This window comes from Ruminobacter sp. RM87 (assembly GCF_000701925.1).
GTDB classification, from domain to species: Bacteria; Pseudomonadota; Gammaproteobacteria; order Enterobacterales; family Succinivibrionaceae; genus Ruminobacter; species Ruminobacter amylophilus.
Genome location: NZ_JNKD01000003.1, coordinates 57,672 through 114,749, shown reverse-complemented (window position 1 = coordinate 114,749; position 57,078 = coordinate 57,672). Strand labels below are relative to the sequence as shown.

Sequence of the window (57,078 nt, the reverse complement as noted above, 5' to 3'; positions counted from 1 at the left end):
AGGTTTTGAACGGAGGTGAACGCCTCTACGCAACAGGTTCAACATATAAGGGAAAAATATTCATTCACCTTCTGGCTCAGACATTGAGGATGATGATGTGCGTCACCGCTGCAGGACATAAAGCCGAGGGAAAAGTACTCCCTGGAGAATCATTGGAAAAGGCAATGATACAGCTTAAAAAGCTTCAGGCTACCAAAGCCCCGGGAATAGGTTCTTACATAACAAAAGAGATCCCTAAAAAAACCAGAGATCTCTTCGACTTATTTGGCATACCTTACCCTAAGAAGCACATCAAAAATTAGAAACTATGATCTGCGGAGTTAGGGGTTCATATAACAGCGGCGATTTAAAAATGGTTTTCGGCAGATTAGTTGATTCCGAGTTTGCGTTTGTACTCGGCTATCTGAGCCTTGAGTCTCTTTTCGGTTGCTGAATCACCGCCGTAACCTGAATTTGGCAGACTTACCTTCAGCGCGTTAACAGGTACTCCCTTGATACGGACTTCATAGTGAAGGTGCGGACCGGTTGATGCACCGGTGTTGCCGCTCAGGGCAATACGATCATTGGCTTTTACCTTCTGACCAGGTTTAACAAGAATCCTGCTCAGATGCATGTAAACTGTTGAGTAGTCACCCCTGTGCTGAATTACGATGTAGTTACCGGCAGCTCTCTGGAAGGTGGCCTTGGTCACTATACCGTCCGCAGGTGCAAAGATAGGTGTACCTACCTTTACGCCGAAGTCGGTACCGTTGTGCGGTCTGACTTTACCGGTAATAGGATGACGTCTGTTCGGATTGAAGTTACTGGTGACGCGGATTGGACCGGCGACAGGGTAACGGTTGAATTTGGTACTCTTTCTTGCATGAATACCCTTGTCATCATAGTAGGAATTGTTGGAGGTATCCCTGAAGGCGTTCATACGGCCGTTCTTCTGGGACTTGATGGTGACTGCATTGATTTTTGAGTTAGGTTTGCTTGAGGCAAAGAGAACTCTGATTTCATCACCGGGACGCAGGTGTTTAGGCTGCATTCGACCTCTGTACAGCTCGGTTATCTTGATGGCTTCTGCTTTGGTCAGACCTGCTCTCTGTGCCGCCTGCACGAAGGTATCGCCCTTGTTGATGGTGAAGGTTACGAGTTCCTTGCGTCTGTTAAGAAGGTCTCTTCTTGCTTTTTCTTCGGCAAGTCTCTTTTCTTCAGCCTTTCTTTTTGCTTCGGCTTCAGCCTTCTGTCTGGCAAGTTCCTGAGCCTTCTTTTCAGCTTCCTTATCCTGTTTGTCCTTTTCAGCTGCGGCTGTCTGCTGATCCTTCGGCTGTTCAGTCTTTGTCTGCTGAGTTTCATTTTTTCCATGGTCACCGGATTCTTCGGTCTTAGGCTGAACTGCTATTTCGGTGGTGGACTTGATTTCATCGTCGTTCTGACTGTTGAGATGTGAATCAATCGGTTCGAGAACCACGGTAAAATCAAGGGAGTCTGGTGACTGTCTTGAAAAACGCAACTGATTCTGTCGATCATAAGGTTTTACCAGCTGCAGAATCTGCATCTTGTCGTTAAAGAGAAAGTACAGCTTGTCTTTCGGCTTGATTGATCTTATGTTGCTTCCGTACTGCGGTACCTGTTCGATAGCTTTAAGCACTGCGAACGGCTGGTTCAAGCTCATGAAGATATTGTTGATGTTATCGCCGGGAACAACAGTCTGGGTAAACCATTCGTTGTCGCCTGATTTTTCATTTTCATCTTCATCATAAAGATCGCTGAACGGGATAGGATCACTGTCCAGTGTTTCCGTAGCATTAACGTCTTCTTCCGAGAAAATGTTTCTGGACATTCCGTTGTGAATGTCCGGATGGCGTCCGGTTGATTCCCAAGAATATTCATTACGGTTTGAGATTTCTTCCGGGGTAGGCAGGAATATGGCGGTGATCAGGGAAATAACGACAAGCGACCATATTGCATACATATGGTGACGTGGGATTTTATTGTTGTCGGCAGGTTCGGTATCGGAGAAAAAATCGCTGTTGCTGCTTATCTGCGCCCATAAGGATTTGGCAGATGAAATGTTCCTGTCACGTGCGGCGCTGCCGTTCTTACTGACGGTATCTGTATTATTTGCATTGTTTCTGGCGTTACCAGCTCCTTTTTTACCTGTATCATCGGGAGCATGGCCTTTACCGCCCTGAGCCGGACGTCTGGCTTTCTGTAACTTCTGATTACCGTTATCAGAGTGCGCTTTACTCATGTTTAATCCCAGTCATAAGTATTTTGGAAATGTTACCGTTATAATCTTATTTTTAATATTATCCATACCACCGGTTTATAACGACCGTAAAAGCAACCTGCGTAAAGCGTCGTCGGCAGATTCGGTCAGCAGGCTCCGGAAAAAGTCATAGATCTAATCACTTATAACATAATTAGAGCCTATTTACATTAATAATTTAGTGCTTAAAGGTATGTGCGGTGCTATTTTCTACAACTTCTTTTTAATGTGTAAACACAGTGTTATCGATTTTTTTTAATCATGTTATAAATATACCGCCAGCTCGTCTCAACAGTAAAATTCCAGGAGTCAAATAAAACGGTTGGATCGTATTATTTCGACATATTGTTTATGAATTGTTTCACAGGTCGTATTTATTTTTTGATGCAGGTCTATTAATTTATTACGACTGCTGAATATTTGAGCATGTTTAACCGTGAATAATTTATGCGCTTTTCATTGTTTTGACATATGTGATATACAACATTAAAATTACACTTAATAATATGAAATCGTGACAAAACCCGAAGTCTTTCATGACTGATGAATGAATTTCCTGCAGAGAAACCGGCGGAAATTATCGGAAAAGGCGTGAGGAAATTCAGTAGGGGTAAGGCTTTGGTACTACGGTGCCGCGGTGAGTTCACAGTGCTGTTTTTATGTGGGTCGGCAGTAACTGACCTGAAATGTGAGATGAAATCAATATGTCGGATCAAGTAATAATTTTTGATACCACCCTGCGTGACGGGGAGCAGGCTCTGTCAGCAAGTCTTTCCTTCAAGGAAAAGATGCGTATAGCTAAAGCCCTGGAACAGTTGGGAGTTGATGTTATGGAAGTCGGTTTCCCGATTTCTTCACGCGGTGATTTTGAATCCGTTCAGATGATTGCGCGTGAGATCAGAAACAGTACCGTCTGCGGTCTTGCCAGAGCCATGGAAAAGGACATCGATGCCGCCTATGAAGCTCTGAGCGTAAGCGACAACTACCGAATTCACTGCTTTATCGCCACTTCCGATGTGCATGTAAAGGATAAGCTGCGCAAGGACTTTGATTCTGTTGTTGACATGGCGGTGAAAGCCATAAGATATGCAAGAAACAGAGCTCCTGACGTCGAATTTTCCTGTGAAGATGCCGGCAGAACTCCTATTGATCATCTCTGTCGCATTGTTGAAGCTGCCATTGATGCCGGGGCCAGTACCATCAATATCCCTGATACCGTCGGCTACACTCTTCCTTTTGAATTCGGCGGTATCATTGAACAGCTTTTTGACCGCGTGCCTAACATTGACAAGGCCAGAATCAGCGTTCACTGTCATAACGATCTGGGAATGGCTACTGCCAACTCCATAAGTGCCGTGGCAAAGGGAGCCCGCCAGATTGAATGTACCGTTAACGGTATCGGTGAAAGAGCAGGCAACTGTTCGATGGAAGAAGTTGTGATGGCCATTAAGACCCGTAACAGAATTCTTGATCTGCACACCGGTATCAACTGTACCGAGATCACCAGAACGTCACAGCTTGTAAGTCAGCTGTGCAATATGCCGATAGCTCCGAACAAGGCTATTGTGGGAGCCAATGCCTTTTCTCACAGCTCAGGTATTCATCAGGACGGGGTTCTCAAAAACAGGGATACCTATGAAATCATTACTCCTGAAAGCGTGGGATTGAAGGAAAACACCATGAATCTTACAGCAAGATCGGGACGTCACATCATTGCTCACAGACTGGAAGCTCTCGGATATCCTGAAGGAAGTTATGATCTCGACAATGTCTACAAGCGTTTCAAGGATCTTGCAGACGTCAAGGGACAGGTTTTTGATTACGATCTTGAAGCTCTGCTGTTTTTCAGCAATCTGCGTGAAGAACCTGAAAGATACCAGATGGAATATCTTTCAGTACTGAGCGGCGGAGCAAATGTCATGCCGACTGCCAGTATCAAGATGAGCGCCGGAGAGGAACATCTGACTGAAGCAGCCGTAGGTAACGGTCCTGTGGATGCTCTTTACAAGGCTATCTACAAGCTTACCGGTTATGATATTGAACTTAAGACATACGAAATTAAGGCCAAGGGACAGGGCATTGATGCTCTGGGGCAGGTTTCAATCATTGTGGAATGCAAGGGAAAGGTATTCCACGGCATGGGACTGGCTACAGATATCATTCAGGCATCCGCTCTTGCCATGATTCACGTATGCAATTCGATTTACCAGTCTGATTTGATTGAAGAAAAGAAGCACAGTGCGAAATAACTACGGTTTTGACAGACGTCAGTAACCATGGACAGGAGAATAACCGTTGATTCCGGCGTATGGTACGCCGGAATCGGAAGGTGTGAATCATGGATACAGGCAAACCATTAAACAATAAAAAGCGACTGAATCAGGCTTTTGTGATATAGTTTACATAATAATTTTTGTCAGTAAGACTTCGGAGCAGCTGAAGTCTTATTTTTATGTTTTTTTAGTATATTGGGTCTACAGTATTAAAGGGTGCAGTGTCATTGTGCCATGGAGATTTTGAGATGTCTGATAATTTACGTATAGCGGTTTTACCCGGCGATGGTATTGGTCCTGAAGTAATGGAACAGGCCGTTAAGGTGTTAAAGGCTACAGCTGAAAAGTTCAATCTTTCATTTGAATTCAGAGAATGTTTTGTAGGCGGCAAGGCTATTGATGAATGCGGCTGTCCTCTTCCTGAAGAAACCTTGAAAACCTGCGAGGAATCCGATGCCATTCTTTTCGGTTCAGTAGGCGGTCCTAAGTGGGATCATCTTCCTCCTGATCAGCGCCCTGAAAGAGGTGCTCTTTTACCGCTTCGCAAACATTTCAAACTTTTCTGTAATTTAAGACCGGCTCAGATTCATCAGGGACTGAACACTCTTTCTCCGTTAAGAGAAGACATTTCCGCCAAGGGTTTTGACATGGTTTGTGTAAGAGAACTTACCGGCGGTATCTATTTCGGTCAGCCGAAGGGCAGAGAAGGTCAGGGTGCTGAAGAAAAGGCATACGACACTGAAATCTATCATCGTTTTGAAATCGAAAGAATTGCCAAGATTGCTTTCGAATCAGCCCGTTTACGCAGAAACAAGGTAACTTCAGTAGACAAGTCAAACGTTCTTCAGAGTTCAATCCTCTGGAGAGAAGTGGTTTCTGAAGTTCACAAGTCATATCCTGACGTTGAACTCAACCACATCTACATCGACAACGCAACCATGCAGCTGGTAAAGGATCCTTCACAGTTCGACATTCTCCTCTGCAATAACATGTTCGGTGACATTCTTTCTGACGAATGTGCAATGATCACCGGTTCAATGGGTATGCTCCCAAGTGCAAGTCTGAATGAGGACGGTTTCGGTCTTTATGAACCTGCCGGCGGTTCAGCTCCGGATATTGCCGGTAAGAATATCGCCAATCCTGTGGCTCAGATTTTATCTGCAGCATTGATGCTCCGCTACAGCTTCAAGCTCGAAGATGCCGCAAAGGCAATTGAAAATGCCGTATCTGCAGTACTTGCCGAAGGCTACCTCACCGGAGACCTCATGGCCAGCGGTGCCAGCAAGCACGAAGTGCAGAGCACCAGTGCAATGGGTGATTTAATTGCTAAGAAAATTAAGGAATTATAAAAATGGGTAAGACTTTATACGAAAAGCTCTATGACGCTCATATCGTGTCTGAGAATGAGGGTGAAACCCCGATTCTCTATATCGACCGCCATTTACTTCATGAAGTAACCAGCCCACAGGCATTTGCAGGTCTTGAATTCAATCACCGCCAGGTTCGCAGACCAAACAGAACCTGGGCTACCATGGACCACAACGTATCAACTTTATCAAGCAGTATTGATGCATGCGGTGAACTCGGCCGTATCCAGATGCAGACTCTTATCGACAACTGCAATAAGTTCGGTGTGCCTCTGTATGCTCTCGGTCATAAGTGGCAGGGTATCGTTCACGTAATCGGCCCTCAGATCGGTGTAACCATTCCGGGCGTAACCCTGGTATGCGGTGACTCTCACACTGCAACCCATGGCGCTTTCGGTGCTCTGGCTTTCGGTATCGGTACTTCAGAAGTTGAACACGTACTGGCTACCCAGACCGTTAAGCAGGCCCGTCTTAAGAACATGAAGATTGAAGTTAACGGTGTTCTCGGCAAGGATCTTTCCGCCAAGGACATCATTCTGGCAATCTGTGCCAAGTTAGGTACTGCGGGCGGTACCGGCTATGCAGTTGAATTCTGCGGTGAAGCCATCAGAAATCTTACCATGGAAGGCCGTATGACTCTGTCAAACATGGCTATCGAAATGGGGGCCAAGGTTGGTCTTATCGCTCCTGATGAAACGACCTTCAATTACGTTAAGGGCAGACCGTTTGCTCCTAAGGATGACGTATGGGATGAGGCTGTTGCCTACTGGAAGACTCTCAAGTCTGACGATGATGCGGTATTCGATGCAGTAGTTACTCTTAATGCATCAGAACTCAAGCCAATGGTTACCTGGGGTACCAACCCTGGTCAGGGGATGAGCATCGACGGACTTATTCCTGCACCTGAAGATTTTGACAACGAAATTGAAAAGCTTTCATGTGAAAAGGCTCTTGCCTACATGGACCTCAAGCCTCATACCAGAATTACCGACGTTGCCATCGACAAGGTGTTCATCGGTTCATGCACCAACGGCCGTCTTGAAGACCTTCAGGCTGCGGCTGCCGTAATCAAGGGCAGAAAGGTTGCTCCTAACGTGCAGGCTATTGTGGTTCCCGGCTCTCAGGAAGTTAAGGATGTTGCTGAAAAGCTCGGCCTTGACAAGATATTCCTGGATGCAGGTTTCGAATGGCGTCTCCCTGGCTGTTCAATGTGTCTTGCCATGAACAGCGATAAGGTTCCAAGCGGTGAACGCTGTGCCTCAACCTCAAACCGTAATTTTGAGGGAAGACAGGGCAGAGGTTCAAGAACTCATCTGGTTAGCCCGGCTATGGCTGCAGCTGCTGCCATTGCAGGTCATCTTGTAGACGTAAGAAATTTTTAGGAGATCGGATTTATGCAAAAGTTTGTTTGTCATGAAGGCCTGGCAGTACCTCTTGATGCTGCAAATGTTGATACTGACCAGATTATTCCTAAGCAGTTTCTTCAGGCTGTATCCAGACAGGGTTTCGGTAAGCACCTGTTTAACGACTGGCGTTATTTAGATGAAGCAGGTACCATTCCTAACCCTGATTTCATTCTGAACTACCCAAGATATGCCGGCGCAAGTATTCTTGTTGCCCGTGAGAATTTCGGTAACGGTTCAAGCCGTGAACACGCCCCGTGGGCTCTTGCCGATTATGGTTTCAAGGCTATTATCGCCTCAAGCTTCGCCGATATTTTCTACAACAACTCACTGAACAACGGTCTGCTGCTGGTTAAGCTTGCTCCGGAAGAAGTTGATGCCCTGCACAAGGAAATCAATGCTCATGAAGGACAGAAGATAACAGTGGATCTGGAAAATATGCAGGTTAAGTGCAATGACCTTACCTTCTCTTTTACTCTGGACAGCTTCAGACGTTACTGTCTGCTGAACGGACTGGATAATATCGGTCTCACTTTACAGCATGAAGATCAGATTGCGTCATATGAGTCCAAGTTAAAGTCCTGGATTTAATTTTTCAGAGGGAACGCTCCGTACTCAGAACGTGAGATACGGAATTAGACAGATCAAGAGACGGAGAAAGTTTTTTCTCCGTCTTTTATTTATGTTTTCTTATGCTGTTTTTATAATGACCGTAAAAAATATTACCATCATGGTTTAAGAAATAAACATGTGAGATACATCAATATAGGCTGAGGCAAAGTCATTTATTTTTGTGAGGGAGCCTTAATTTAATAAGATTTATTTTATTTTTTAGCTATATATGTTGTATAAAAATAAGATGAGATGAACTTTGCTTAATTTTTTTTGTTTTGCAGGTTTTTTCTCATATATAATATTTATAATATTTTTAAACATTCATTAGCATTTAGGTTCGAAATGTCAGGTAACAAGGAAAGAAGAACATTCATCAGAGTTGAACTTCCGATTGAGTGCCGGGTTATATTGAAAGGCAGTGTGTATGATGCCAAGTGTCTTGATCTGAGCGCCACAGGTATGTCTCTGCTGCTGAAAAACGGTTCGCTGGCTGTCGGTGATTCAATTCAGGTAATATCTGATGACGCCGATGATATGCCTCATATTGATGCTCAGGCAAAGGTGGTGCGTGTTATAGATCCGCGTTCGTGCAAATACGGCATTAAGTTCGAGGAGTAATCGGATTAAGAAAGCCTGCAGGCAAAGAAACGGAACTGCGCGTAGTACAGATATATAATTTCCTCATTTTAAAATGAAATCATCAGATGATTTTATTTTAAAGTGAGGATTTTTATTTGTGTTGTTTAAAGTGTCCGGTTGTGATAAAAGTATTACGGTGATATTACTGATTTTAGAGAATTGAGGTTTATTATGAAACCAGCTAAAGGAGAAAGGAAGATTCCTGTCTTCAGTATTTTTGGGGCAAGAAATCATGACGGAAACAACCCTGACAAACACGAAAGTCTCAAATTAAGGGAGACGGTCGGGGCTTTCTTTAAAATAGCCATGCCATACTGGAGATCAAAGGAAAGTTTTGCGGGAAGACTTCAGTTTATTGGAATTCTGCTGTTTACTTCCGGTACGATTTTTCTGGCAAAGCAGTTCAATGACTGGTACAAGGAATTCTGGGACAATGTCCAGAACTACAATATGGACGGTTTTTACGGCGGTCTGTATCTGTTCCTATTTCTTGCCACACTTCATGTCTGCAACGAAGTTTACAAGTCGTACGTGATTTCCGCTCTCAGTATCCGCTGGAGAAGATGGCTCACTACGCATTATACAGAGCGTTATCTCAATGAAAGCACTTATTACAGACTCCAGCTTACTGATCAGAAGACCGATAACCCTGATCAGCGTATAGCCGAGGATCTGAGCAGTTTCGTTACCCTGACCATAGGTATTGTGGTCAGAATGATAACTTCCACCGCAATGCTGGTAACATTCTCCATTATACTGTGGGGATTGTCTTCAAGAGTTGAAAATGTGACCGTGGGGGATTTTACCTTCTCACTTCCTGACGGATATCTTTTCTATCTGGCACTGATTTATGCCGTATGCGGTACCGTGATAACATTTATTATCGGTAAGCCTCTGGCTCTGCTCCATTTCAGACAGCAGCGTTTTGAAGCTGACTACCGTTATTCCCTGATAAGACTTCGTGAAAATGCCGAAGCAGTGGCTCTGTATAAAGGTGAAAATGAGGAAAGTACCAGACTTAACAGCTACTTCGGTGACGTTGTTAAGAACTATATCTATCTTATTAACAGAACCAAGTCTCTGGAATTCTTTACCTTCGGCTGTGATCAGCTGGCGGTAATATTCCCGATACTTGTGGCTTCTCCTCTGTATTTTGCCAAAATCATTACCATCGGCAGTCTGATGCAGATAAATTCAGCTTTCAGCAGGGTTTACAGTTCTCTTTCCGTAATCATGTCTCTGTTCCCGGAACTAGCCACCTGGAAAGCAGTAATAGACCGTCTGGCACTCTTTGAAAAGAGCATGAAAAAATCTCTGCAGCTGTCAAAGCCTGATGTGAGATATGAGGCTGAGTCAGTTCGAATTGACAATCTGTCAATAACCAAGCCGAACGGTACAGCTCTCATCAGCAATCTGAATCTTCAGCTTAAGAACGGTGATCGTCTGCTGATAAAGGGACCTAGCGGCGTCGGTAAGTCAACTCTTTTAAGAGCCGTTGCGGGAATCTGGCCTTATTCATCAGGAAGCGTGACCCTGCCGGAATCCAAAAAGGTCCTGTTTTTAAGTCAGAAGCCGTATATGCCTATGGGAACACTGGCTCAGACCATCTGCTATCCTTCAGCAGAATTTTCTGATGAGAAGTATCTGGCTTCCCTGCTTGAGAAGGTCGGACTTGAACATCTTGTTCCTCATCTGAATACGGAAGATCAGTGGGGGCTGGTGCTGAGTCTCGGGGAACAGCAGCGAATCGCTTTCCTCAGAGCCATTATCAACAGACCTGACGTGATTTTCATGGATGAGGTAACCAGTGCCATGGATGAACCGAATGAATCAAAGCTCTATGCTATGCTTAAGGATGAGCTGAAGGATTCAATTATGATAAGTGTCGGTCATCGAAGCACTCTGGAAAATATGCATAACAGAATTCTGGACTTTACGGATAAGAATCCGTCATTGAAGTGATGCAGGATTTTTAAAATACCGCAGTCATATGTGCCCCGTTATTGATCTGCAGATTGATAACGGGGTTTTGATTATGAAGTTTATCTATGGGGAAATATAAGACGGTTAAGGTTATCAGTACTGATCTCTGATAATCTGCTCCAGAACCTTGGAGAGTCCGTCATTGAGATTGGTATCGGTTATCAGATTGGCGACTTTTTTGACTTCTGGAACAGCGTTGGCCATGGCTACGCCGAGTCCTGCGTATTCAATCATGCTGATGTCATTCTGTTCGTCTCCGAAGGATACTGTTTCTTCCTGCGGAATGCCGATTGTTTCACACAGCAGTTTCAGACCGTTGCCTTTGCTGGCCTGTTTGTTGAGAACCTCGAGAAAACAGAAAGCGCTTCTGGTTACGGTGTAGTCTTCACGGTATTCGTCAACCTTGTCCTGAATGCCCTCAACTTCTTCGGCTGAGCCGCAGAACATGAATTTCTGGAACAGTTCGTCGTCGGGAATGGTGGCGAAATCTATCATGGTGCAGCCGATTTTGTTTAAGGTCATCTCCACGTCAGTCCATTCGTTTGGTTTTGCGGCCAGAAGTCCTCTGGTTGTGGAGAAAGCGTGGTAATTGATATTCAGTTCTTCCGCCTTTCTGGCCATTCTTCTGACTTCAGCTCCGGTAATGCAGCAGGAACATATTCGTCTCAAAGGATTGAGCTCATAGACCTCGGCGCCGTTAAAACTGATGGCATACTGCCCCTGATGAAGAATATCCAGCTGTTTGGCAAAATGTATTATGCCGTCAATAGGTCTGCCGGTGGCAATAACGAAATGCATTCCTTTGCTCATGGCTTTTTTTATGGAGCTGATATTGGCAGGGGAAATGTTTCTGTCGGTATCAAGCAGGGTTCCGTCAAGGTCGGTTGCAATCAGTTTATACATAATAAATTCCAGAAGGTTAAAAATACGGGATTATTTTAAACCAAATGGAGAAAAAATTGGAGGCTTCTGGCATGATAGTGAAAAATCATGCCAGAAGCCTCAAACATTAAAATAATATTGGACGAACCACAGCTCGCAAAGAAAAGATGTATCTGCATGCAGTATAAGTCTGCAAAAAAGTGAATCAGAATAATTTTATGAGAACAAAATCTAATTTTATGTTATTTTTATTTCACATTATTAAACATTGTTGTATTATATAAATAACATTTTCCCTGATTGATATTTTTACAACAAATATTTATGAGAATTTCGGCAGAATAAAAATACATTATGTTAATTTAATTAACTTTATGCATATATCTGTAATGTCATTTTGAATTAACTGTGACTGTGTAATACCTCTAAAGTTAAAGCTTATCAGGACAGAATATTAACTAATGCACAGAAATGAAATTTTGAAAAATAGAAATTATATATGGATTTTTGGTCGGATGTAATCTTCGTTCTTATTTCCATATCAGAAGATATTAATTCAGGAACTGAATGTAATTACGTTACAGATAAAGAGAATATCTTTAACCGTAATGATTAAAGTACTGTTGTTCTTTTACGGACAACACAGATATGTATTTACATAATTATGTTACCTAAGGAAGATTCCCATGCTGTTAAACCTAGGATCCAAATATGCTGAATGTGTCAGTCTGATTGATGCCATTTCACAATATTCTGAAAGCGAGATACTGCAGGCCTTTTCAAAAATAGAGCTGTATATGTCTGCTGTGAAAAAATATGAAGCAGAAAACAATGTTCACGAATTAACCGTTCTTAAAAGTGAATTTGACAAAACCATCAAACTTATTTCAGAAGAAACATCAAATAATCTTAAATTGATTGAGGAAAACGAAATCAAGCTAGATAAAAGCAGCGGCAACTTACAGATGTACTATTTTTGTGAAATTTACCCACTTCAGATAAATATTGCCTATGATTCAATTCATCAGGCAGTTCTGATGAGAGAATCGTTAAGACTCCAAAAAATGATTGATCACCTAAACAACTGCGACAATAATCAGGAATATGAAAGGATTTCTTCAGAAATTGATTTGCTGGAATCAGAAGCGGCTTCTTGTAAGTTACAGGGAAAACTGAATGAACTTAGGTATAAAACCGACAGTTTCCAGACAAGAGATTCTGTACCATTTTTCTTACGATAATTTGAGTTTACCATAAACATGATCTTCGGCTAATGGTCTGCTCTTAACAGGTGGTAAGGCAAGACTGCTCTTTGACGAAATTCCCTTACCGCCTTTAAACCGGACGTCTCTATCAGTTGACTTTATAATTATCATGCCTCGAATGATTTTTTCAGGCAGATTTGTTTACTGCGATTAAACTCATTAACAGTCCATTCCGAACTTTTGTAATTTACAGTATTTAAGTTTTACAGGTTACCATGAAAGGATGACAGGCTTAGTCAGCTGGTTATCCTTTTTTATTATCCGCCTGAGCGGATTATATTTGTGTTCTGCACGGCAGCCGTATCATCCGTTCAATGTTATCGAACTGTCCTGCCTGCTTTAAGCCGGTCAAGAGCTCATATATCTGAAACAGACTTCTTCACAGAACACATCCATAAAGCAGATAAGTAAGTGGAAATAATGAAGTGGAATTTAACCTCAAATTAAACCAGCTATAATTTTTTTCTTTCCCCACTATCATACCCGAAGAGCCAAAAATTGAAATACGGAAAAAGCATCGAACGCGGTGGAGCTTTTCCTGTATGGCTGAAAAACAAAAAGACAGGTTAAGAACCTGCCTTTTGGAATCAGTAATCTCATTCAGAAGGTCACAGAATTACTTCTTTGCCTTCTTGGTCTTCTTCTTTGCGGATTCAGCCACGGTATCCTTCAAGTTCTTGCCTGCAACGAATGCTGGAACTCTGGTTGCCGGAATTTCAATAACTTCCTTGGTTGCTGGGTTGCGACCGGTTCTTGCAGGACGATCCTTAACCTTGAAAGTACCAAAACCGATGAGACTTACGCTGTTACCTTCCTTGAGTTCATTGGTAATGATGTCAATGATTGCTTCAACTACGTCATGAGCTTCACTCTTCTTAAGTTCAGCTTTTTCCTGAATTGCACTTACTAATTCTGATTTATTCATAAATGAACCTTCATTAAGTCCTAAATAATATTGTACTTATAACCTGTGAGCGGGTGATGCCGTATTTATAATTAAATATTGAGCTTAAAAAAAATAGGCATTCCAATTCATATTAGTGTTGAAATGTTGATATACAAGAGTTATCAACATTCGACGCTATAGTTAGAGTATATAGCAATCACTGATGATTTGAACAAAATCTTTTTAAAAGTGTTGAAAAATTTATAAAAATCAAGGCATGTGTCAAAAAATAAAGGCTGTTTTACTTGAAATCAAGGTGATGTCGGAGCTTAAAAAGATAGAAATTTTATGTAATTTTGGTTAAAATTCACATGGTTTTTTGTTTTGTCTACCAGACAGTAATGTTTTATCCGAATCGTTATGGTTTGTGGTTTTTGATATAGAGGTATTGAATGGATATTATTCGTCCTATAAGAAGAGCTCTTATCAGTGTTTCTGATAAGACTGGTATTGTGGATTTTGCCAGAGAACTTGAAGCCCGCGGTGTTGAAATCTTATCAACCGGCGGTACAGCCAAGCTTCTTGCCGAAGCCGGTCTTAAGGTAACCGAAGTAAGTGATTACACCGGTTTCCCTGAAATGATGAGCGGTCGTGTAAAGACTCTTCATCCAAAGGTTCACGGCGGTATTTTAGGTCGTCGCGGCATTGACGATGAAGTTATGGCAAAGCATGACATCAAGCCTATTGATCTTGTTGCCGTTAACCTCTATCCGTTCGCTGCCACCGTTGCATCTCCTGACTGCACTCTCGAAAAGGCTATCGAAAACATCGATATCGGCGGTCCTACCATGGTAAGAAGTGCCGCCAAGAACTTCAAGGATGTTGCCATTGTCGTTAATGCAAAGGATTACTCAAGAGTAATCGCTGAAATGGACAGCAACGGTAATTCTCTTACCTACGAAACCAGATTTGACCTGTCAATCGCTGCATTTGAACACACCGCAGCCTACGACGGCATGATTGCCAACTACTTCGGAACCAAGGTTCCTGATTACGGTATTCCTGAAGAATCAGATCCTGAATCAAAGTTCCCTCGCACCTTCAATACCCAGTTCATCAAGAAGCAGGACATGCGCTATGGTGAAAACGGTCACCAGAAGGCTGCATTCTACGTTGAAGCAGGCAACAAGAACGCCAGCATTTCAACCGCAAAGCAGATTCAGGGCAAGGCTCTTTCATACAACAACATCGCTGATACCGATGCCGCTCTCGAATGCGTTAAGGAATTCAGTGATCCTGCATGTGTAATCGTTAAGCATGCAAATCCTTGCGGTGTTGCTTTAGGCAAGGATATCACCGAAGCCTACGACAAGGCATTCAAGACTGATCCTACCTCTGCATTCGGCGGTATCATCGCTTTCAACCGCGAACTTGATGCGGTAACCGCAAAGAGCATTATCGACAGACAGTTCTGTGAAGTGATCATCGCTCCTAGCGTAACCGAAGAAGCCAAGGCAGCGGTTTCCGCCAAGAAGAACATCCGTCTTCTCGAATGCGGTTACTGGACCAAGAGAGAAGCTTATCTCGACTTCAAGCGTGTTACCGGCGGTTTACTCGTTCAGGATGCTGACGTAATCAATCTCAATCCTGAAGATCTCAAGGTTGTAACCAAGCTTCAGCCTACCAAGGAACAGCTTGAAGAATTACTCTTCGCATGGAAGGTTGTTAAGTTCACCAAGTCAAACGCTATTGTTTACACCAAGGATAAGATGACCATCGGTGTAGGTGCAGGTCAGATGAGCCGCGTATTCTCAGCTGAAATCGCAATTAAGAAGGCTAACGAAATCGGTCTCGACATCAAGGGCACCGCTTTGGCGTCTGACGCATTCTTCCCGTTCAGAGACGGTATTGACGCAGCTGCGGCAGCAGGTGTTACCTGCATTATTCAGCCAGGCGGATCAGTTCGTGACCAGGAATGTATCGATGCTGCAAACGAACACGGTATCGTAATGGTATTCACCGGAATCCGTCACTTCCGTCACTAATAGTTTTTTGTTCTGAAGAAGTACTGGAAACAGTACTTCTTTTTAATTATTTAATGGATTTTTTATGAAAGTTTTAGTAATCGGTAACGGCGGTCGTGAACATGCTCTCGCATGGAAAGCTGCCCAGTCTCCTCTTGCCGAAGTTGTATATGTTGCTCCAGGCAATCCTGGCACCGCTCTTGAACCAAAGCTTCAGAATGTTAATATCAGCGTAAGTGATATAGACGGTTTACTGGCTTTTGCCAAGAAGGAAGCTTTTGATCTGACCATCGTCGGCCCTGAAGCTCCGCTGGTAGCAGGCGTGGTTGATGCATTCAGAGCAGCCGGCCTCAAGATTTTCGGACCTACCAAGGCTGCGGCACAGCTTGAAGGTTCAAAGTCATTCACCAAGGACTTCCTCTTAAGACATAACATTCCTACTGCTCACTACGCAGTGTTTACCGAAGTTGACAAGGCTCTGGCTTACATTGATGAAAAGGGTGCGCCTATCGTAATCAAGGCTGACGGTCTTGCAGCAGGTAAGGGCGTTATCGTGGCAATGAACGTTGAAGACGCCAAGGCTGCCGTAAAGGACATGCTCGCAGACAACGCTTTCGGTGATGCCGGTTCAAAGGTTGTAATCGAAGAATTCCTGTCAGGTGAAGAAGCTTCATTCATTGTTATGGTTGACGGTGACAACGTTGTTCCTATGGCAACCAGCCAGGATCACAAGCGTGTAGGTGACGGTGACACAGGTCCTAACACCGGCGGCATGGGGGCATATTCTCCTGCTCCGGTTGTAACCGCTGACGTATATGAAAAGGTAATGAGCCAGATTATCTATCCTACCGTACAGGGCATGAAGGCTGAAGGCAACACCTATACCGGATTCCTGTATGCAGGTCTGATGATTGATGCTGCCGGTAATCCTAAGGTTATCGAATACAACTGCCGTTTCGGTGACCCTGAAACTCAGCCAATCATGCTGAGAATGGACAGCGATCTCGTTGATCTCTGCTATAAGGCTACTGAAGGCAGGCTCAAGGGTGAAACCGCCAGATACAATACCAAGGCGGCGGTAGGTGTTGTTCTTGCCGCAGAGAATTATCCTGCTTCTCCTAAGAAGGGCGATGTTATTTCCGGTCTTGATTCAGAATTTGAATCTGAAGTTAAGGTATTCCATGCCGGTACGGCTCTTAAGGACGGTAATATCGTTACAAACGGCGGCCGCGTGCTTTGTGTGACCGCATTGGGTAATACAGTTCTCGAAGCAAAACAGAAGGCCTACAGGGCAATTAAGAATATCAGCTGGAACGGCATGTTCCATCGTAATGATATTGCTGACAGGGCGATTGCAAGAGAACAGAGCAAATAGTGTAAGCTCATAAATGCTGCCTCCGCATGGCAGTATTCGGGCTTCTACTGTTTCTATGAAGTGTTTTAAGAAGAGCAGATACGTGTATCTGCTCTTTCTTATCGATTATTATTCCACAGAATATCAGTTTTCAGGATTAGGACGTGAATCAGGTTGTTGAACAGCTGCTACTATTTTTAGGCGGCTTTGTGGCTAACGTTCTGGCATCACTTTCAGGTGGCGGTGCCGGATTCGTGCAGCTCCCTCTTCTTATTTTTATGGGGCTCCCGTTCTCACTCGCCCTCGGTACCCATAAGGTTGCCGTGGTGGCACTCGGCCTCGGTTCTTTGGCCAAAAACCATCAGGTGAACAATCTGAACGGAAAGGCCGTACTCATATTTTTACTGTTGGGATGTCCTGCTGTTGTTCTCGGATCGGTTTTTGTTGTGGAGCTAAAGGACTGGATTGCGGAATTCAGTCTTGGTCTGATAACAATCGCATCTGTTATTTATTCCGCAACCAAAAAACAGTTTGGGCTGGAAAACAGGGAAAATACTCTGACTCGCAGGGATTACGTAAGGGCTGCGTTTTTTACCGTGTTGGTCGGGATTCTCAGCGGTTCATTTTCCAGCGGAGCCGGTCTTATGGCAATTATGGTAATGGTAATGTGTTATCGTATGGATATAAAAAAGGCCATTCATCATTCAATGATACTGGTGGCATTTATATGGAATCTGACGGGAGCCGTTGCCATGGGAACCATGGCAAGTATTCACTGGGAATGGGTTCCGATGCTTGTTTTAGGTGCTTTCCTGGGCGGTTTTACGGGAACATTCCTGATAAAGTATCTGGATGCCGCCAAAATAAAGATCCTGTTCCAGTTCATTATGCTTTCAAGCGGTATCCTGCTTCTGTATAAGGCAGGGGTTCATTTTACAGGCTGATGGTATAAAGCCTTTTTTATTTGTCCTTCCGGCTGTTCCCGGAACTTAACCTGCAGATGAATGTCTTATAATAAGTGTGATGAAATCAGAATCACATGCTTAACAGATATTAATCGTAGCCTGTCAGGATGTTTTAAACGGAGAGAAGATCTGATGAACATTCATAAAAGGAAAATGATTGCTCCGGTCGTCATAACAGCTGTCGGAGTTGTGTATTTCTTTTTCTATTTCGTATGTCTGATTACGACAACAGACAGCATGATCTGCCGCATCCTGATGGGAATAATTCCGCTTTCACTGATTGTCGTCATGCTGGCTGTCTGTATGCAGAGAATCAGGGAAATCAATGAAGGAGAAGAAGATGATCTTGGTAAATACTGATTATGTTTCCGGAAAGGAACTCTTGACTCTCGGACTGGTTAAGGGGAGTGTCGTTTGGTCAAAGCACCTGGGTAAGGACATACTGCAGGCTTTTAAAACACTGGTTGGCGGCGAACTCGGTTCTTATACCGAAATGATGAATGAGGCAAGAGCAATGGCTACCAAGCGCATGGTCTCTGAGGCACAGGCAATGGGTGCTGATGCCGTTGTGAATGTCCGCTATGCATCTTCCGAGGTTATGCAGGGAGCAGCTGAAGTGGTGGCTTACGGTACTGCGGTAAAGTTTAAAAACTGATTTTTTCCGATAATCATTTAAGACTTCAGTAAACCGAAAAACAGAAAGGGAAGCATTCGATGCTTCCCTTTAGTTTTCTTTTTCGGACTGATGAATATCAGCTCGCCAGGTTATCAGTCTATGCAGATGCCGATATTTGAGCATCCGAGTTCTTCGCATTCCTTCCTGAGAGCATTGGTAAACTCAGGGGAGCGGGTTGCTTTTGAAATGCGGTCAAGCAGGTTGATCTGGTAGTCCATTTCCTCCACGATTAGCTGCTTGTCATAAAGTTCTTCATCTTCGTAGACGGCGTCTTCGGTAAACTCGAGATATTTGGCCACGGTACAGATGGAAGCGCTGCTTGCGTGTTCGGCCTCTTCACCGAAATGGTTTACGATGGCATTTATGGACTGGGACAGGGAAATGCAGGCGTCAAGAGCCGGATATGCTCCGTACGGACTGTCATCGTCGATGTCCGGAATATGTTTTTCAAGTGTTTCCAGAAGGTTTTCCAGATTGATGTGATTTTCCTTGTCGGTATGAAATTCCCACATGGTGTTGAGAATGTTCAGAAAATCCTTTTTGGCCTCATGATCTTCGGTCACTTCAGCAAAAAGCAGAAAATTTGGAGACTGTCTGTGGGCTAAAGTCAGGGCGAACAGAGACTGCTGCCATGGTTTTAACTCGTTAAGCATTTTATAAAACTTTTCACCGAAAATAGCCATATGTACATCCTTCAAACGCTACGATTGATATATTTTATCAAAAAGCGCCACCGTTGTTAAAAGACTTTGGATGTTTTTGTCTCTGCTGTTCTTAAATTACTCATAAGATTGATTAAGTATATTAAAAGTTTGACAATGTTCACAAAAAATGTATACTTTACAGAATTCTGTTTTATAACAGTGCGGGGCTTATACAGATAAGCGGAAACCTCAATTTTTCTATATTTACGAGTCTTTGACTAAGTCGGGTTTTACTTTTAGAAAATACGAGGTTAAGGGTGTTTTTTACAAGTAAGAACAGTTGGCTTTTCATCTGATGATGTCGTGAATTTTGTTCCCGGAATACCTCAGGTTTTTTTTGGGGCTTTATTCATGTCTGACATCTGTTTAAATTCATCGGTCGGTATGGAATCGTGCTGATTTGCGGAGACTGATGCTGTTTTGAAACCATGTGTTGATTATACAGTTGCGTTCATTTTTTCGGGAATCTGCCTTAGCCGGTGGTTTCCCGGGGAATCATGGCGTAGGTGAATATGTTGTTTTTGGGGGAAACCGGAATTTTTATCCGGTGCGGATTGCGGGAAAACACTGCCGGCTCTTTTAAGCCTGTTTCTTAAGATTTACTATGAGGTACATAATGACTGACAATATTGCTACACAGTCTGAAGAAATTAAAGACATCAATCAGGATATGGCTGCGGAAAATGCCGAATCACTGACTGAATCAGCTGAGGTTGAAGTCGAAGAAAATGGTTTTGATCATTTTGGCTTAAGAGAAGAAGTCTTAAAATCAATTAAAAAGCTTGGCTTTGAAATGCCTTCTCCTATACAGGAAAAGTCTATTCAGCCACTGCTTGAAGGCCGTGACGTTCTCGGTCAGGCTCAGACCGGAACCGGTAAGACCGCGGCTTTTGCCTTACCGCTGCTTTCCAGAATCAATGTTGAAACCAGAGACACACAGGTGCTGATTATCGCACCTACCAGAGAGCTTGCGCTTCAGGTTGCCGAAGCCTGCCAGAGCTTTGCCAAGTATCTGCAGAAGTTCAGCGTGCTTCCAATCTACGGCGGTGCTTCGTATGACGTGCAGCTCAAGGCTTTAAAGCGCGGTGCCCAGCTTGTTGTGGGTACTCCAGGCCGTGTAATGGATCTCATCAAGCGCGGTGCCCTGGTGCTCGATAAGTTAAAGGCGCTGGTTCTTGATGAAGCAGATGAAATGCTGCAGATGGGCTTTATTGAGGATGTTGAATGGATTATTCAGAAGTGTCCTGAAAACAGACAGATTGCTCTTTATTCCGCAACCATGCCTGAAATGATTAAAAAGGTTGCCAGACAGTATCTGAGGGATCCTGTTGAAATCAAGATTGCTTCAAAAACCACCACCGCAACCACAGTACGTCAGAGATACTGGCTGGTATCAGGTCTGCACAAGATTGATGCTCTTACCCGTCTCCTTGAAGTAGAGCCTTATGATGCTCTCCTTATTTTTACCAGAACCAAGACCGCTGCTGAAGAACTTGCCAACAAGCTGGCGGCCAGAGGTCATGCCTGTGAGGCTCTGCACGGCGACATTCCGCAGAAGATTCGTGAAAAGACCGTGGAAAGACTCAAGAACGGCATTCTGGATGTGCTGATTGCCACCGACGTGGCTGCAAGAGGTCTTGACGTGGATCGTATAACCCATGTGGTTAACTACGATATTCCGTATGATCCTGAATCATACGTGCATCGTATCGGCAGAACAGGTCGTGCAGGCAGAACTGGTGATGCCATTCTGTTCGTGTCTCCTAAGGAAAGAAGAATGCTTCGTCTTATCGAGCATACAACCAAGCAGCCGATTGAACCGATGACCATTCCTACCACTCAGGATATCAACAGACACCGCGTAATGGCCTTCAAGAACAGAATGCTTAAGAGCCTGGAAGCTGACGATCTTGAGCCGTATCAGCAGTTAATCAATGAAGTTCTGGTGGATGACGCCATAGATCCTATCGATTTGTGTGCGGCGCTTGCCAAACTGGTTCAGGGCAACGAACCTCTGTTCCTTGAAGAAAAGCCTGAACCTAAGCAGAAGATGCTGGATGACGACAGGTCATTCAGAAAGGAATCTCCGAGAGAACGTTTTGTAAGAAACAACAGTGTTGATTTCGATTATGAAACCGGGGCTGAAAGAGCGGAACATACCGGCGAGCCAAGACCTAAGAAGCGTCCGTCAGCCATTCCTCAGCCTCTGAAGGACTTCCCTGACATTAAGATGGTTCGTTACCGCGTGGCCGTAGGCTACCGTGACGGTGTAAAGGCCGGTCAGATCGTGGGTGCCATTGCCAACGAAGGTGAAATTGACAGCCAGTATATCGGCTGCATTGATATCTTCGATACCTTTGCTACAGTCGATTTACCTGAAGGCATGCCGAAGGAAACAATGGAAATCCTTAAGAAGAGCCGTGTCTGCGGTCGTGCACTGGAAATCAGACACTATTACAGTGATGATGAGAACAGCAATGATCGCCGCAAGGACAGAGCAAGAGCCGCCGACCACAATCGCGCCAAGAAGATTGTTGACAAGAAGCCTGCCAAAAAGTCAGCAGCAAAACCTTCCAAGAAGGGGGTAAGAGCTGCTCCATTCAAGTTCTAATCAAGGACAGTACCTGAAATCTTGAGATGATTTCAGGTCTGTTTTCTGAAAAATCAAAGCCTGTTCCCGTATCCGGAAACAGGCTTTTTGCTGTGAACATCCTTCACGAATCAGTACGTGCGGAGAAGTAACGATTATTCTTCAGATGTTTCTGCGGTATTTTCCTCTGCAGGTGCTTCTGCTGCAGACAGAGATTCGTTTTCGGCATCACTGTCGCGGGCTGCCGCTTCCTCTTCCGTCAGTCTTCTCATTCTGGCCATGAAGAAACCGTCACCGCCTTCTGAAGGATATACGGTTTTCTGATCTTCAAGAACGAATTCAGTATGGTTTTTAAGGAAGGTCTCAATCTGGTTCTGATTTTCCATAGGCAGAATACTGCAGGTGGAGTAAACCAGAATTCCGCCTGGCTTGGTCATCTGTGAATATCTGTCGATGATGTCTGCCTGAATGGCGGTCAGTTCCCTGATGTCGTTGCTGTTGTCACTCCATTTGGTGTCGAAGTTTCTCTTGAGAACACCGGTGCCTGAACACGGTACGTCGAGCAGAACGCGATCAGCCTGAGCCTTAAGTTTCTTGATTACCTTCGGAGAATCAATGTGTCTGGTTTCAATATTGAATGCTCCTGCTCTTTTGGCTCTTTCACGGAGAGCCTGAAGCTTCCAGTCCTTGTCATCCATGGCAATGATTACGCCTTTACCCTTCATGATGGCGGCCAGATGAAGAGTCTTTCCTCCTGCTCCCGCACAGGCGTCAACTACCCTCAAGCCGGGTTTTACCTGCAGGAACGGAGAGATTTCCTGTGAACCAGCATCCTGCTGTTCAAAGAAACCGTCCTTGAACATCTGGGTTTTGAAAAGATCGGTGTTGCTGGTTATTCTGAGGGCATCTTCACTGTTTTCACAGACTTCATATTTGATTCTGGCAGCACTCAGCATCTGACAGAGCTGTTCCTTGGTTACCTTCAGAGTGTTGACTCTGATGTAGCGGTCAGGTTTTCTGCTGAGAGCAATCTTTTCTTTTTCCCATCTGTCGCCGAGTTCCTTTTTACCCAGAAGATCCAACCATTCAGGACAGCCGTATTTCAGGTTAGGAATCTCTTTTGCATGCTCCTTTCTGATCTTTGCCTGTTTTTCACTGAAATCATCACAGTCTGACAATCCCTTAGGCACAGGCCACTTGTTTTCGACATGAAGTGCACAGATTAATTTGTTGATATGTCTTCTGCCGTCTTTAGGCTTGTTGTAACCTGCAATGAAAGAATAGTAGTTCAGTCTTTTGATGAGGTCGTTAACCAGATCAATGATGAGAGACTGTTCCTGAGGTTCCAGCTTGATTTTCCTGAAATGATTTGCGTAGACACGGTCTAAAGGAACGTCCTTGTTAAAATTCTCAAAAAGAATTGAGTTTATCAATCTGATTTTGAAAGACGATAAAGAATATGATGCCATTTGTATTTTTTCTCTCTTTTCACAAAAATGTCATGTGAACAATAAATCTGAATTTACGGCAGGTTCGTTAAGTTTTATTCAAACCTAACCGGCTGCGAATCGATGTCACGGAACGGATGTCTTAAAACTGTTCTTCCTTTCCGTGAGGACCGTATCCTGAATCTTTCAGGGAGTAGCCGTCCTTGGTGGTCCATACATCCAGTCCGCTTCTGTTGTTGCCGGCAACCAGAGAGGCCGCAAAGCTGGGACTGGTGGTCATGTAGCTTTCATTAAGTATGTAGCAGTTGAGTTTGCTGTCATAGGACAGGGTGCCGTTTTCGATAAGCACGTTTCTGATGTCCACAACCTGCTGACGTAAGGAATTTGCACATTTTGGTGAAATCATTGAACCTTTATTGAGCATGAAGCTTGGAGTGGAGCGTTTGCCGACTGGAAAACCAGACGCGTTAACTCCCTTGACGGAAAAGTAGTAAGTCTCCTTTTCGTCTAGCTCAAAGCTGGATTTCAGTATGGTCTGCAGATTCAGAATCTCCTGATAAGCATCCATGGGAATAACCGCATGGGTCTTTCTGCCGTTACTGTCTACGATAAACGATACCTTGTCATCTCTGCTCATGATTTCATTCCTAATTTTTTATAATTTTCTCATTTTTAAGCGTAATAAGCTATTTAAAATTTAAAAAATATCGGGGGAGCCGGAAATGAAGCCAAAGATGTATGCAGAGGATTATGGGAAACTAGAAACCGAGAAAATGTTCTTTGATAAAAAAAGTGGATGCAAAAAATTACATCCACAAAAAAGATAACAAAACCAAAAACGTTATTAAACGTGTTCATTTAAATATCAAGCATAATTTATGCCAGATGGACAGATCTTCGTAAAAACTCTTAATTGCCGTTAAATCCGTTGTCACGGTCAATGCCGGTAAGTTCGTCCAGTGAACAGATGCAGCTGGAGATAAAAGTATCCACAACCATTTTTACTGCAGGATTCTGACTGCATATTTCGGTTACCCTGGCATGCATGGTCTGTCTGACATGGGCGAATTCATTATTGTTGAAGCGCTGTTCTTCCAGGGTTTTAACGTAAGCTGCAATAACATCCGCATATTTTACGATTCTACGGTATTCCTCGTCGGTTTCGTCCTGAATAATCAGCGGGGCGTATATTCTACGGAGTTTTTCCGGCAGGGTGTTCACGCATTCGGTTTCGGCAATATGCTCAAGAATCTTGAACTGTCTGGTGAATTCAGGAGTCTGGTATTTGGTTTTTGAATTCAGATCCTGAAGTTTGGTTTCCGATATTTCATGAAACAGAGCCAGTGTTGATGCCTTGTCCGCATTGAGATTCGTTCCGAAATATTCGTTTGATACGGAACAGATAAGATGCGCAATTACCGCCACCATGTGACTGTGTTCTGAAATGTTTTCCTCTCTGAAGCTGTGCATCAGTGACCATCTCTTAATAAGAGGCATACGTGTAATCCACGCCAGGAATGTGCTTTTCATAGAAGTTCCCTTAAAATCAATTATCCTGATCATTATATTTTGTTTTCGGGGATAATTTTGCTGCCGATGTATAAAAAAGCCCCGAATCATATGATTCAGGGCTTATCAGGTATTTATAAATACATGTTTACTGTCTGTAGGTCTTCAGGAATCTCTGGAGTCTGGTGCATGCATCCTGAATCACTTCTTCCTGAGGCAGGAAGGTGATGCGGAAATGATCCGGAGCCGGCCAGTTGAATCCGGTACCCTGAACGATGAGCATCTTTTCCTGCTTAAGCAGATCAAGAACCATCTTCTGGTCATCCTTGATCTTGTGAACCTTAGGATCGATACGAGGGAACATGTACAGGGCTCCCTTAGGTTTCACGCAACTTATTCCAGGGATGGAGTTGATTAATTCGTAGGCCAGATCTCTCTGACGGCGTAATCTTCCGCCCGGAATGATGAGTTCATTGATACTCTGATATCCTCCGAGCGCTGTCTGAATGGCAAACTGCATCGGTACGTTGGCACACAGTCTCATGGAGGCGAGAATGTTGAGCCCCTGAATGTAGTCCTTGGCGTACTGTTTAGGACCGCTGATGATCATCCATCCCTGTCTGAATCCGCATGCGCGGTATGCTTTTGACAGACCGTTGAAGGTAAGCACGAGCACGTCGTCACAGAGGGTGCAGATACTGTGGTGGGCGATATCATCGTAAAGAATCTTGTCATAGATTTCGTCAGCGAAAATAATCAGATTATTCTGGCGGGCGATTTCGATGAGATCCAGCAGCAGATCGGTTGAATAAACCGCGCCGGTAGGATTGTTAGGGTTGATGAGAACAATACCTCTGGTTCTCGGGGTGATCTTCTTCTTGATGTCCTCAAGATCCGGATACCAGTCTGACTGTTCGTCGCAGATGTAGTGAACGGCACGTCCGCCGCTTAAGTTGATGGCGGCAGTCCATAAAGGATAGTCCGGAGCAGGAACCAGAACCTCGTCTCCGTTGTTCAGCAGTGCCTGCATTGACTGAACGATAAGTTCTGAAGCACCGTTGCCGATAAAGATATCATCAAGCTCAATCTGACGAAGTCCTTTCTGCTGATAATGCTGGGCGATGGCCTTGCGCGCCGAAAAAATACCTTTGGAATCGCAATACCCCTGACCTGCATTGATGTTGAGAACCACGTCCTTAACAATTTCTTCAGGAGTTTCAAAACCGAAAGTGGCGAGATTGCCGATATTCAGCTTAAGAATTCTCTGGCCCTCGTCTTCCATTCTTCGTGCTTCGATATGAACCTTGCCTCTGATGTCGTAGCAAACGTTATCAAGCTTATGTGACTTATCTATGATATTCATGTTTTATCTTTATTTATCTTGTATTCGTAAAACCAACATTTCCGGGGAGCACCTCACTTTTATTCACGGAGGAGAACCGTACGGAACATGTTTCGATAACCCTATTTAAGAGTACGGTCGTGTTTCTTAAAATAAAAGGTAGTAAGGTTCATTATATTACAAAAAGGCACAAAGATGGGTAATTTTATCTTTGTGCCTTTTTCATGCTGATGGTGCGAAGATTCAGTATTTTACGGATTAAGGAACTTGCGGTCGTTGTAAATCGCTTCGAGAATCATTCTTTCATGCGGATAATGAGGTTTGCTGATACGTTTGGCATGTATCATCTGTCTGGTTTTCTCATCATATGAAAGGTTGTTCATAAAGTACACGAATGGTACTGTTCTTCCCTTGTTGTCCTTCAGAAATCCTGCAAGGTTTGATACTCCGTCAAGAGTTCCGGTTTTGGCGGTAACGTTCTTGAGAAGCGGTGCTTTCATAAGACTTCCGCGGCCGCCGAGGGTTCCGGATACACCTGCTACAGGAAGAAGTTCTATCATGTGAATTTCATCATTGTGCAGCTTGATGAATTCAAGAACGTTCAGCATCTGTCTCGGAGTTATCAGATTGTGCGGAGAAAGACCTGAGCCGTCAATTACCGTGGCGTTGCCAAGGTAGATGTCATGCTTTTTCAGAATATTTCTGATGGCGATTGAAGACATGTAGTAGTTGGCAGGTCTGTTGTAATAAACGGTGCCGATGGTTTTGGCAACACTGTCGGCAATTATGTTAACGCTCTTCAGCAGACAGCGCTTGAGCATTACATGCATAGGCTGAGAGAGGTATGAGGCATACTGAATCTGTACACCCTTGGTCTTGCGGGTGAGTTTTACACCGCCGCTGACCGTAATGCCGAGATCTCTGATGAGGCCGGAAACGATCTTCTGCCCCCATTCGTTAGGATCCTGAATGGCAACGGAGATTCCGAGAGGTTCCTTTTTCTGTACAGGGATACATCCTGAAAGTCTGTATACGTTGTGTGAATCTCTCTGCATGTCAAGAGAACATCCGCCGTAGAATTCGCTGGCGGTAACAACTTCCAGCTCCGTGGTGTCCACCGTAATTGGAGTGTTGGCAGGAACAACGGCTGTTACAGGACCTCCGATGGTTTTTGCGTGCAGCTGAATTGACGTGCAGTTTCCGTCAATGATGATTGATGCCGGAGGAGCGGTAAAACATTTGCTGAGGTCGTCCCAGGACCATCCTTCAGCATAGTCATGACCGGCAAAGTAGCCGTAGTTGAGATAGAGCGTGCCGTTAATCTTTCTTACACCTGCTTTTCTGAGAGTGTCCAGAAGATTTTTGATATCGGTTCTTTTAAGCTGAGGGTCTCCGCGGAATTCAAGTTCTATGTCACCGTTGAGAACTCCGTTATTCACAAACAGACTTCCGTTTGAGGAAATTGCGTTGTTGTTAACAAGCAGTCTGGTTTTTATCTGATAGTTCGGTCCGAGGTAAAGAAGCGCGGCGAGAGCGGTGATAACCTTCTGGGTTGAAGCAGGTCTGTAATAGTCATCCATGTTCTGACCGTATACTGAGGCCAAATCATCATAACTGTATGCCACGCCGTTGGCGGCGCCTGACGGCATTTTGCTGTTGATTTCACTCAGTTCATCAGCTGAAGCTGCTGAAAACAGCATGGTTGCACACAGGCTGAGAGCGATATTTTTTAAGTTAAGCATTTCCGGTAATGATAATAAGTCTTTATTTTACACATGTGTGCAAGGCTTTATTCCAAAGCGCTGTGCACAGGTTAAAAAACTGTTAAAAATTCGGGAGTGATTGTATCACACATGACCGGTAATAATAAGATGTATGATTTATATTAATTATCATTTTTTATCATTGTTAATAATTCAGGAGTTCATATTCAAACATGTGGATATGTCACCTCAGTACGAATATTGCGGATACACGCAGACTGACCTAGTGTGGATATTTTTATGATTAACATGAGAGAGATCTAGCAATCGGGAACGGTTTTATTGTTTTTAGAGCTCATTATCTTTATAATTTTCATCATTGCCTGTCGGTCTGACATTTTTATGTTTACGCTCTGACGGCTTTTGTTTTTATAAAATATCTCCAGGCTAAAAACCCGATGGCTTTAGCCGAAGGGATGAAAGCTATGATAGGGTAGGACATATCCGAATTTACGCTTGTGGAGTCCGTGTAAGACTGAAGCCATGCGGCAGATCGGTGGACGTGGAAGCAAGAATCCAATCAAGCTTTGGCTTGTGGGTGTGTCAATAAAACAAGATTTTTTATTAGATTTAGAGAGAAAAAGTAATGATTATCACTCCAAAAGTTCGCGGTTTTATCTGTACCTCTACCCATCCAACCGGATGTGAGGAAAACGTTAAGAATCAGATAGCATACGTAGAAAGCAAGGGCCCGATTGCCAACGGTCCTAAAAAGGTTCTCGTTATTGGTTCTTCAACCGGATACGGTCTTGCCTCAAGAATCAGTGCTGCTTTTGGTTCAGGTGCGGCAACCATCGGTGTTTTCTTTGAAAAGCCTGGTACTGAAAAGAAGCCCGGAACTGCAGGCTGGTACAATGCTGCGGCATTTGACAAGTTTGCCAAGGCCAAGGGACTTTATTCAAAGAACATAAACGGTGATGCATTCTCAGACGAATGCAGAGCAAAGGTTATCGAGCTGATCAAGCAGGACCTCGGTCAGATTGACATGGTTGTATATTCACTGGCTTCTCCAGTAAGAAAGATTCCTTCAACAGGTGAACTCGTACGTTCATCCCTCAAGCCAATCGGTGAAGTTTACAGAACCACTGCCGTTGATACCAACAAGGATGAAATCATTCAGGCTGAAATCGAACCTGCAAATGAAGAAGAAATTGCCAACACAGTTAAGGTTATGGGCGGTCAGGACTGGGAACTCTGGATTAATGCACTGCTTGATGCCGGCGTACTTGCTGACGGTTTCAAGACCGTAGCCTACAGCTACATCGGTACTGATCTTACCTGGCCTATTTACTGGAACGGTACTCTCGGTAAGGCAAAGGAAGACCTTGATCGTGCGGCTGCAGCCATCAACACCAAGCTTGGCAGTGTTTCAGGCAAGGCGAATGTTGCAGTACTCAAGTCTGTTATCACTCAGGCTTCATCAGCAATCCCTGTAATGCCTCTCTACATTTCAATGTGCTTCAAGGTTATGAAGGATCAGGGCGTTCACGAAGAAGTTATTGATCATATCTTCAGAATGTTCAATACCGAACTTAACCAGCCTGCATACCACAACCTTGATGACAAGTCCCGTATCAGAATGGACTCATGGGAACTTGATGACAAGGTTCAGAACGCTTGTCGTGACATGTGGCCTAAGATTACCACTGAAAACCTTAAGGCTCTTACTGATTACGAATGCTACAAGGCTGACTTCCTGAAGCTCTTCGGTTTCGGTGTAGCCAACGTGGATTACAGTGCTGACGTTAATCCTGTAGTTGATTTTGATGTGATTACCCTCTAAGACGTAATCGTCACTGATATTATGAGAAAGCAGCCGGTGGCTGCTTTTTTATAAAAAACAATAAAAAAAGGTATAAACGATAATTCCGTCTATACCTTTGCATGGTGTTACGGGACGCCTGCTGTCCGGCTGTCTCCGGATTATTAATCGTTATGATACAGTCTGTATGCTTCCAGAGTGTTTTCCATCAGTGAAGCGATGGTCATAGGACCTACACCGCCGGGAACAGGAGTGATGTATGAAGCTCTTTCCTTTGCAAGATCAAACTGAACGTCACCGCAGATCTTCCCGTCAGGTAAACGGTTGATGCCTACGTCAATAACAACAGCGCCAGGCTTGATCCAGTCTCCAGGAATGAAGTTAGGCTTGCCTACGGCAACAACCAGAACGTCAGCCTGTTCAACAAAAGATCTCAGATCCTTGGTGAATTTGTGAGTGGTAATGGTGGTGCAACCTGCGAGCAGGAATTCAAGAGTCATAGGACGGCCCACGATATTGGATGCGCCGACAACAACGGCGTTTTTACCGAGAAGGTCGATACCGGTGCTGTTGATCAGGGTAATGACTCCCTTCGGAGTACAAGGGCGTAATACAGGAATTCTCTGAGCCAGACGACCTACGTTATACGGATTGAATCCGTCAACGTCCTTGTCAGGCTTGATTCTTTCGATAACCTTAGTTGAATCAATGTGCTTAGGTAATGGAAGCTGAACCAGAATTCCGTCAACGGTATCATCTGCATTAAGCTTGTCAACAAGAGCCAAAAGTTCTTCTTCCGTGGTATCTGCAGGTAAATCGTGTGCACTTGACACAAATCCGATTTCTTCACATGACTTTCTCTTGCCCTTTACATAAATCTGAGAAGCAGGATCTTCACCAACCAGAATAACGGCCAGGCCGGGACGACGCTTGCCTTTGGCAACCAGTTGATCTACATCTGCTTTGAGTTTTGCTCTGATGGAAGCTGCAATAGCCTTACCGTCAATAATATTAGCGGACATTGAATACCCCTTATGTGTACAATAATCTTTGCGTATTATAATACATGTATCTGATATTTGTTATTTTATTTGTTTTTTTAGAACTGTTGGAAGAGTGTTTGAATAAATTTTTTATTGAGGTTGTTCAAAAATTTTAATTTATTTGTTAGGTCTATGTTAAAATATATAGTGTCTGCTTCGCGGATATTCCGTCAGTTCTCCACGTAACCTGTTGATATTTTTACTGCTTCCGTATGTTTGACTATAGGGTATTTTTCTGTTCATTGATGACTTTCTCCGTCATGACCTGCACGGCAGGATGTGACCGCGGGGACAGTGTTGTCTGCGAAAGCTCAAAAATACAGGAAAGTCTCAAGAGTGATTTCAGTTACGAACTACAGCATTACAAGGAACTGCCTCAGGTTATTTTCAAGAATTTTTCCTTAAAGAACAGAATGAATTCACTGGTGTGGTGCAGCTGTCAGAGTGAACTCTCCGGAAACGGTCGCGATGTTGTCAGGTCACTAATTACCAAATTCGGTGAAAAAAACTGGCGTCAGAGCAGAAAGCTGTTTAAAAACTCTGACTACAGCAAATGGAGCAACCGCAAGATATCCAAATACAAATCCCAGCTGGCCCTGTATCTTCTGGACAAGTATCAGGACAGCTTCAGGGATAAGTCATACATTATGAAGATAGACGTCAATTACAATATTGATATCACCGGAAATGTCATAAGAAATGTGGATTATCAAGAAGATATCAACGTCAGATTTCTTTCTCTGGTGGCAGCCGATATACCTCTTGATAATGTCAGGGATCAGTTTATTCTAACTAAAATCTTAAATTCCCAATCCGTTAAGTAACATCTTTATTCCCGTAAAAATCAGTAATGCCGCATACAGCAGTTTCAGGGAAGACTGGGACATTCTTTTATTGATTGCCACACCTACAGGAGCCATGAGCATGGAGAACGGAAGTACCACAAGTACCGCCAGAAATGCGATATGACCCAGGGTAAGGGCAGGACTGTTGGCGATTTCAACCGGATAGATAATTTCTCTTACAAGAATGAACAGTGCTCCGGGAATGCAGATTACGGTTCCTATTGCAGCTGCAGTACCTATAGCCTTAACCGTGTCGTACTTAAACAGGGAAAGTGTCGGTACGGTAAGAGTTCCGCCGCCGATGCCGAGCATGGATGACAGACAGGCAATCGCTGTAGGCATGCAGTACTGAAGAGGAGGCTTTGGCAGATTTTCAAATCTTGGAGGCAGTTTAGACAGAATAATCATGTTCACTGCGGCAAAGAGCAGAATACATCCAAAGAGAGTTGACAGCCATAAACCACCGTACAGTCTGGCAAAAACGGTTCCCAGCAGAACTCCGACAATCATGAAAGGAAGCCATCTGATAAAAAGCTGTTTATCAATGTTGTTTCTTCTGAGGTGTGATAAACATGAGGACAGTGAAGTAGGGATCATGGTGAAAAGGGAAGTGGTTGTTGCCGTGATAATGGCATCACCGGGATCCATATTGAAGAAATAGATGAAACTGTAGTGATAAACAGGTACAAAGATAATACCGCCACCTATACCGAGCAGGCCTGCAAGTGTTCCAGCGAAAGTTCCGGAAACACAGAAAATCAGAAAAATCTGAAGCAGTTGATATGGTTCTATAGATGACATGCTGACTCCTTATTTTATATTGTACGCATATTGTTTAATATGACCTGTATTCACCGACATCACTGCTGATCCTGTTCGAGAAGCCGTTTCTGTTTAAGAAGTTTTTCACGGATTTTTTCAATAACCGGGTCAGGACTGAGAACCTGAACTGTGATGCCGAATCTCAGAATGTTGATAATGACGTTGGACAAATCATTTTCCGGGATCGTCATTGTAACTGTACATGAGTCATCTGTCACCTTCTTCAGATCTTTTGAGTAGTAGGCAAACATCAGCATGAAGCGTTCAAGAGTGTTTTTGGCGTATGATATTTTTATTGTTATGTCTATGGTTTTCTCCGGAACAACGCAATGTTCAATAATTTCCCGCTTTTTCTCCATGGAGATTATTTTCCCTGACTTTTTAACATTGATTATGTTTCGAAGATTAAAAGTCATAATCATGTTGTCTTTATTCTGTTCGGTATTTTCAGAAGATTGTTCATCAGGGAAAGGCAGACATATGAGACGGAATATGTTGAACTGAAAATCGTATTCCATACGCAGCGGCAGATAGAGTCCCGTAATCAGCGAGTCAGAGTTGTTCGTGCGGTAATTAATTTCCAGTATGCCTCGATTGTTTAGGGCACTGTATATTGTCTGAAAGTTTTCAATATATTCCGGTGAGCTGAAACTGTCAGGCTGCTTTTCTCCGTCCTGAATTTCCATGGCGGCTGAATCGTACAGTTCGGGAATATCTTTTAACAGTTCACTTATGTGATCAATTTTCTCCTGACTGAGAAAAAGTCTGGCTTTGGGATCATTTATTACCAGCTTCAGCCATTTTAATTCCAGATAGGTAAGAGGCATGGTTTTGGTTGTTATTTTCGGAGTGTCGGCTTTTAAGGATTTTAATTCAGATTTTTTACAGTCCCTGATGAATTTTTCCACATTGTTTTCTCTGGCATAGTGATGCGGAAATGTTGTTTTGATGATTTTTTGCGGATCAAAGGAGCCGAGCTCGTTTATGCTTGTGGAACTTATGATTTTCAGCATGGCGAACATATCGTAGCTGTACAGCGGTGACAGAATATTTTCAATTTCGTTTATATCGAATTTTTTGGTCATGTTATCAGTCTCCTGACATTTTATTTAACGTTATACATATCCATCATCTGTTTCAGGTCGGAGCTGAACTGTTCTCCCAGCTGTTTTCCTGTGGTGCTGATATTTACAATGCGGCCGATAAATGTTTTCAGCCAACTCTGCATTTCATTTTCGTCGGAAATTTCTGAACTGTATGCATAAATATGACGCTCAGGGTCTTCACATATGATTTTACTGTTAGGGTTTGCCTGTCTTTCAAGTCTGTTAAGGACATACTTTTCTTCAGGAGGAATCTGAAATTTGATTTTTACCATATCAGGATTTTCACTGATCCTTGAAGAGTTGATGTTCAGTCTGTTCAGTTTTTCGGAGAGTACGTTGAATTCATCGGCAGAGACAGGCTCTCCCGGATCCACGCTGGTAATGTTGTCCAGTCTTACTGATATGAAATTATCATCTTCAGCGCCGTGTGCAAGCAGGTATTCACGACATACCAGCTGGCGGTAAAGAATCTTCAATGGAACGCAGGTCATTCTGATTTTGTTTTTTCTGGAATTTCCCGTGTATTCTTCCTTGAAGTAGCTTATTTTTACACTTCTTTTCATGGAAATGTAATAGAGCAGGTTGTATTTTATTTCCTGATTGATGGTCGGGAACGGATTGTAGAATTTATAGATGAAATTATCCCTGGTAAACTGTCCTTCGTAAAAGATATTCAGAATGTTGCTGATGTAAAAACCCGGAAGCCCGACAGGAGAATAGATTGTAAAAAAATTTATGAAATCAATAATATTCTGATTCATGTTTCCGAATACGGAATCAATGGTGTATGAGTCTGAGATCGAGTACTTGCGTTTTTCGTATTTAAGAATTCCGTTTCTATGCAGTAATTTGGCTCTGTCGCCGTATTTTTTGTAATGATCCTGTTTGTCATCGCCTTCACTGTCGTAGAACAGGGAATTGCACTTGTCTGACATCTGTCTTACGGTAAAGGTCGTTTCGCACAGTGAAGAGATAAGAAACATCATCAGAAACAGATTCTGATCATTCAGACAGCAGTATATCTTGAAAAAGGTCATATAGTTATGACAAGGTGTATGACCATATGAACTGCAGCAGGAATTGCCGTGATAGACGGGGTGACCGTTCTCATCTCTGACCTTGGTTTTTATTTCATATCCGAGGTTAAGAAGGTTTTCCACAAGTGCGACAAACCTTCTGGACAGAGTTACTCCCTGTTTTTTATTAGCGCTATTGTTATTCTTTTCAGCTGCGGTAACGGATATTCGTTCGGCTATTTTGTGTTTTGACTCGTTCGGAAAAATGAATATGCTTCTGAGAGTCTCCCTCATTTTGAGCAACTGATTAGGTCTCAGAATATATGTCATGTACTGAGTGTTGTGGTTATCTGAATTATTGTTTTTTTTTTTTTGGGCTGCACATAGAATTCACCGGTGAATAACGTCAGGCATATGAGTACTGAACTGTTTTAAGTTATTAGTTCATATCTGTTCGTCAGAACAAAAAATTCCCATTACGGACATGCGTGTGTCCGCTTACCTTGATTTGACTGAATATAATAACAGTTTTTATACATAAACAGTGATACATTGATTAAATATATTGTTTTTGACGTTTTTTTTACTGATTTGACAGTTGCGGACCTGCTGAAACGGCCTGTGAAGAAGATTATCAGAAGTTGACTTTATGTTTCTGTCTTAAATTTGTTCAAATTCAGTAAAAATGACTAAAACTCAATCAATAAAACATAAAAATTAAATTTTTACAAAAAAATGATTGACGAAACAGGGTTTGTACTCTATCATGCACACCTGTTAGCAAAATGGCATCGGCGATTAGCGCAGCCCGGTAGCGCATCTGGTTTGGGACCAGAGGGTCGCAGGTTCGAACCCTGCATCGCCGACCATCTTCGAAAAGGGTATGCGCCCTTAGCTCAGTTGGATAGAGCAACGGCCTTCTAAGCCGTGGGTCGAAGGTTCGACTCCTTCAGGGCGCGCCATTTGCTGATACATCTCTATGGTGGCTGTAGCTCAGTTGGTAGAGTCCCGGATTGTGATTCCGGTTGTCGTGGGTTCGAACCCCATCAGCCACCCCATGAGACGCGGGAATGGCGAAATTGGTAGACGCACCAGATTTAGGTTCTGGCGCCTTGTGTGTGAGAGTTCGAGTCTCTCTTCCCGCACCATCGGGAATGAGAATCAAAATATCTTCAGATATATCTTATAGAAATCCTTAATCAATCAGTATGGCTCCGGACAGCCATAATTGTTTTCTGTTCCATCAGATCTTCTGCGTATTCACATACTGTTTAAAGAATTCTTAATTCAAAGTAATCAAAAATTCCGTATATGTCTGTCATGTTTTGATGAAAGTGAACGTATATCCATGTTTTCAGCAGACGGAGGAAAAGGCAAATACTGCGGTTCGCCTGTTTTTCATTCATCCACGTAAACAGTGATGTTTATGATAGAATGATAGGACCCTACCGGTTTTGACTTTGTGCAGTCAATATCTGCTGTCCGATACCGGTGAAAAGTTTTATGAGTAGCATGGAAATGGTATGAAAAATAACGATTTTGCTGAGCTTATTGTCTCTCTGGCAAGGCGGATGTACATGTGCGGTTCAGAAACCCGTCTGATAATTCAGACTACCGAAAGAGTTGCCAGCGCCTACGGCTGCCAGGCTACAGTCATAGTCAGTCCTGGATCCGTCGGCGTCAAGCTTGTATTTCCCGTATCCGATGAACGTGAGTATCGGGAGGAGTATACCACCTTCGGCCGTATCGACAGGGTAGGTATCAACATGCATAACCTGGTGTTTTATACCCGTCTCTGTCAGGATGCGGAAAAAGGTCTTATAACTGCTGATGAGCTTATGGAAAAGCTGGAACACATTCCTCAGTTTTCGTACAACCGTCTGTTTATGGTTGCTGCAGTGGGGATTGCCACCGCCGCCTTTTCCGTAATAAACGGAGGGGATATGGATGCAAGCATGACAGCACTTGTAGCCGGTACCATAACCATGGCATGTAAGCTCTTGATGCAGAAATTTCACCTGTTCGACATGTTTATTTTTACGACATGCGGTTTCATCAGTACCATTATTTCCTTCTGGGTCGGTACTGGAATTTTTCATTTAAGTGAATACAATCTGGCTGTTGCCATGGTGGTAAGTCTGCTTCTTCTGGTTCCCGGATTCCCTTTCATAACGGGAATTCTGGATCTGTTCAAGGGATACACATCCGTGGGCGCCACAAGACTTATAAATTCCATTATGCTGGTGGCATCCGTATGTCTTGGTATCATGACGGCTTTTTCCATTCTGCCGATAGATAAATGGTAGGTAAGTCCGGGCAGGAAGAGACTGCCTGTCATCACCGTTTTTCGGTGATAAATTATGAAAAACAAAGAGAAGATTTATTATGAGTCTTGAGTTATATCTGCTTGATTTCTGTTTCAGTGCCGTACCGGCCGCAGTTTTTGCCATGCTGTTCAATACACCTTTGAAATATGTGCCGTATGCGGCTCTCGGAGGTGCTGTGGCCCATATCACCAGAACAGTGTGTATTAATAACGTGGGATTCGGAATTGTGGCATCTTCATTCATAGCCAGTATAACCATAAGCCTGATGTTTATTTTCCTGTCTCCGAGACTGAGAGTGCCTCGCCTGGTGTTTACTGTTGCCAGTATTGTGCCTATAATTCCGGGAAAATTTGCCTATCTTACTCTTCTGTCAATTATTCAGATGCGAAACGCTGAAGAAACAAAGGCCGGACTTATTGAATCATTTTTTGAGAACGGCATAATAACTTCAACGGTGCTGCTCGCCATAGGCATGGGGATAGCCATGCCTGCGCTGCTTTTTTACCGCAATCGTCCGGTGGTGTAAAACAGAGATGTTCTAAACACACATCAGAAAATGAGTGCTCCGCTCCTGCTGATTAAAGCAAGGTGTCTTCCTGAATCTGTTGCCAGTCTATCTGACTTTCTTCAGGCAGGGAGATTGTCTTTATGCTTCCTTTCTTGATGCAGTTGATTGCTCTCGCATAGGTGTCTCCGTCCTGAATACTGCTCTTGTCAAGTCTGTTCGCATTGAGTCTTACAAAGGAAGACTGCTGGTTATGATCAGCTATGGATCTTGCTCCGGCAAGAGCCAGTGATAGCAGTTCGAAAATTCTTGTGGATTCCAGCGAATAAGGAGCACTGTTGATGAACGGGTAGCTGATGATGCCTGCATTGACCACGGGATCAATGTGCAGTTCCTTAAGTACCTGTTCTATTTTATTTATGATGGTGTTACTCATTGTAAATGCATCCATGTCGGCATTCGGTTTGGTTACAATAACGTAACGGGCGTCGCTGATTACATAGATGTCGGAAGCAATGTGCAGAAGGTTCTGCAGCTTGTCAATAAATGCGTTTCTCTGATTCTGGGCCTGTTTGTAACCTCTCTTTATTGACAGATCGGTAAATCCGGGTATGAATATCTGGTAGATATCCTTGTTATTGATGAGATCGATGTTTTTGGTGCCCATGTCATTATCAGACTGATGGTAATTCATGCTCTGTCTGATAATAAAGTTCATGAAGTCGTTGTAGTTTTTGATGTCACTGCTCAATGACTGCGGATAATCGTCTTCTATTCTGTCAATTTCACGTTCAAGTTCCTTTGATTTGTTGTAATAACGCAAAAATGCCAGGACAACTATCAGGAACAGAATGGTGGAGCCTGAAAGCATGACGATCATCATTCTGATCGGCACGCTTACAATATTATTGTTATGCGGCAGATAGTTCTGATAGAACGTAGGAGGCGGCAGATTGTGAGACTGGTTGTCTGGAAGTCTGGTGTACAGATTCTTACCGTACCCGTACGCGGCTTCCACGTTTTTATAGGCTTCGGCATAATTTCCCTGAGTGGCTTCAATGGCTGCATTGGTGTGGTAGTAGAGAGGCTTGTACTGATCCGGGAGCTTGTCAAGGTAACCGCCAATGGTTTTCATCAGCTGGGCAGCATTACTGGTCTGATTGGTGCCGTTGAGGGCTATGGCTAGATCGATGAGTCTCAGAAGGGAAATTGTTTTTTCACTGTCAAAGGAATAATTGTGGTTATCCGTGTCCAGATAGAACAGGGCGCGTTCGTATTCGTGAACCTCAATGTAAAGATGAGAAAGAATTCCTTTAAATCGTTCTTCATCTGCCTTATCCATGGTGGTGTAATTTATCAGATGATCTGCCTTCTTCAGAAGGGTAACGGCATCATTTGAATGACCTGTTTTTATTTTAAGGTCACTCAGCTGCAGCAGATTATCGATATAATTCATCTGTTCTTCAGGAATATGCTCAATAACGGATACGTATCTGCTCAAATGTTCTTCGGCATATTCAAAGTCTTTGTTTTCCATCGCCAGCATGCTGAGCTGCTTGGCAAGAATGGCATTGGTGTACGTGTACTGCGTTTTGCCGCTGTAGTTTTTTTCTACCAGATTCAGCAGGTAGTATGCGATATTCTTGTGGTTAAGCCCGTAATACAGATTGAATCCCTGTATCCAGAAGGCGTTTTTTACGCTTTCCGGGTAACTGTTGAAAGCCTGATCATTTATGTTGTTTTCGAAAAATGATACTGCCTTGAGATTGTTGCTTTCAGAAAGTTTGTAAAGTTCTATAAGCTGTATGTACGGTTTGATCTTCTGATAATTTTCACGGTTCAGTTCCGAAGGGTTCTGAATAAAATTAATGTCAGAAGGTTTTATTGTCTTGTTCTGCAGGGCTGTTCTGATTTTATTGTATTTGTATATGGCTGATGTCAGGGTGTTTTTTCTGTATGAATAGTGATTTCTGAACTCATCGTTTCTGGCTATGCCCGCTTTGATTTTGCAGGACATCAGGGCATTGAAAATACGTTCTTTTTCTGCATTTCTGGCAACGAACAGGTAATCGGATCTTGCCTGTTCCTTTTCTGATTCCATATCGTCAAGAATCACCTGTCTTATGACATTGGTATCCATATCCTCTGTCTGTGAGAGGGCACTCGGTTTTGGGCCGGTTTCAGCAGTGTGTTCGGAATGAGTGTTATCAGATTCAGGTTGCGGAACATGTGCGGCTGCGTCGGTCTGAGATTCTTTCTCGGCTGCTGCCGGCTGTTCCTCTTCGGTTTTCAAAGACTCTTCTTCCTGATTTTCTGACGGCGTAACACTGTCATCAGAGTTCTGAGATTCGGAATTCTCAGCATTTTCTTCTGAAACAGCCTGTTTTGACGGTCTGAATGACTTGTCGGCAATGCTTCCGGAAGTGACGTCAGTACGGATTTTTCCATCGATGTAGGTGTTTATCAGCTCAACGCATTTATAAGGGTTTCTGTCCTGATAGCTGTATGCTACCTCCACCTGGGAAGGAATAGCCGGTTCTTCAGTCACATCGATTGATGGAAGAATTATGGGTATCAATAACATGTCTAACATAACTAAAACCCTGCTGGTTGTTACTGGCGAATCAGACGCAGTGAGCTGTGCGGAAGATTAACGGTTGCCCTGACCGGATTTATGTCGATTCCTCCGCGTCTGGTGTAAAAAGCCCTTACCTCAAGATAGGACACTTCACATCTGTTGGCTATGTCGGTAAAAATTCTTTCCACGCAGTGTTCATGGAACTCGTTGTGGGTACGCATAGATATAATATACTGCAACAGTCCTTTGTGGTTTATCTTTTTTCCCGTATATTTGATGTATATCGTACCCCAGTCAGGCTGTCCGGTGATAAGGCAGTTTGATTTCAGAAGATCTGATTTTAGGGCTTCTGTAATGATTTTCCCGTCACTGCTCTGACTTATGAAATCCGGATGAATGGTGTATTCGGAAACGGTAATGTCAAGTTCATCAAGACTTTCGGCATCAGGATTCCCGATGGCAAAAGACTGGGGAACGTCGGAAGGTCGGTACATCTCAACGCGGATTTCCGTTCCGAGAACCCTGCTTAAATCATTTTCCACGGTGCTTCTGACTGCTTCAAGACTGAGAAAGCGGGTCATGTTGAAACTGTTGAAATACAGCTTCAGTGACTTTGATTCGACAATGCATTCGGAATCGGCCGGAACGTAGATGATTCCCACAGCCACCTCCGGTCTGCCTCTGAAATTCAGATATGAAATTTCGTAGTGATGCCATACGTCATAACCGAAGAATGGAGTACGTATGTCCAGAGTGTCACGATTCAGAGATCTCGGAACTGTCTGAAGGAGCCCGGCATTGTAATGAGTTTCGTATGCCGTTTTTTTGCCAAGTACAAGATTTTTTGAAATCTGGGAAATATCTTCTGAAATCATTGCTTCTTCCTGTTTTTTACGTCTGACACTCCGGCGTCAGGTGTTTCTTGTGTTTATCCTTGTGTTTTTGTCTCAGATGTCTCCGAAGCAGGACTGTATTATGCTTATGGCCACCAGAGCCGCTGTTTCGGTTCTGAGAATTCTCGGTCCTGCCAGAACGTCACGGTATCCAGATTTAATGCTGAGTTCAACCTCTTCATCAGTAAAACCGCCTTCAGGCCCAACGAGAAGACGGTAGCTTCCGGCCTGAGGAAGATCTTTGAATCTGGTGTCGGCATAAGGGTTCATGGTTACCCTGAGTTCATCATCTGCGGTGTTTTCCTGCAGAAACTCCTCGAGAGACATCAGCGGTCTTACTTCGGGAATTACCGCACGGCCGCACTGTTCACAGGCACTGATGACGATTTTCTGCAGCGTTTCCTGTTTTTTCTGACTGCGTTCGTCATTCAGCTTTACGCCGCAGCGTTCGGATACCAGAGGTGTTATCACGTTGACTCCGAGCTCCACCGACTTCTGTACGGTGAAATCCATTTTGTCTCCGCGGCTAAGTACCTGACCGAGATGGATTCTGATAGGGGATTCGTTATCCTTTTTCTGAATTCCCGTTACCCTGATGTCTGCTGATTTTTTCTGAATGGATGTGATAACGGCCTGATAATCGTTTCCGTCACCGTTGAATACGGTCAGTGGATCGTTGATTTCCATGCGCAGTACCTTAATGGCATGGTTGAATGCACCACTGCCCAAAGTCACTTCGGAATTAAGCTGCAGCGGCTGATTGTCGTATACTCTTACGGTTCTCATAAAATGTCGTGTCCGTATTTTTACCCGGTATTCTCATAGAATAAAAAAATTCACTGCGGTAGCAGTCAATTTTTGATATTATCATGCAATAGTTTTACAGACTAATTGTACATTATTGGCTGTGTTTTTGTGCAAGTAATTTGAGCATGAAGACCTTTTTGAACGATATTTTGAACCTGCAGGAGACATCCTGCTCCGGACGGTTCTGTTCCCGGACAGGTGACGGCGGTTATTGGAGTAAAAAATGAATTTAGAGAAAGTTATCGGTCTTGGCGTAGCCGGCAATTTTACCGGTCATCTTGAACAGGCCGGAGAGGCATCGGATTTCAGAAATGTGGCCGTAAAGGACGTGAAGGCTCCGAAGGCTATTTTCCCGTTCTATCTGCCTGCATGTGCCGAAAGCAGACTGGATACCTTTTTACATACCTATCCTATATCCTCAGACAGAGTGGATATTTCCGGAACCATTGCGGAAAATCATCAGATTGAACCTGAAGTTGGTATTCTTTGCGATATCGAATATGAAGGAGACCAGGTTAAATCTCTCAAGCCGGTAGCCTTCGGGGCTTACAATGACTGCTCAATCAGACGTCCAGGTGCCAGGAAGATCAGTGAAAAGAAAAACTGGGGCGCTGCCAGCAAGGGCTTCAGTTCAAATGTGATTGCTCTTGACAGCTTTACTGCCGACGGCGTTATTTCCTCATACCGGATTGCCTGCTTCCTCAAGCGTGACGGGGTGGTTAACGTATACGGTGTAAACAGCGCTGCCAGAGACTACAGCTACATGTATGACACTCTCCTCAACTGGATTGTGGACAAGATGAACAACCAGAAGGATGAAGGTCCGGCTGAAAACATTCATGAATACCTTCTTGACTGCGGCAAGCCTCAGCAGGCTCTGATAAGCATCGGTGCCACCCGTTACACAGAATACGGTGAAACTCATTTCCTCAAGCCAGGTGATACCAGCTATGTGGTTGTTTATCATGAAAGCTATTCTGAAGCTGAAATACTCAAGATGGTCGAAACTGACAGCTTTGCCGAGGAAAACATCAGCGTTCTTGCGCAGAAGGCTGTTTAAAAAGAATATTCATGCCTGGTCCGAAGTCCGTATCAGGACTTCGGACAGCAGTGACATTCGTGAAGCCGCCGTTTTTATACGGTGGCTTTTTGTTAAGTCGGATGTCTATATTTGAACTTGATATGCAAATTGAAAAAGAATAAACTATCACCTATTAATATAGGGAAGTGACGGGTACCCGTCATAGGTCAGAGGAATACCGTCCCGGATGACTGTTCGGTCGGAAGTCCGGATGGCCCGGTTTTTCCGGAAAAAGCCTATGAAGAATACTCAGACAGTATTACCGTATGGTCTCTTTTTTATCTGGTGTCGTTATCATCGAGTTGAGATAAGACTCCGTGTTTTGATTGAATAGGTAGTTATAAATTATGGCTTCAGCATTAACTAATACCGAATTTGTTTTTCCTTCACAGAAGAGTGTTTATCACGGCAAGGTTCGTGATGTTTATAATATCAACGATGAAAAGTTGGTAATGGTTGCTACAGACAGAATTTCCGCTTTCGACGTTATTCTCCCTGAAGGAATTCCATTCAAGGGTCAGGTTCTGAATCAGATTGCCGCCAAGTTCCTTGACGCAACTGCAGATATCTGTCCTAACTGGAAACTGGCAACTCCGGATCCAATGGTAACTGTTGGTGTTATGTGTAAGGGTTTCCCTATTGAAATGATTGTTCGCGGTTACCTCTGCGGCAGTTCATGGAGAGCATACAAGAGCGGTGTTCGTGAAATCTGCGGTGTTAAGCTTCCTGAAGGCATGAGAGAAAATCAGAAGTTCCCTGAACCAATCATCACTCCAACCACCAAGGCTGAATTAGGTCTTCACGATGAAGACATTTCCAAGGAAGAAATTCTTGCCAAGGGTCTTGCAACTCCTGAAGAATATGCTGTTCTTGAAAAGTATGCTCTTGCTCTCTTCAAGCGCGGTACTGAAATTGCTGAAAAGAGAGGTCTTATCCTCGTTGATACCAAGTACGAATTCGGTACCTACAACGGTGAAATCTATCTGATGGACGAAATCCATACTCCTGATTCAAGCCGCTACTTCTACAAGGACGGTTATGAAGAAAGATTTGCCAAGGGTGAACCTCAGAAGCAACTTTCAAAGGAATTCGTACGTGAATGGTTAATGAGCAACGGCTTCCAGGGTAAGGAAGGTCAGAAGGTTCCTGAAATGACTCCGGAAATCGTAAATTCAATTTCTGAACGTTATCTTGAACTTTACGAAAACATTATCGGTGAAAAGCTTGAAAAGTCATCTGACAGTGACCTGCTTGCCAGAATCGAAAACAACGTAAACGCTTACCTTAAGAAGTAAGTTTTAGTAACGACGTATTAAGAAAAAGTGTCTGGACGTGTGCGGACACTTTTTTTGTTTCTTACGGAAGACGTAATCAGCGGTGCTGTATTCATGACTGACATGGAATCACGCTGTTTCAGGAAAATTGAGCAGTAGATCGGAAACTCTGCGGAAGATGGTCTCTGCGAGTGAATTTATTTTCGGAACCTGTAATAAAAACATGGGGCGGTTATCCGCCCCATGTTAATTTCAGGTATTTAAGATTTACTTAGCCAGATGTCTGAGTACTTCAGCCTTGTCGATCTGTTCCCAAGGGAATTCTTCACGACCGAAGTGACCGTAACTTGCGGTTGGAAGATAGATAGGTCTCTTGAGATTGAGCATTTCAATAAGACCGTAAGGTCTCAGGTCAAAAGTCTTTCTGATGATATCCACAAGCTTGGCTTCAGAAATGATACCGGTACCGAAGGTGTTTACTGAGAGTGATACTGGTTCGGCAACACCGATTGCGTATGAAACCTGAATTTCACACTTCTTGGCAAGACCTGCCGCTACCACGTTCTTGGCAACGTATCTTGCCGCATAGGCGGCACTTCTGTCCACCTTTGACGGATCCTTGCCTGAGAATGCGCCACCGCCGTGTCTGGCGTAGCCGCCGTAGGTGTCAACAATGATCTTTCTGCCGGTCAGACCGCAGTCGCCCATAGGACCTCCGATTACGAAACGACCGGTAGGATTGATGAAGTATTTGGTGTTGGCGGTAAGCCACTTTTCAGGGATTACCTTGTTAATGATTTCTTCACGGACACCTTCATGAATTTCCTTGTTGGTAACTGTTTCGTCATGCTGTGTTGAAATAACGATGGTGTCGATACCTTCGATTGAACCGTCGTCATTGTAAACGAAGGTTACCTGGCTCTTTGCATCAGGACGGAGCCACTTGAGAGTGCCGTTCTTACGTACTTCAGCCTGTCTCTTCATCAGACGGTGCGCATAGGTAATAGGAGCCGGCATGAACACGTCGGTTTCATCACAGGCAAAACCAAACATCAGCCCCTGGTCACCGGCACCCTGATCCTTTGGATTTTCACGTGAAACCCCCTGATTGATGTCTGGAGACTGTTTGCCGATGGCATTCAGCACGGCGCAGGAGTTGGCATCAAATCCCATATCTGAATGGTTATAGCCGATGTCGCATACAACCTTTCTTACAAGAGCCTCAATGTCTACCCAGGCGGTAGTTGAGATTTCGCCGCCTACGAGAACCATACCGGTCTTAATAAAGGTTTCACATGCTACGTGAGCAAATTTGTCTTGTTTGAGAATTTCATCCAGTACCGCATCAGAAATCTGATCGGCAATTTTATCAGGATGTCCTTCAGATACTGATTCTGAAGTAAATAAATATGACATGATGGGTCCTTATTACTTATTTAAAGTTTATGCAAAGTGCGTTGTTGTTTTCTGTCTTTACGATACGGCATTCCGTTTTATGAAACTTCATTTTTCTGAATTTCCCTGCGGGAAAGTCTGGAAGCAGTCCTGACGGTCTGCCTAAAAAAAGATGAAGACATGTAAAGGCTTATTGCATTTCTTTCTTTGTTTAGTTGAAGATAAAAATTTTTTAATTATTCGGAAGATGTCTGTTCGGGTAAAAACCGGAACTGTTCTTCCTTTTGTGACGCCGGAGGAGCGCAGTCCTCTGACGTTCGCTCATTGTAACATAAAAATTATTTTTTCCAATATGGGAAAAATAGTCGTTTATCGGTGACGAAATAGTCTGTATTCGTATGAATTTTTTAATTATTTTGAATAAATGTATCTTAAATCAGATTATTTATTAAAAATATAATGTATTCTAGGCGTGAGGATGTTGTAAATAACGCGTTTTCCGTAAAGGGATCTGATATCCGGATTGACGTGCCAGAAGACAGTCGTGAAATACTGATGTTTTTTTCATGGTGTTCATGATAATTCAGGGCAGACGGTTTTCTGTGCGGCAACGGCATTGACGGAAAGCAGGTACAGGTGACATGTACAAATACATACGGGAATTTGATGCACGGATTGGAGATTCCTGTTAATAATATTATAAAGAACAAAGAAAAAAAATTTTAAATGATCGGAAGGTTCGCTGAATTAAAAAACTACAGACAGTCACTGTTTATAATCGTGGTGCTGGTGTTCACCATGATTTCGGTTTCTTTTGTCTATAAATACAAGATTGAAGAAATCATGGTCAGCGCGCTCAAACAGCAGATAGTGCTGAAGTCAAAGGGCGAACTTGAAGCCGTCAATCACAATTTCAACCGTATTATAAGCGTTCTCAATCTTGCCTCTCTGAGTATTTCAAAAAGCATATCCAAAGGTGATTACATAGGTTCCGCCAGAACAGCGGAAACAATCAACGACATCACCAGAGTATCAGGATTCCTCGACATAGGTATTACCGATCTTCAGGGTGAAGTTCTGTACGGTTTCAAACTTGATGATCAGGATATTGCCAAATTAAAGAAGATTTATGTGGGAAAGACCGTGGTAACTGTTACCGTGTCCAAGTACGGCGGCAATTACGACGTTCTGATTGCCGTTCCCGTGTACGTGAATCAGAGTTATGTCCGCTATGCTCTGTACATAAAGGCCACTGGTGACGAGCTGATAAGATACTTCAATAAGTATACCCTGTACAACGACGGGGTTAATTCCTCCCTGAGCTTCCTCTTGTACAACATGTACGACGTCGTGCATATCAACGAAAAGACTCAGAACCGCCTGCTTCCGAAATACACTGTAAGGGAACTGCTGGACAGCGCCAGGGAAAAAAACAACATCAGTATCCGTCAGAAGCAGATTCAGAATCAGGTAATAGACAATCTGTACGTATTTCAGGGGAACGGTCTGCCGGCTCACTACATGTCCATTATCAAGCTTCCTTATGACGGATGGAGTTTCGTATACATGATTCCGGCGTCGGAGCTGGATGACAAGATAAGAGCCATTATGACCATGTTCGGCTTCCTGATTATAGGTACCATGGTCATTCTTACAATCCTCCTTGTTTATTACGAATATACGGTGGAAAGCAACAGAAAGAAAGTATACAACCTGGCTTATTTTGATGAATTCACCGGCCTTCCAAACAGAGTAAATCTCAGAGCCAACTACGAAGAAGTCTACGAATCAACCTATCAGAACAAAATAGAAGAATATTATCTGGCTACGGTTATCATCAGTAATTTCCACATCCTACATAATCTTTATGGTACAGAAATAACCAATCGTTTCGAGCAGAAGCTGGCTTCATGCATGAAGCACATGGAAAACTCCTCATTCACTCCTTATAAGGGTAACAACAGCTATTACGCCATTATCAGAGCGGAAAGCAAATCAGAAGTTGAGATAATTCTGAGAAAACTGTTCGCAAGTGCCCAGTCCATTGATGGTATCGAGTACCGTTCACTGTTCAAGGCCGGTGTCTGCAGCTTTACGGCTTCATCAATGCCGTCAAACATCGACGACATCATGGACAAGTGCAGTATAGCCCTGTATGACCATGAGGATGAGAATGTTTCCCAGAATTCGATAGTCTTCTTCGTACCTGAAATGCAGGAGGAGATTATCCGTCAGAACAATCTGGAGAAGGAGCTTATTCCCGCCATCTATAACGGTGAATTTCTGGTGTACCTGCAGCCTAAGTATGATCTTAATACCAACAGACTGTCAGGTGCCGAAGCGCTGATCAGGTGGAACTACAAGCTGCAGCGTCTGCTGCCTCCGGGACAGTTTATACCGGTTTTTGAAAAGAACGGTTCAATTGCCAACATAGATAATTTTATTTTCGTGTCCATCCTTGATCTGCTGAAGAAATGGAAGGATTTAGGGTACAGACTGGTGCCTATATCCGTTAATTTCTCTCAGGTTCAGTTCCGTAACCCTAATCTGTTAAGGGATCTTAAGGAGCGTATCAGGGGATACGAGGACATCATCCGATACATAGACATTGAAATCACTGAATCATCAACCATTGACAGTCAGGACACGGTTCTGGAAATTCTGAATGAGCTGAAGAAGATTGGTTTCAAGCTTTCCATGGATGATTTCGGAACTGGATATTCATGTCTGTCAAACATTTCTCTTTATCCGTTTGATACCATCAAGCTTGATAAGTCATTTGTGGACAAGATAGATGTGAACAACCGCAATTCACCTGACGTAATGCTGGTGAGTGATGTTATTCAGATAACCAAGCATTTTGGTATCCACAGTCTGGTGGAGGGCGTCGAAAACATTGATCAGAAAAATATTCTCAGGGATCTGGGATGTGAATACTGTCAGGGATATTATTATTCAGCACCGCTGCCGCTGGCTGAATTTGAAAGAATCTTAGGTGAGGATAAAATTTTTGAAGACTGGAGATAATGAAGAATATAAAAATGTTCTTCTGCTGTGGACCGTCGTAGCCTGTGTGGTGGTAGCTCTTCTTACGGGGCTGTCCATCTATTTCTATGACGTTTCTCCGAAAAATGTCGAAATTACTGACAGCCTGATTCCGAGAAAGGAATATCAGGCCATTTATCTTCTGCCTAAGGAAAAGCATGCTGACGACAAATACCGTCTTAATGATTTTCTCGAGGTAACCTCCCGTCTGGGAATAAAGGCATATGCCGTTGATGAGATTTCCAATAACGAGGAATGCATGGATCTTATCAGGGAATACATATCACGGGATGTGTCCATTATCGTTTCGCCGTCTCCGGCTCTCAATGAATGCATCAATACTGCCGTGAAAAAGTATGACAATACCAAGAATGTGTATTTTGTCAGTGCGTATGACAGAAATCTTGAAAAGAGCGACAAGCTGATTACCTTCAAGGTTCATCAGTATCAGGTGTACTATCTGAGCGGCATCATTGCAGCTACCGTAAATACCGAAACCTCTGAAAACTTCTTCGTGGTTTCCGAACTGAACGAGGATGCGTACCGCAACATAAACGCCTTTACTCTGGGAGTAAGAAAATACAAGAAGAACGGTATCGTGAAGGTGATAGTTCTCAAGAGCAAGAATGAAAACATTCAGTACAGCCAGCTGATTGAGGCTCAGAAGAGAAATCCGGATGCCCGCATAATGACTGCGGACTACACCGATATCACCGTGGACGATTTCTGCGAGCAGAAGATGTATTACTGCATCAGATATGACAAGGATTTTGCCAACAAGTACTTTTTAAGTAACATCGCCAGCGTTCAGGTTGACTATCGAGGCTTCTTCAGCCGCGTACTTTCTAGAACAGTTACCAATTCCTTTGAATCCGGTAATTATCTGCTGGACGTAAGCACCGGTACTGTAAGGATAACCAATTTTAACGAAGGGATTATTCCTCCTAATACCATGCAGCTCTTGGATCTGGCTCTGTACAGATTCATGATTGCCAATAACGATAATATCTTCTCCGGTCCGCTGTATGACAATGAACATCGTCTGCGTCTGGACAAGGGTTATTCGCTGCAGGATGAACCTAACGATATTTTTTCAATGGACTGGTTTGTTGAAGGGGCGGTATTGGAACATCTATGAGAAGCAAGAATCAAGATATAGCAGGCTTAATTTTATTTATTTTTCTGTTTCTGGTCATCGTATCAGTGGTTGTGCTTTTCTCAGTAAACAATTTTAGTTTCGGCTCAAGTTCAGCCATTCTGCAGAGGAATGTTCTTGAAGGAGCCAGCAAGGTCAAGAAGCTGTATTACATCGAATCAAACAATCTTGAACCGAAGTCAATCGAGTATATCAATCTTCATGGCTTCATTTCCACCCTCAAAAGATATCCGCAGATGGAAATAAACGTGATTGAAGGTGTCGGCAGTGACTACCGCCGTCTTGAGGAAATCGTGAACAATGCCTACGCCGAAGGCGCCAGATACGTATTCCTCAGCGGTTTTGAAATGAATAATGCTCTGGGAAATATCTTCAGACGTTTCAGCGACGTCAAATTTTTCGTAAGCAGCATAGAGGTTTCGGACAGCAACGTTGTTTCGTATACGGATAAGACTTATGTGTCCAAGTACATGGCAGGCTTCATTTCCGGAATATTTCTGGGCAAGAACAAGAATTCCGAAGAGGAACTGCGTTACATGATGTACGACAGCAAGGGAAGCGGACACGATATTTCAAAGGATTTTCAGCAGGGCAATATCGGGTATATCGCCAACAGCTGCAGTACCTACGAGAAACGCAACATCAATGCCTTTGCACTTGGCCTTGAACGCGCCTTCGCCGAGAAGAAGCTGTATGTGCTATGGCTTAATCAGGATAATACCGAAGAACAGAATTTCAGTGACATAACCAGATTCCTCAAAAAGTACAACATCAAGGTTCTTGACGGTACGAACTCTCCGTGCAAGTGGTGCAGATATGCCGTTGACAATAATCTTTATTACTTTGATCTCATGGTTAAGGGGGCTGAAAACAAGAACGGAACCATTCTCGGTAAATACTTCTATGACCCTTCCGTTATTTTCAGTACTCTGGTGGAGAGTATAGCCGCTGACAGCAGGGGAAATTCCAATAACTATTTCTTCGGTTATTCCGACAACGTTATCGGATTTGACTATACAAAGAGTCTCGCCAGGGAGCTCAGTGAATATGACAGTTCACTCTATGCCCTTATAAGCAAGAAGGTTTCAGATTTATCAAGCGGCCGTGAATATGTGTTCAAGGGGAAAATATACAACAACAAGGGGCTGCTGATGCTTCCGGAGGGTTTTGTTTTTACTGACGAGGAACTTCTTCACGAAATGAATTGGCTGAATGAAAACGTCGTGGAAACAAACACCTGTCTTTCTCCACGTCTCAACAAGCATTTCGTAATAAGATCAATCATGTTCAACAACCCTTAAGCCCGCGGGTTTAAGAATGTGCGGACGGAGCGGTGGCGTTCTGTCCGCTTTTGTTTTAAGTGTCTGCCGCGGTAAATTTTAAGACTGTCAGAAATGCTGTTCAGCCGTCATATGGATGTATTTCACAAATACAGTATTTTTTATACATGAAACCGGCAGGAAATTTGAGTTATTCATCCACTGTGGCAATATTAAATTGATTTAAGACTGTCATAATGGCATAATGCATGAAAAATTATTACCTGCTGTAAATTTGGTAATTTTCTAATTCTGCTTGCCTGATTATTGGTGTATGGCGTTAAACAGTCACCAGTTTTTAGAGGTAAACTTTTTCAGATCGAAAGATGGAGTATGAGATGTTGTCCAACAAAACATTGGCAAATGCTATAAGAGCCTTAAGTATGGATGCTATCCAGAAGGCCAACTCAGGTCATCCAGGTGCACCTATGGGTATGGCTGATATTGCGGAAGTATTATGGCGTCACTTTTTAAATCACAATCCTGCTGATCCTAAGTGGGTTAACCGTGATCGTTTCGTATTGTCAAACGGCCATGGCTCAATGCTTCTTTATTCTCTGCTTCACTTAACCGGATACAATCTTTCAATTGAAGACCTGAAGAATTTCAGACAGTTACATTCAAAGACTCCAGGTCATCCTGAGTACGGCTACGCCGAAGGTGTTGAAACCACCACCGGTCCTTTAGGTCAGGGTATCACCAATGCAGTTGGTATGGCTCTTGCCGAAAAGGTGCTTGCAGCTCAGTTCAATCGCGACGGTCTGAATATTGTTGACCATTACACCTATGTATTCATGGGCGACGGCTGTCTGATGGAAGGTGTTTCTCACGAAGCATGTTCACTGGCAGGTACCTTAAAGCTCGGCAAGCTTATCGCTTTCTGGGATGACAACGGCATTTCCATCGACGGTAACACTTCAGGCTGGTTCGCAGAAGATACAGCTGCCCGTTTCGCAGCATACGGCTGGCACGTTCAGAAGGTTGACGGCCATGACAGCGCAGCCATCGAAGCTGCAGTAAAGGAAGCTCAGAAGGTTACCGACAAGCCAAGTATCATCTGCTGCAAGACCGTGATCGGCTGCGGTTCTCCTAACAAGCAGGGTACCGAAAAGTGTCACGGTTCACCTCTCGGTGATGCTGAAATCGCTCTTGCCAAGGAAAACCTCGGCTGGAAGTATGGTCCTTTCGAAGTTCCTGCTGAAGTATACGAAGCCTGGGACGCAAAGAAAGCCGGTGCTGAAAAGGAAAACGCATGGAATGAACTTTTTGCCAAGTATCAGGCCAAGTACCCGGAACTTGCCGCTGAATTCATCCGTCGCATGAATCACGAACTTCCTGCAGACTGGACAGAAAAGTCAGAAGCCTATATCCGTGAATTACAGGCAAATCCTGCCAAGATCGCAAGCCGCAAGGCCAGTCAGAACGCACTTGATGCCTACAGCGACGTACTGCCTGAATTCTTAGGCGGTTCAGCTGACCTTGCACCAAGCAATCTGACCTTCAACCGTAATTCAAAGTCTGTTACCGCTGATGATGCGTCAGGTAACTACATTCACTACGGTGTACGTGAATTCGGTATGAGCGCCATCATGAACGGCGTATACCTCCACGGCGGTTTCAAGCCTTACGGTGCAACCTTCCTGATGTTCATGGAATATGCAAAGAATGCGGTAAGAATGAGTTCTCTCATGAAGTTACCTGTAATCTACGTATTCACTCACGACTCCATCGGTCTCGGTGAAGACGGTCCTACCCATCAGCCTGTAGAACAGATTTCAACTCTGAGAATAAGCCTGAATCTGAACACCTGGAGACCATGTGACCAGGTTGAATCAGCAGTTGCATGGCAGCAGGCCATTGAATCAAAGCAGACTCCAAGTGCTCTTATTTTCTCACGTCAGGGTCTCGCTCAGATGGACAGAACTCCGGAACAGCTTGCAAATGTCAAGAAGGGCGGTTATGTTCTCAAGTCAGGCAGCGAAAATCCTGATTTAATCATCATCGCAACCGGTTCCGAAGTAGAGCTCGCCATGAAGACTGCAGAAGCTCTTGAAGCTGAAGGCAAGAAGATTCGCGTGGTATCAATGCCATGTACCGAAGTGTTTGATAAGCAGAGTCCTGAATACAAGGAATCTGTTCTGCCTTCATCAGTTACCGCACGTATGGCTATTGAAGCCGGTATCAGTGATTTCTGGTACAAGTACGTAGGTCTCAACGGAGTAATTCTCGGTATGGATACCTTCGGTGAATCAGCTCCTGCAGATCAGCTGTTCAAGCTCTTCGGCTTTACCGTTGAAAATGCCGTAAGCAAGGCTAAGACCATTCTGAAGTAATTCGGTACGGGGCTCTGAATTACGATAATTCAGATTTTTTATGACAGAACCGTCGTCGGTGTATTCCGGCGGCGGTTCATGTTTTAGGATATGGAAAAGCAGAAGACCGGAGACTGCTGTCGTAAAGGTTGAACATATAAGCAAATCTGCTTGAAAATAGATTGATAAATTTTAAGATATGTATTACTATTTTGATTGTTTTTTAGACTGTTGTACTGCATGATGAATGGCGGTTAATTAAAAAATACGGCCGGGCAAACCAAAAAACGGTGAAGATGAGTCCTATAGAAATTTTTTAAAAGACAGTTTTCATAAAAAGTAGTACAATTAGCACGTATTTACAAAGTACTGATGTTAATGTGTCTCAAACTCCGGCACTTCTTCAGTGAAATGGCGTAAATTATGATTTTGAACGGTTTGAGAAAAGCTGTTTCCCGGTGATGTGAACCGGAACCGTTTCAAATATGGGGTTGTGACCGTATTATGTACGGCACCTGAATTGTTGACCGGTGATTAAAAGTCATCGGTAGTTTTTTTGTTATTTTTGTCTTAATAAAATGAGGACTTTGATATGTCAGTTATCAAGATGACAGATTTAGACTTAGCCGGTAAGAGAGTATTAATCCGTGCCGACCTTAATGTACCTGTAAAAGATGGTAAGGTTGCTTCTGACAAGCGTATTACCGCTACCATGCCAACCATTAAGTACGCTCTTGAACACGGTGCAAAGGTTATGGTTACCTCTCACCTCGGTAGACCAACTGAAGGTGAATACGATGAAGCATTCTCTTTAAAGCCTGTAGTTGATTACTTAAAGGATCACATGGATTGTCCGGTACGTCTCGTTAAGGATTATCTTGATACTCCTGTTGACGTAAAGGAAGGCGAACTGGTTGTTTTAGAAAACTGCCGTTTCAACAAGGGTGAAAAGAAGAATGATGAAGCTCTTGCCAAGAAGTACGCTGCTCTCTGCGACGTATTCGTAATGGATGCTTTCGGTACTGCTCACCGTGCTCAGGGTACCACTTACGGTGCTGCTCAGTTTGCTCCTATCGCATGTGCAGGTCCTCTCCTTGCTGCAGAACTTGATGCTTTAGGCAAGGCAATGGACAACCCAGCAAGACCAATGGTTGCTATCGTTGGCGGTTCTAAGGTTTCAACCAAGCTCGAAGTTTTATACTCTTTAGCTAAGATTGCTGACCAGATCATCGTTGGCGGTGGTATCGCTAACACCTTCATCGCTGCTGAAGGCAAGAACGTAGGCGGTTCTTTATATGAACCAGATCTCGTTGATACTGCTAAGGATATCGCAAGCAAGACCACTATTCCTGAAGTTATCGACGTTGTAACCGGTAAGGAATTCAGCGAAACCGCAGCTGCTGAAATCAAGGACGTTGCTGACGTTACTGCTGACGACAAGATTTTCGACTTCGGTCCTAAGAGCACCGCTAAGATTGTTGAAATCATCAAGAATGCCAAGACCATCCTCTGGAACGGCCCGGTTGGCGTATTCGAATTCGACAACTTCGCTAAGGGTACTGAAGAAATGGCTAAGGCTATTGCTGAAAGCGATGCATTCTCAATCGCTGGCGGTGGTGATACCATCAACGCTATCCAGAAGTTCGGTGTAACTGACAAGATCTCTTACATCTCTACCGGTGGTGGTGCATTCCTTGAATTCGTTGAAGGCAAGAAGCTTCCAGCTGTAGAAATCCTTGAAAAGCGTGCAGCTGAAAAGGCTTAATTTTTAAAAATGAACGGGAGGAATAAATATCCTCCCGCTTCTGCTTTATTTTATAAATCAATATATATATTGGGAAATTATCTAAATGACTAAGATTTTAGACGTTGTAAAGCCAGGCGTTATCGCTGGTAAAGATTTAAACAAGGTTTTTGCAGTTGCTAGAGAAAACGGCTTTGCAATTCCAGCTGTTAACTGTGTAGGTACTGATTCTATCAACGCTGTTATCGAAGCTGCTCGCGTAGCTCAGGCTCCAGTAATTGTTCAGATCTCTAACGGCGGTGCTCAGTTCATCGCTGGTAAGGGTTTAAAGCTTGAAGGTCAGAAGGCTCAGGTTTTAGGTTCTATCTCTGCTGCTTTACACGCTCGTAACGTTGCTGAAGCTTACGGTGTTCCTGTAATTATGCACACCGACCACTGCGCTAAGAAGCTCCTCCCATGGATCGACGGTCTTCTCGACGCTGGTGAAAAGTACTACGCTGAACACGGCGTACCTTTATTCTCTTCTCACATGATCGACCTTTCAGAAGAATCTTTAAAGGACAACATCGACCTCTGCTGCAAGTACTTAGAACGTATGGCTAAGATTGACATGACCCTTGAATTAGAATTAGGCTGCACCGGCGGTGAAGAAGACGGTGTTGATAATTCTGGTAAGGATGAATCAGCTCTCTACACTCAGCCAGAAGACGTTTACTACGCTTACGAACGTTTAAGCAAGATCAGCCCTAACTTCACTATCGCTGCTTCTTTCGGTAACGTACACGGTGTTTACCAGGCTGGTAACGTTAAGCTCAAGCCAACCATCCTCCGTGATTCACAGGCTTATGTAGCTAAGAAGTTAGGTCTTGCTGAAGGTGCTAAGCCATTAAGCTTCGTATTCCACGGCGGTTCAGGTTCTGCTGCTCAGGATATCCGTGATGCAGTTAGCTATGGTGTAGTTAAGATGAACATCGATACCGATACTCAGTGGGCTACCTGGAGTGGTGTATTAAACTACTACAAGGATAAGGAAGCTTACTTACAGGGTCAGTTAGGCAACCCAGAAGGTGAACACGCTCCTAACAAGAAGTACTACGATCCACGCGTATGGTTACGTAAGGGTCAGGAAGGTATGATCGCTCGTTTACAGGAAGCTTTCGAAGAATTAGGTTCTAAGAACTCTCTCTAATTCTCTAGTATCTTCTAGATAAATAAATGAGGCCCCGGATAAAACCGGGGCCTCATTGTTTATGCGTCGATTCTGCGGTAGAAACGTGTCTGAGCGCGTCTTAAAGATTTCTGCCCAGGAGAATAGCCCTGAGAATTCTGTCCGCATCATCGCGATAATATTCCAGTTTATCGTTGTGAAGAATGCCGAGTTTAGGTCTGGTTCTTAAAATCAGCTCTCTGAGGATTATCAGCAGGTCTTCCGGGATTTCAGGGTAAGCTCCCTGAAAGAACCTGTTGTTGATGAATTTAAGTATGGCCTGGTATTCGTTTAACGGGGCGGTCACTTCGGTTTCCATACGGTTTATTTCATCGTTAAGTTTCAGGTTTTCCCTGCGAAGTCTGGTTAATGTTTTCTGGGCGTCGGAAATAAGTGATTCCACCCCCGGACTTCCGGTGGGAAGTTCTCCGGTTTCCGGATCCTGTGAAACGAGGCTGTTATGCTCCGTGCCGGTTTCTTCGGTCTCATTCAGACTGAATTTATCAGAAGCGTCCAGATAGCCTTTCTGTCTTAATATTTTCTGAATGGTGCCATATGAACCGCGTCCGAGTATTTTTCTCATGTTTATGGTTGAGATCTTCTGATTTGTTGCCTGAAGATTCTTGATGGCCAGATCTATTTCAGTAGTTGTAAACCCCGTCATTTCGGCTCCTGTTCAGTAAATCCTTGAGCATTTTCTCAATATTGGTGAGACTCTGGTAGTCTCCGTTGAGATGCAGTTCATGTACGTTGTTTTTCAGTGTCTGAAGGTTCTTTATAAAGTCTTCTATGAGCATCCGTTCCATGTTTTCTACAGTGGTTCTGGCAAAATCTCCGTGCTGTTTGAGGAATTTCCATTTGATTTCATCTTCAGGTAGAAAACGGATGATTTCACT

44 protein-coding genes, 4 tRNA genes and 1 pseudogene (1 of these 49 cut by a window edge) are annotated in these 57,078 nt (G+C 43.6%); 30 read left to right on the top strand and 19 right to left on the bottom strand.

What is annotated here, in order from left to right:
* The coding region (locus T489_RS15100; protein WP_031578367.1) for a hypothetical protein at nucleotides 1-302 on the top strand (302 nt) is incomplete at its 5' end.
* Between the two features lie 65 nt (nucleotides 303-367).
* Here T489_RS15100 and T489_RS14000 read toward each other — a convergent pair.
* Complete coding sequence (locus tag T489_RS14000) at nucleotides 368-2,239, bottom strand: peptidoglycan DD-metalloendopeptidase family protein (protein ID WP_051621708.1); 1,872 nt, start codon at nucleotides 2,237-2,239, stop codon at nucleotides 368-370.
* A gap of 722 nt (nucleotides 2,240-2,961) precedes the next feature.
* Here T489_RS14000 and leuA point away from each other — a divergent pair.
* The 6 genes from leuA to T489_RS0101940 all read left to right on the top strand — a co-directional run bounded on the left by leuA (nucleotide 2,962) and on the right by T489_RS0101940 (nucleotide 10,516).
* Nucleotides 2,962-4,506, top strand: a complete 1,545-nt coding sequence (gene leuA / locus T489_RS0101965) for a 2-isopropylmalate synthase (protein ID WP_031578366.1) — start codon at nucleotides 2,962-2,964, stop codon at nucleotides 4,504-4,506.
* Nucleotides 4,507-4,778: 272 nt separating this feature from the next.
* Nucleotides 4,779-5,879, top strand: coding sequence for a 3-isopropylmalate dehydrogenase (gene leuB, locus T489_RS0101960; RefSeq protein WP_031578365.1), 1,101 nt, complete (start codon nucleotides 4,779-4,781; stop codon nucleotides 5,877-5,879).
* Nucleotides 5,880-5,881: 2 nt separating this feature from the next.
* Nucleotides 5,882-7,279, top strand: a complete 1,398-nt coding sequence (gene leuC, locus T489_RS0101955; RefSeq protein ID WP_031578364.1) for a 3-isopropylmalate dehydratase large subunit — start codon at nucleotides 5,882-5,884, stop codon at nucleotides 7,277-7,279.
* A gap of 12 nt (nucleotides 7,280-7,291) precedes the next feature.
* On the top strand, nucleotides 7,292-7,891 hold the full coding sequence (gene leuD / locus T489_RS0101950) for a 3-isopropylmalate dehydratase small subunit (protein ID WP_031578363.1): 600 nt from the start codon (nucleotides 7,292-7,294) through the stop codon (nucleotides 7,889-7,891).
* A 366-nt stretch (nucleotides 7,892-8,257) separates the two neighbouring features.
* Entirely contained in the window at nucleotides 8,258-8,533 is a 276-nt protein-coding gene (locus tag T489_RS0101945; protein ID WP_031578361.1) for a PilZ domain-containing protein, read from the top strand.
* A 192-nt stretch (nucleotides 8,534-8,725) separates the two neighbouring features.
* The gene (locus tag T489_RS0101940; RefSeq protein WP_031578360.1) at nucleotides 8,726-10,516 is read left to right on the top strand and encodes an ABC transporter ATP-binding protein/permease; all 1,791 of its coding nucleotides are present in this window, start codon (nucleotides 8,726-8,728) and stop codon (nucleotides 10,514-10,516) included.
* A gap of 114 nt (nucleotides 10,517-10,630) precedes the next feature.
* Here T489_RS0101940 and T489_RS0101935 read toward each other — a convergent pair whose 3' ends face one another.
* Nucleotides 10,631-11,440 carry a Cof-type HAD-IIB family hydrolase gene (locus tag T489_RS0101935; RefSeq protein WP_031578359.1) on the bottom strand — a complete coding sequence of 270 codons (810 nt, stop codon included), beginning with the start codon at nucleotides 11,438-11,440 and terminating at the stop codon, nucleotides 10,631-10,633.
* Between the two features lie 665 nt (nucleotides 11,441-12,105).
* On the opposite strand from T489_RS0101935, the gene T489_RS0101930 reads away from it, so the two are divergent.
* Complete coding sequence (locus tag T489_RS0101930) at nucleotides 12,106-12,660, top strand: hypothetical protein (protein WP_031578358.1); 555 nt, start codon at nucleotides 12,106-12,108, stop codon at nucleotides 12,658-12,660.
* Between the two features lie 640 nt (nucleotides 12,661-13,300).
* Here T489_RS0101930 and T489_RS0101925 read toward each other — a convergent pair.
* Nucleotides 13,301-13,627, bottom strand: a pseudogene (locus tag T489_RS0101925) (HU family DNA-binding protein); the annotation flags it as partial.
* Between the two features lie 395 nt (nucleotides 13,628-14,022).
* Here T489_RS0101925 and purH point away from each other — a divergent pair.
* The 5 genes from purH (at nucleotide 14,023) to T489_RS0101900 (ending at nucleotide 18,568) form a co-directional block, all read left to right on the top strand.
* On the top strand, nucleotides 14,023-15,615 hold the full coding sequence (gene purH, locus T489_RS0101920) for a bifunctional phosphoribosylaminoimidazolecarboxamide formyltransferase/IMP cyclohydrolase (RefSeq protein ID WP_031578356.1): 1,593 nt from the start codon (nucleotides 14,023-14,025) through the stop codon (nucleotides 15,613-15,615).
* Nucleotides 15,616-15,679: 64 nt separating this feature from the next.
* Nucleotides 15,680-16,969: a phosphoribosylamine--glycine ligase gene (gene purD / locus T489_RS0101915; RefSeq protein WP_031578355.1), complete on the top strand. Its 1,290-nt coding sequence runs from the start codon at nucleotides 15,680-15,682 to the stop codon at nucleotides 16,967-16,969.
* A 143-nt stretch (nucleotides 16,970-17,112) separates the two neighbouring features.
* Complete coding sequence (locus tag T489_RS0101910; protein WP_031578354.1) at nucleotides 17,113-17,892, top strand: sulfite exporter TauE/SafE family protein; 780 nt, start codon at nucleotides 17,113-17,115, stop codon at nucleotides 17,890-17,892.
* A gap of 153 nt (nucleotides 17,893-18,045) precedes the next feature.
* A complete protein-coding gene (locus tag T489_RS0101905; protein ID WP_031578353.1) occupies nucleotides 18,046-18,273 on the top strand; it encodes a hypothetical protein in 228 nt (75 codons plus the stop codon).
* Nucleotides 18,254-18,568, top strand: a complete 315-nt coding sequence (locus T489_RS0101900; RefSeq protein ID WP_031578352.1) for a YbjQ family protein — start codon at nucleotides 18,254-18,256, stop codon at nucleotides 18,566-18,568. Before T489_RS0101905 ends, T489_RS0101900 begins: the two co-directional genes overlap by 20 nt.
* 113 nt (nucleotides 18,569-18,681) lie before the next feature.
* On the opposite strand, the gene T489_RS0101895 is transcribed toward T489_RS0101900, so the two are convergent.
* The gene (locus T489_RS0101895) at nucleotides 18,682-19,272 is read right to left on the bottom strand and encodes a YjaG family protein (protein ID WP_051621707.1); all 591 of its coding nucleotides are present in this window, start codon (nucleotides 19,270-19,272) and stop codon (nucleotides 18,682-18,684) included.
* An 814-nt stretch (nucleotides 19,273-20,086) separates the two neighbouring features.
* Here T489_RS0101895 and T489_RS0101890 point away from each other — a divergent pair.
* The gene (locus tag T489_RS0101890) at nucleotides 20,087-21,904 is read left to right on the top strand and encodes a DEAD/DEAH box helicase (RefSeq protein WP_232218268.1); all 1,818 of its coding nucleotides are present in this window, start codon (nucleotides 20,087-20,089) and stop codon (nucleotides 21,902-21,904) included.
* A 134-nt stretch (nucleotides 21,905-22,038) separates the two neighbouring features.
* Here T489_RS0101890 and T489_RS0101880 read toward each other — a convergent pair whose 3' ends face one another.
* From T489_RS0101880 to dacB, 5 genes are all read right to left on the bottom strand, one after another.
* Nucleotides 22,039-23,352: an RsmB/NOP family class I SAM-dependent RNA methyltransferase gene (locus T489_RS0101880; RefSeq protein ID WP_051621705.1), complete on the bottom strand. Its 1,314-nt coding sequence runs from the start codon at nucleotides 23,350-23,352 to the stop codon at nucleotides 22,039-22,041.
* 121 nt (nucleotides 23,353-23,473) lie between these two features.
* On the bottom strand, nucleotides 23,474-23,968 hold the full coding sequence (locus T489_RS0101875; protein ID WP_031578348.1) for a DUF4357 domain-containing protein: 495 nt from the start codon (nucleotides 23,966-23,968) through the stop codon (nucleotides 23,474-23,476).
* A 272-nt stretch (nucleotides 23,969-24,240) separates the two neighbouring features.
* Nucleotides 24,241-24,861 carry a 5'-deoxynucleotidase gene (gene yfbR / locus T489_RS0101865; RefSeq protein WP_031578347.1) on the bottom strand — a complete coding sequence of 207 codons (621 nt, stop codon included), beginning with the start codon at nucleotides 24,859-24,861 and terminating at the stop codon, nucleotides 24,241-24,243.
* A gap of 127 nt (nucleotides 24,862-24,988) precedes the next feature.
* On the bottom strand, nucleotides 24,989-26,203 hold the full coding sequence (locus T489_RS0101860; RefSeq protein ID WP_031578346.1) for a pyridoxal phosphate-dependent aminotransferase: 1,215 nt from the start codon (nucleotides 26,201-26,203) through the stop codon (nucleotides 24,989-24,991).
* A 230-nt stretch (nucleotides 26,204-26,433) separates the two neighbouring features.
* Nucleotides 26,434-27,924 carry a D-alanyl-D-alanine carboxypeptidase/D-alanyl-D-alanine endopeptidase gene (gene dacB / locus T489_RS0101855; RefSeq protein ID WP_051621704.1) on the bottom strand — a complete coding sequence of 497 codons (1,491 nt, stop codon included), beginning with the start codon at nucleotides 27,922-27,924 and terminating at the stop codon, nucleotides 26,434-26,436.
* Between the two features lie 607 nt (nucleotides 27,925-28,531).
* Between dacB and fabV the strand changes: the two genes are divergently transcribed.
* Nucleotides 28,532-29,728, top strand: a complete 1,197-nt coding sequence (fabV, locus tag T489_RS0101850) for an enoyl-ACP reductase FabV (RefSeq protein WP_031578344.1) — start codon at nucleotides 28,532-28,534, stop codon at nucleotides 29,726-29,728.
* A gap of 143 nt (nucleotides 29,729-29,871) precedes the next feature.
* Here fabV and folD read toward each other — a convergent pair whose 3' ends face one another.
* The gene (gene folD, locus T489_RS0101845; RefSeq protein ID WP_031578343.1) at nucleotides 29,872-30,729 is read right to left on the bottom strand and encodes a bifunctional methylenetetrahydrofolate dehydrogenase/methenyltetrahydrofolate cyclohydrolase FolD; all 858 of its coding nucleotides are present in this window, start codon (nucleotides 30,727-30,729) and stop codon (nucleotides 29,872-29,874) included.
* 263 nt (nucleotides 30,730-30,992) lie between these two features.
* Between folD and T489_RS0101840 the strand changes: the two genes are divergently transcribed.
* Nucleotides 30,993-31,574, top strand: coding sequence for a hypothetical protein (locus tag T489_RS0101840; RefSeq protein ID WP_157608028.1), 582 nt, complete (start codon nucleotides 30,993-30,995; stop codon nucleotides 31,572-31,574).
* Here T489_RS0101840 and T489_RS0101835 read toward each other — a convergent pair.
* Genes T489_RS0101835 through T489_RS0101825 form a run of 3 tightly spaced genes read right to left on the bottom strand, consistent with a single transcriptional unit; the run spans nucleotide 31,551 to nucleotide 34,833 of the window.
* On the bottom strand, nucleotides 31,551-32,396 hold the full coding sequence (locus tag T489_RS0101835) for a sulfite exporter TauE/SafE family protein (RefSeq protein WP_031578341.1): 846 nt from the start codon (nucleotides 32,394-32,396) through the stop codon (nucleotides 31,551-31,553). The genes T489_RS0101840 and T489_RS0101835 overlap by 24 nt on opposite strands.
* Before the next feature lie 59 nt (nucleotides 32,397-32,455).
* Complete coding sequence (locus T489_RS0101830) at nucleotides 32,456-33,502, bottom strand: WYL domain-containing protein (protein ID WP_031578340.1); 1,047 nt, start codon at nucleotides 33,500-33,502, stop codon at nucleotides 32,456-32,458.
* Nucleotides 33,503-33,522: 20 nt separating this feature from the next.
* Nucleotides 33,523-34,833 carry a WYL domain-containing protein gene (locus T489_RS0101825; RefSeq protein WP_198020390.1) on the bottom strand — a complete coding sequence of 437 codons (1,311 nt, stop codon included), beginning with the start codon at nucleotides 34,831-34,833 and terminating at the stop codon, nucleotides 33,523-33,525.
* 498 nt (nucleotides 34,834-35,331) lie between these two features.
* On the opposite strand from T489_RS0101825, the gene T489_RS0101820 reads away from it, so the two are divergent.
* From T489_RS0101820 to T489_RS0101795, 6 genes are all read left to right on the top strand, one after another.
* Nucleotides 35,332-35,408 (top strand) — tRNA-Pro (locus T489_RS0101820).
* Between the two features lie 16 nt (nucleotides 35,409-35,424).
* Nucleotides 35,425-35,501: transfer RNA gene (locus T489_RS0101815), tRNA-Arg, on the top strand.
* 20 nt (nucleotides 35,502-35,521) lie between these two features.
* Nucleotides 35,522-35,597: transfer RNA gene (locus tag T489_RS0101810), tRNA-His, on the top strand.
* Nucleotides 35,598-35,603: 6 nt separating this feature from the next.
* Nucleotides 35,604-35,687 (top strand) — tRNA-Leu (locus T489_RS0101805).
* A 375-nt stretch (nucleotides 35,688-36,062) separates the two neighbouring features.
* Complete coding sequence (locus tag T489_RS0101800) at nucleotides 36,063-36,845, top strand: threonine/serine exporter family protein (protein ID WP_031578338.1); 783 nt, start codon at nucleotides 36,063-36,065, stop codon at nucleotides 36,843-36,845.
* A 79-nt stretch (nucleotides 36,846-36,924) separates the two neighbouring features.
* On the top strand, nucleotides 36,925-37,392 hold the full coding sequence (locus T489_RS0101795; RefSeq protein ID WP_031578337.1) for a threonine/serine exporter family protein: 468 nt from the start codon (nucleotides 36,925-36,927) through the stop codon (nucleotides 37,390-37,392).
* A gap of 52 nt (nucleotides 37,393-37,444) precedes the next feature.
* Here the strand turns inward: T489_RS0101795 and T489_RS0101790 are convergent, their stop codons facing one another.
* The 3 genes from T489_RS0101790 to T489_RS0101780 all read right to left on the bottom strand — a co-directional run bounded on the left by T489_RS0101790 (nucleotide 37,445) and on the right by T489_RS0101780 (nucleotide 41,628).
* On the bottom strand, nucleotides 37,445-39,964 hold the full coding sequence (locus T489_RS0101790; protein ID WP_031578336.1) for a hypothetical protein: 2,520 nt from the start codon (nucleotides 39,962-39,964) through the stop codon (nucleotides 37,445-37,447).
* 20 nt (nucleotides 39,965-39,984) lie between these two features.
* Nucleotides 39,985-40,824, bottom strand: a complete 840-nt coding sequence (gene queF, locus T489_RS0101785; RefSeq protein WP_051621703.1) for an NADPH-dependent 7-cyano-7-deazaguanine reductase QueF — start codon at nucleotides 40,822-40,824, stop codon at nucleotides 39,985-39,987.
* 72 nt (nucleotides 40,825-40,896) lie between these two features.
* Complete coding sequence (locus tag T489_RS0101780) at nucleotides 40,897-41,628, bottom strand: 16S rRNA (uracil(1498)-N(3))-methyltransferase (RefSeq protein ID WP_031578334.1); 732 nt, start codon at nucleotides 41,626-41,628, stop codon at nucleotides 40,897-40,899.
* A gap of 244 nt (nucleotides 41,629-41,872) precedes the next feature.
* Between T489_RS0101780 and T489_RS0101775 the strand changes: the two genes are divergently transcribed.
* Nucleotides 41,873-42,709, top strand: a complete 837-nt coding sequence (locus T489_RS0101775) for a DUF5718 family protein (RefSeq protein ID WP_031578333.1) — start codon at nucleotides 41,873-41,875, stop codon at nucleotides 42,707-42,709.
* Nucleotides 42,710-43,077: 368 nt separating this feature from the next.
* Entirely contained in the window at nucleotides 43,078-44,025 is a 948-nt protein-coding gene (locus tag T489_RS0101770; protein WP_031578332.1) for a phosphoribosylaminoimidazolesuccinocarboxamide synthase, read from the top strand.
* Between the two features lie 246 nt (nucleotides 44,026-44,271).
* On the opposite strand, the gene metK is transcribed toward T489_RS0101770, so the two are convergent.
* Nucleotides 44,272-45,420, bottom strand: coding sequence for a methionine adenosyltransferase (gene metK / locus T489_RS0101760; RefSeq protein ID WP_031578331.1), 1,149 nt, complete (start codon nucleotides 45,418-45,420; stop codon nucleotides 44,272-44,274).
* A gap of 705 nt (nucleotides 45,421-46,125) precedes the next feature.
* Here metK and T489_RS13995 point away from each other — a divergent pair.
* The 6 genes from T489_RS13995 to fbaA all read left to right on the top strand — a co-directional run bounded on the left by T489_RS13995 (nucleotide 46,126) and on the right by fbaA (nucleotide 56,164).
* Nucleotides 46,126-48,426: an EAL domain-containing protein gene (locus T489_RS13995; RefSeq protein ID WP_051621702.1), complete on the top strand. Its 2,301-nt coding sequence runs from the start codon at nucleotides 46,126-46,128 to the stop codon at nucleotides 48,424-48,426.
* Nucleotides 48,410-49,582: a type 1 periplasmic-binding domain-containing protein gene (locus T489_RS0101750; RefSeq protein WP_031578329.1), complete on the top strand. Its 1,173-nt coding sequence runs from the start codon at nucleotides 48,410-48,412 to the stop codon at nucleotides 49,580-49,582. Before T489_RS13995 ends, T489_RS0101750 begins: the two co-directional genes overlap by 17 nt.
* A complete protein-coding gene (locus T489_RS0101745; protein ID WP_031578328.1) occupies nucleotides 49,579-50,901 on the top strand; it encodes a type 1 periplasmic-binding domain-containing protein in 1,323 nt (440 codons plus the stop codon). The genes T489_RS0101750 and T489_RS0101745 overlap by 4 nt, the downstream gene beginning before the upstream one ends.
* 356 nt (nucleotides 50,902-51,257) lie before the next feature.
* Nucleotides 51,258-53,252, top strand: a complete 1,995-nt coding sequence (gene tkt / locus T489_RS0101740; RefSeq protein WP_198020389.1) for a transketolase — start codon at nucleotides 51,258-51,260, stop codon at nucleotides 53,250-53,252.
* Between the two features lie 571 nt (nucleotides 53,253-53,823).
* Complete coding sequence (locus T489_RS0101735) at nucleotides 53,824-54,996, top strand: phosphoglycerate kinase (protein ID WP_031578326.1); 1,173 nt, start codon at nucleotides 53,824-53,826, stop codon at nucleotides 54,994-54,996.
* Nucleotides 54,997-55,081: 85 nt separating this feature from the next.
* Nucleotides 55,082-56,164, top strand: a complete 1,083-nt coding sequence (gene fbaA, locus T489_RS0101730) for a class II fructose-bisphosphate aldolase (protein ID WP_031578325.1) — start codon at nucleotides 55,082-55,084, stop codon at nucleotides 56,162-56,164.
* Between the two features lie 100 nt (nucleotides 56,165-56,264).
* Here fbaA and T489_RS0101725 read toward each other — a convergent pair whose 3' ends face one another.
* Nucleotides 56,265-56,846 (bottom strand): DNA-binding protein, encoded by a 582-nt coding sequence (locus T489_RS0101725; RefSeq protein WP_031578324.1) that lies wholly within the window; start codon nucleotides 56,844-56,846, stop codon nucleotides 56,265-56,267.
* Nucleotides 56,824-57,078 carry the 3' portion of a DNA-binding protein gene (locus T489_RS0101720; protein ID WP_031578323.1) on the bottom strand. Its footprint extends 366 nt past the window's final position, so 255 of the gene's 621 nt are visible here — the last part of the coding sequence; its start codon lies beyond the right edge, outside the window — the gene reads right to left on this strand; its stop codon occupies nucleotides 56,824-56,826. The genes T489_RS0101725 and T489_RS0101720 overlap by 23 nt, the downstream gene beginning before the upstream one ends.

Excerpts from the sequence above, each read along its gene's own strand:
- T489_RS0101770 (WP_031578332.1), top strand. The coding sequence starts at position 43,078 with ATGGCTTCAGCATTAACTAATACCGAATTTGTTTTTCCTTCACAGAAG.
- T489_RS0101825 (WP_198020390.1), bottom strand. The coding sequence starts at position 34,833 with ATGAGGGAGACTCTCAGAAGCATATTCATTTTTCCGAACGAGTCAAAA.
- T489_RS0101835 (WP_031578341.1), bottom strand. The coding sequence starts at position 32,396 with ATGTCATCTATAGAACCATATCAACTGCTTCAGATTTTTCTGATTTTC.
- T489_RS0101735 (WP_031578326.1), top strand. The coding sequence starts at position 53,824 with ATGTCAGTTATCAAGATGACAGATTTAGACTTAGCCGGTAAGAGAGTA.
- T489_RS0101880 (WP_051621705.1), bottom strand. The coding sequence starts at position 23,352 with ATGGCATCATATTCTTTATCGTCTTTCAAAATCAGATTGATAAACTCA.
- leuA (WP_031578366.1), top strand. The coding sequence starts at position 2,962 with ATGTCGGATCAAGTAATAATTTTTGATACCACCCTGCGTGACGGGGAG.
- T489_RS0101895 (WP_051621707.1), bottom strand. The coding sequence starts at position 19,272 with ATGGCTATTTTCGGTGAAAAGTTTTATAAAATGCTTAACGAGTTAAAA.
- fbaA (WP_031578325.1), top strand. The coding sequence starts at position 55,082 with ATGACTAAGATTTTAGACGTTGTAAAGCCAGGCGTTATCGCTGGTAAA.
- purD (WP_031578355.1), top strand. The coding sequence starts at position 15,680 with ATGAAAGTTTTAGTAATCGGTAACGGCGGTCGTGAACATGCTCTCGCA.
- T489_RS0101875 (WP_031578348.1), bottom strand. The coding sequence starts at position 23,968 with ATGAGCAGAGATGACAAGGTATCGTTTATCGTAGACAGTAACGGCAGA.
- metK (WP_031578331.1), bottom strand. The coding sequence starts at position 45,420 with ATGTCATATTTATTTACTTCAGAATCAGTATCTGAAGGACATCCTGAT.
- queF (WP_051621703.1), bottom strand. The coding sequence starts at position 40,824 with ATGATTTCAGAAGATATTTCCCAGATTTCAAAAAATCTTGTACTTGGC.
- T489_RS0101890 (WP_232218268.1), top strand. The coding sequence starts at position 20,087 with ATGCCTTCTCCTATACAGGAAAAGTCTATTCAGCCACTGCTTGAAGGC.
- T489_RS0101945 (WP_031578361.1), top strand. The coding sequence starts at position 8,258 with ATGTCAGGTAACAAGGAAAGAAGAACATTCATCAGAGTTGAACTTCCG.
- T489_RS0101745 (WP_031578328.1), top strand. The coding sequence starts at position 49,579 with ATGAGAAGCAAGAATCAAGATATAGCAGGCTTAATTTTATTTATTTTT.
- T489_RS0101775 (WP_031578333.1), top strand. The coding sequence starts at position 41,873 with ATGAATTTAGAGAAAGTTATCGGTCTTGGCGTAGCCGGCAATTTTACC.
- fabV (WP_031578344.1), top strand. The coding sequence starts at position 28,532 with ATGATTATCACTCCAAAAGTTCGCGGTTTTATCTGTACCTCTACCCAT.
- T489_RS0101780 (WP_031578334.1), bottom strand. The coding sequence starts at position 41,628 with ATGAGAACCGTAAGAGTATACGACAATCAGCCGCTGCAGCTTAATTCC.
- folD (WP_031578343.1), bottom strand. The coding sequence starts at position 30,729 with ATGTCCGCTAATATTATTGACGGTAAGGCTATTGCAGCTTCCATCAGA.
- T489_RS0101830 (WP_031578340.1), bottom strand. The coding sequence starts at position 33,502 with ATGACCAAAAAATTCGATATAAACGAAATTGAAAATATTCTGTCACCG.
- T489_RS0101935 (WP_031578359.1), bottom strand. The coding sequence starts at position 11,440 with ATGTATAAACTGATTGCAACCGACCTTGACGGAACCCTGCTTGATACC.
- yfbR (WP_031578347.1), bottom strand. The coding sequence starts at position 24,861 with ATGAAAAGCACATTCCTGGCGTGGATTACACGTATGCCTCTTATTAAG.
- T489_RS14000 (WP_051621708.1), bottom strand. The coding sequence starts at position 2,239 with ATGAGTAAAGCGCACTCTGATAACGGTAATCAGAAGTTACAGAAAGCC.
- T489_RS13995 (WP_051621702.1), top strand. The coding sequence starts at position 46,126 with ATGATCGGAAGGTTCGCTGAATTAAAAAACTACAGACAGTCACTGTTT.
- T489_RS0101860 (WP_031578346.1), bottom strand. The coding sequence starts at position 26,203 with ATGAATATCATAGATAAGTCACATAAGCTTGATAACGTTTGCTACGAC.
- dacB (WP_051621704.1), bottom strand. The coding sequence starts at position 27,924 with ATGCTTAACTTAAAAAATATCGCTCTCAGCCTGTGTGCAACCATGCTG.
- T489_RS0101795 (WP_031578337.1), top strand. The coding sequence starts at position 36,925 with ATGAGTCTTGAGTTATATCTGCTTGATTTCTGTTTCAGTGCCGTACCG.
- tkt (WP_198020389.1), top strand. The coding sequence starts at position 51,258 with ATGTTGTCCAACAAAACATTGGCAAATGCTATAAGAGCCTTAAGTATG.
- T489_RS0101725 (WP_031578324.1), bottom strand. The coding sequence starts at position 56,846 with ATGACGGGGTTTACAACTACTGAAATAGATCTGGCCATCAAGAATCTT.
- purH (WP_031578356.1), top strand. The coding sequence starts at position 14,023 with ATGGATATTATTCGTCCTATAAGAAGAGCTCTTATCAGTGTTTCTGAT.
- T489_RS0101930 (WP_031578358.1), top strand. The coding sequence starts at position 12,106 with ATGCTGTTAAACCTAGGATCCAAATATGCTGAATGTGTCAGTCTGATT.
- leuD (WP_031578363.1), top strand. The coding sequence starts at position 7,292 with ATGCAAAAGTTTGTTTGTCATGAAGGCCTGGCAGTACCTCTTGATGCT.
- T489_RS0101905 (WP_031578353.1), top strand. The coding sequence starts at position 18,046 with ATGAACATTCATAAAAGGAAAATGATTGCTCCGGTCGTCATAACAGCT.
- T489_RS0101940 (WP_031578360.1), top strand. The coding sequence starts at position 8,726 with ATGAAACCAGCTAAAGGAGAAAGGAAGATTCCTGTCTTCAGTATTTTT.
- T489_RS0101790 (WP_031578336.1), bottom strand. The coding sequence starts at position 39,964 with ATGTTAGACATGTTATTGATACCCATAATTCTTCCATCAATCGATGTG.
- T489_RS0101800 (WP_031578338.1), top strand. The coding sequence starts at position 36,063 with ATGAAAAATAACGATTTTGCTGAGCTTATTGTCTCTCTGGCAAGGCGG.
- leuC (WP_031578364.1), top strand. The coding sequence starts at position 5,882 with ATGGGTAAGACTTTATACGAAAAGCTCTATGACGCTCATATCGTGTCT.
- leuB (WP_031578365.1), top strand. The coding sequence starts at position 4,779 with ATGTCTGATAATTTACGTATAGCGGTTTTACCCGGCGATGGTATTGGT.
- T489_RS0101900 (WP_031578352.1), top strand. The coding sequence starts at position 18,254 with ATGATCTTGGTAAATACTGATTATGTTTCCGGAAAGGAACTCTTGACT.